The following is a 55,400-nucleotide window of genomic DNA, read 5'->3' as shown; positions in this document are numbered from 1 at the left end:
CGCCGTCCGGTCCGCCGCACCGGACGGCGGCCGCCGCGCGGACCGGGTCAGGACAGGCAGCCGACGTGTGCCAGCGCCTGCTTCAGCACGACGCCCTGGCCCCCCGGCATCTCGCTCTGCACCATGGCCGAGGCGGCCTCCTGCGGGCTGAACCAGACCAGGTCGAGGGCGTCCTGCCGGGGGCGGCAGTCGCCGCTCACCGGAACGATGTAGGCGAGGGCCACCGCGTGCTGGCGCGGGTCGTGGAACGGCGTGATGCCCAGCGTCGGGAAGTACTCGGCGACCGTGAACGGCTGCAGGGAGGGCGGGACCCGGGGCAGTGCCACCGGCCCGAGATCCTTCTCCAGATGGCGCAGCAGGGCGTCACGGACCCGCTCGTGGTGCAGCACCCGGCCGGAGACGAGCGTACGGCTGACCGTTCCGTCCGGCCCGATGCGGAGCAGCAGGCCGACGCTGGTCACTTCGCCGCTGTCGTCGACGCGTACCGGCACGGCCTCGACGTACAGGATCGGCATGTGGGCGCGGGCCGACTCGAGGTCGTCGGGACTCAACCAGCCGGGCGTGGTTTCGGTCATGTCAGACATTGAATGATCGTACTTTCGAAGCGCTCTCTTTTTCCGCTCATCGCTCCAGGTCACATATGCCATTCGTGGGCACTTCGCGGGCACTTCGTGGTCACTTGGTGGTCACTTCGCGTGGATGCGGTCCACCAGGATGTCGATGACCAGCGGGGTGCGCGGGCCGTAGCCGAGGAGCACCCCGTCCTCCAGGTCGACCACGCGGCGGTCCAGGCCCGCCGGGGTCTGGGCGATGCCCGGGATCTCCTGGAGTCCGTCGACACCGCCGACGGACTCCAGCCCCTTGGTCATCATCAGGATCACATCCGGCTGCGCCTTGACCAGTGCCTCGCTGGTGATGGGGGTGAACGGCTGGTCCAGGCCCGAGGCCTTGCCCGCGTCCACCGCGCCCGCCGCCTCGACGAGCGAGTCCGCGCCGGAGCCCTCGCCGCCGATGAGGTAGACGGCGGCGCTGCCCCGCAGGTACAGGAACGCGACCTTGGGCCGGCTGCCCTCGGGTACGTTCGCGCGGGCGGCGGCGAGTTCACCGTCGATGCGCTCGTTGAGGGCCTGGCCCGCCCCGGGCACGCCGAGGGCCTCGGCGATGCGCGTCGTACGGGTGGACACGTCGGCCAGTTCGGTGGCCGGGTCCAGGACGACCACCGGGACGCCGGCGTCGCGGATGTGGTCGAGCGCCTCATCGGGGCCGGTGTCGGTGTCGGCGAGCACCACCGTGGGCTTCAGCGAGAGCACGCTCTCCGCGCTCACGTCGTGGGCCTTGGTCACCAGCGGGAGGTTCTTCGCCTCCTCGAACGTGGCGGTGATGTCCCGGCCGACGACGCGGTCGCCGAGCCCGAGCGTGAACACGATCTCCGCGACACCGCCGTTGAGCGGCAGGATCCGCGAGGCGTCCTCGACGGTGACCTTCCGTCCGTCGGAGGAGTCGACCGTGACGGGCAGTCCGGGAGTGGGAGCCTCGCCCTCCAGCGGGACGATCGTGTTCCTCTCCAGCTGCTCGCGCGCCGCGGCGGCCCGCGCGCTCGCCCCGGCCGGCGTGGACGCCGTCCCGGTCCCGCCGCTCCCGGTCCCGCCGCCGGCGGTGCCGCCGCAGCCGGCGAGCAGCATGGTCAGGGCGAGGAGCAGGGCGGCAACACCCCGGTGGACAACGGGTGTTGATGTCTTTCCTGGGATGTGCATCGCCCGGCTGCTCCCTCTTGTGATCCGAACATGTGGACCGAACATGTCGGCGGATACTTTAGGTTAGCCTTACCTGAGTTGCCTACCGTGGGGGTGCTGAACTCCGATGCACAGAAGTGGCGTACGTGCTCTGCGAGGCGGGCCGGCTCTGCTGGCCCTCGCGAGCGCCCTGGTCCTCACGGTGTCGCCCGGAGCGGCGGCCGCCGGAACCTCGGCGACCGGCCCCGAGGGACAGAAACTGACGGTGTCGAAGGCGTCCGGCCTCGATCCGGCGGGCGAGACGGTGACTGTGACGGGCTCCGGCTACAACACCGAGAAGGGCATCTACGTCGCGTTCTGCGTGGACAACGGGGCGGGGAGGACGCCCACTCCGTGCGTCGGCGGCGTCGACATGTCGGGGGAGTCCGGGGCGTCGGCGTGGATCTCCTCCGATCCGCCGTCGTACGGGGAGGGGCTGGCGAAGCCGTACGAGGGGAGCGGGCACCAGGGCTCCTTCTCGGTGAAGATCAAGGTGCGGGCCAAGGACGCGAACACCGACTGCACCAAGTCCGGCGTCACCTGCGCGGTCATCACCCGCAACGACCACACGCGCGGCGGCGACCAGAGCCAGACCGTGCGCGTTCCGGTGACCTTCGGCGACGGCTCCGGCGCCGGCGCCCCCGAGCCGTCGGCGACCACGAGTCCGGGTGCCACCGCGAGCGCCGGTCCGTCCGCGGCCGACGGCACGGGCGGTGCCGGTGACGACTCCGCGGACGGCCCGCTCGCCAGCACCGGGAGCGGGACCGCGCTGCCCGTCGGGCTCGCCGCCGCAGGACTGGTGGCGGCCGGCGGTGTCAGCTGGGTGTGGGCCCGGCGGCGCCGTGGCGCGCGGACCGCCGACGGCACGGAGACGAAGTGACGGCACGGCGCGGCCGTCACGCGCCGGATCCGTACGAGTGCACGTACGCGCCGATCGAATCCACGTGACGCGTCGGTCGAACCGATCGCGCGTCAGGGAGCAGCAGGGGGCCACATGAGGAAGAGACCGGTCGCCGCCCTCGCGGGAGGAGTGCTGATCGCGCTCCTCTGCCAGGCGCCGGCGCAGGCGGCGGAGGACGGGGCGCGGGCCCCGTACGAGGTGTCGGGAGGCTATGCGAGCTGGTCGGGTCCGGCCGGCGGCGGCGCGGACGTGACGGTGCGCGCCGAGGAACCCGCGGTGGGCGGGGCGGGAGGCCGCAGCTGGCTGCCGGTCACCGGTGGCAGCGCGACCCCCACGGCCGGGGACGCGGACGTCGGGCTGGCGGGCGCCCTCCGGCTCTCCGTGGCGGGCGCCGAAGGGGGCGACCTGGTCCTCGACGAGCTGCGGCTGCGCCTGGACGGCGGCACGGGGACCCTGTACGTACGGGCCGAGCAGGCGGGCGGCGCGCGCCGGCTCGCCCTCGCCGACGTGGGGTCCGGCCCGTCCGCGCCGGTCGTACGGAGCGCCGGGGCGACCTGGACGGGCCTGCGGACCACCCTGACCGCCGCGGGCGCCGAACTGCTGTCCTCCTGGAGCGGGAAGGCGTACGCGGAGGGCGGGGAACTGGCCCCGCTCGACGTGACCGTGGGCGTTCCGGCACAGGCGGGTGACGGCCGGTCGCCGGCGTCGCCGAGCGCTCCGGAACAGGAAGAGGGGCAAGGGCAGGCCCCGGAGCCGGTGCCGGGTGCGACGTCCGGGCCGGGAGCGGGCCCGCGGGGCGCCGCGGAGGACGAGGAGGCCCCCTCCGCGGGCGTGGCCCGCCCGTCCCTCGCCCCGGGCGGTGAACAGCTGGTCACGGGGGCCGGGTTCGAGCCGGGCGAGGTGGTGCTCGTCGCCATCGACGGCGACACCCGCTACGACGTGGTGGCCGACGGTTCCGGGCGTGTGTCGCAGGCGTTCCCGGTGTACGCCACGGCCGTCGAGGGCGAGCACGCGGTGGCGCTGGACTCCGTGTCCGGCGGCCGGTCCGCGGCCGTGGAGTTCGCCGTACGGCACGGCTGACCCGTCCGGCAGGTACGTACGACAGGAGCGGGCCGTTCACCGGCCCGCTCCCCGGCGTGCCCGGAAGCGGCCAAGTCCCTTCCTGTGTGCGGCAGTCGGCGGATTCCCGCCGTCCCTCGCCCGCTGTTGACAACCCGCCGGAAACCATATTTAGGTTTGCCTTACCTAAGTCGGGTGGGCCTTCCCGGGCCCGTCACCGCCCCGTCCCCGAACTCCGGAAAGGTGTTCCGCGCATCATGAGAGTTCTGCCGTCCGCCCGTACCGCCGCCCGGGCCGGCCTCGCCGTCGCCGCATCCGCCGCGCTCACCCTGGGCCTCGCCACGTCGGCCTCCGCCGCCACCGCGACCCGCACGGTCACCGACGGAGGCGTCACGTACGGCCTGTCGCTCACCGCGCCCGCCACCGCCTCCGCGTCCGGGCAGGTCATCACCGTCTCGGGCACCGGCTACAACCCCGGCCAGGGCGTGTACGTCGGCCTGTGCGCGGTCAGCGGGGCGCAGGGCGCGGCCAAGCCCACCCCCTGTCTGGGCGGTCAGGACGAGAGCGGCTCGACCGGCGCCTCGCACTGGGTCAACAACACCTTCGGCGGCCTGTTCGCCAACAGCTCCAAGTTCGGCCCGGGCGGCAGCTTCAGCGCGCAGATCTACGTCAAGGCGACGCTCGACGACGGCCAGGTCTGCGGCGAGGACGTCACCTGTGCCGTCGTCACCCGCGCCGACCACTTCGACACGAACGACCGCAGGTACGACGTCCACGTCCCCATCAGCTTCCAGTAACCGTCCGTCCGGCCGGGTCCCGTGCCAGGGGGCCCGGCCCTCGGCGTACCGGGCGAACCCGGGCAGGGCGCGTCCGTGCGGCGGCGCACCCGTACAGAGTGAGGAACCCTTCCATGGCAGAAGCATCGACGGTCCGGGGCCGGCCGGGCCGTACGGCCGGACCGCGGCTCAGACACGCGGCCGCGCTCCTCGGCGCGGCCGCGCTGGCCACCGCCTCCCTCGCACTGGCCACCGTGGCCGGCGCCGCCGACACGCCACGGACGGGGCTGGGCAAGGACGGCCAGAAACTGACCGTCTCCGCCTCCGCGAACCTCGACCCGGACGGCGAGAAGATCAGGGTCACCGGTGCGGGCTACGACGAGACCAAGGGCATCTACGTCGCCTTCTGCAAGGACAACGGCGACAACCGGGTGCCCAGCCCCTGCCTCGGTGGCGCCGACATGACCGGGGACGGCGGCGCGTCCAAGTGGATCGTCCCCGAGGGCGACACCTACGAGGGCGAGTTCGCCACCGCGTACGGAGACGGCGGCACGTTCGACGTCGAGATCGAGATCGCGGCCGAGGGCGACGGCCTCGACTGCGCCGAGGTCACCTGCGCGGTCGTCACCCGCGTCGACCACCGCGGCAGCGGCGACCGCTCCCAGGACGTCCGTGTCCCCGTCACCTTCGAGGGCCAGGACACCGGCGGCGGGGGCGGCGGCGGAGACGGCGTGGACGTGCCCGCCGGAACCGTCAGTTACCAGCGGTCGGCCGAGTTCACGACCGCGGGCAGGCCGCGCGACCTCCTCCTCCACCCCGACTCCGGGAAGCTGTACGTCGGCTCCGACAACCTCGCCGACACCGCGGACGTCAACGAGCAGGGCCTGTACGTCCTCGACGCCGCCGACGGCACGGTCCGCAGCCACATCAGCCAGGCGCCGAACTCCGCCGGCACCATGGCCGGCCGTACGGTCAACCAGGTCGTCGCCCCGCTCTCCGGCGACGGTGTCGTCTTCCAGTACGCGGTGCGCGGCATCGGCACCGCGAAGGACGGCGACACGGCCGCGCGGGGCGTCTGGCCGCCGGGGGCGTCGATCACCGACACCGGACCGGGCACGGCGGACGGCACGGTCCTCGTCGCCCAGGGCGCCGCGCTCTCCGAGGTGGAGACCGCCACGGGTGAGGTGCGGCGCACGGTCACCCTGGACGGCGGCTCCCTGCTCGGCGTGGACACCGGCAACAAGGCTGCCTGGTCCGCGGGTTCCGGCGGCGGGCAGCTGCGCCGCGTCGACACCGGTTCCCTCGCCGTCACCGCCACGGCCGCACTGCCCGACGGCCTCGTGTACTCGGTCGAGCCCGACCCGGCCACCGGCAACGTCTGGGTGGGCGGCGGCACCTCCGTACGCGTCTACGACAAGGACGCGAAGCTGCTGACCACCATCGAGGGCGCGGACCGGCCGGCGGACATCGCCTTCGACGCGGCCACGGGCAGCGCGTTCGTCCTCTGGCAGGACAGCGGGGAGACCGGCAGCGGCTCGGACAACGACGGATCCCTGGCCGTGTACGACACGAAGACGTACGAGGAGGCCGCCGAGGCCACCGCACTGCCGGGCAACCACGGGCAGTCGGGCCAGGCCGCCCTCGCGGTCGCCCCGGGCGGCACCGCCGTCTACGCCACCAGCCCCGCCGAGGGCAAGATCGTCAAGCTGGACCGGCGCATGTCCCCCAAGGTCACCCAGGCCCCCACGGACCAGTCGGCCGCCCCGGGCGACGAGGTCTCGTTCGTGGCGGCGGCCGAGGGCGCCCCGGAGCCCACCGTGCGCTGGCAGGTCAGCACCGACGGCGCCCAGACGTGGAAGTCCATCGAGGGGGCGACGGACCCGGCGTACTCCTTCACCGCGAAGGCGGCCCACGACGGGTACGAGTACCGCGCCGAGTTCACCAACACCACCGGCACCACCCGCACCGCGCCGGTCACCCTCACGGTCACCGAGAGCGGTGACGACGGCGGTGACGACGGCGGTGACGGTGGCGGCGACGGGGACGGCGACGGGGACGGCGGGGAGAACCCGGAGCCGTCGGGCACCAGGACCGTCACCGGACCCGAGGGCCAGAAACTCACCGTCACACCGGTCAACGGCCTCGCCACCGAGAACCAGACGCTGCGGATCAGCGGCTCCGGCTACGACGAGAAGAAGGGCCTGTACGTCGCCCTGTGCGTCGACAACGGCGACGGCGAACTGCCCACCCCGTGCATCGGCGGCGTCGACATGACCGGCGGCTCCCACAGCTCGGCGTGGATCTCCTCGAACCCGCCGGACTACGGCCAGGACCTGGCGACCCCGTACGGCGAGGGCGGCACCTTCGAGGTCGAGCTGACCGTCGACGCCCGTGACGAGTTCACCGACTGCTTCGAGGCGACGTGCGTGCTCGCCACCCGCGCCGACCACACGCTGTCCGGCGACCGTTCGCAGGACGTCAAGGTGCCCGTCAGCTTCGTCGGCCAGGATCCGGTGGACACCGACGACGAAACGGGCGGCACGGACGGCGGTGGTACGGGCGGCACGGGAGGTACGGACGGTGACAGCGGGGGCACGTCCGGCACGGGTGGCACCGGCGGATCCACAGGCGGCACCGGTACCACGGCCGGCGGCAGTCTCGCCTCCACCGGCACCGCCGTCCTGACCCTCGCCTCGGTGGCCGCGCTGCTCACGGCGGCGGGCTGGCTCGCGTACCGCCGCAGCCGCCCTTCGAGTGGCCCTTCGAGCACCTGAACCGACCGAGCTCCCCGTGGGTCCGCCCGCGGGGAGCTCAGGTATCCGGTCTCGGGTCGACGCGTCAGCCCGCCCGGCGCAGACACTCCTCGACCACCTGCTTGTCGAGCGCCGCGCGCACCAACGCGGCCGCCAGTACGGCCGGTTCGATGTCCCCGGCGCGCTTCAGCAGCTGCCGGGGATCGTCCGGGAGCCCCAGTCGGCGGGCGCCGGACAGCGCCTTGCCGTCGAGGTAGGGCGCCGGCTCCGGCCACACCCGCTGCACCTCGCGCAGGAAGATGGCGGCGCCGGCCGGGCCGATGCCGGGCACCTTCTGGAGCAGCCGGTCCAGCTCGCCGACATCCCCGTCGGCCTCCTTCCGCAGCCGCCGCAGGTCGCCGCCCCAGCGGTCCAGGACCAGCCGGGCGCCGTCACCGAGCTGCGTCGACGTGCGCTCGTCGTACCGCCGGTAGCCACCACGGCCGAGCGCGTCGACCCGCTGCTGCCAGGTGGCGTCGGCCATGGCGCGCGGGCTGCCGAAACCCGCCTCGAACAGGGCCCGGGCGGCCGCGAGGGCGGTGGAGCTGCGGATGCGGGCGCTGAGCAGACAGGACAGCACGAGGAGGCGGTACAACGGCTGAGGGGTGTCCCTCAGCCGGATGCCCGCCTCCTCGGCGTAGGTACGGCCTTCCGCCGCGGTCAGCTCCCGGACGACGCGGTCCACGGCCACGCTCCCTGTCCGCCGCTATGTCGTCCGCGGCGCCCGGAGCGGATCGTGGCCCAGCGACATGAGATGGTGGCGCCGGAGTGTGTCGTGTCCGCTCTCCGGCTCCGGCTCGTTCTCCAGGTCCACCTGCGACAGGATCTCGTCCACGACGTGCTGCATCACCTCGATGTCGCCGTCGGTGAGGTCCCTGCGCCGCTTCTGCAGGATGGCCAGCACATGCCGGCCGATCTCGCCGCCCGCCTGGTCGGGGAGCGGCTCGACGTTCTCGCCGGCGTCGTGCATCCGCAGCCAGTCCGCCAGTTCCGGGGAGGGCATGTTCACGACGCGGTGGAAGTCGTTCCACAGCACTTCGATGTCATGGGCGTCGGCCATGAGGGGCCCCTTTCGTGCACGTGCGGTCCGCGTCCGGGCCTGGTCAGTCCTCGCGCGGGTAGTCCTCGGCCTGGAACATCCAGCGCTGCTTCTCCAGATCGGCCGTGATGGAGATCAGCAGGTCCTGGGTGACCGGGTCGGACTCCTCCGTGACGGCGATGCGCTCGCGCAGCCGCCCGATCGCCGCCTCCAGTGTCTCCACGAGGAGCGAGACGACATCGGTGTCCCGCAGCCAGCCGTCCTTCGTGCTCGGCAGGGAGAACCGGGACGCGATGGTCTCCGGACGGCCGTCCGGCGGAACGCCGATCGCCGCGGCGCGCTCGGCCACGGTGTCGGAGTACGCACGGGCCGTGTCCACCACCTCGTCGAGCTGGAGGTGGATCGAACGGAACCTCGGCCCCACGATGTTCCAGTGGGCCTGCTTCCCGACGAGCGAGATCCCCAGCAGATCGACCAGGGTGTCCTGCAGGGCCTCCCCGGTCTTCCCGCGGGCGGGCTCCGGGAGGGTGCTCGTCACTTCCGTCATGATGCGTTGCTCCTCATCACGTCGTGCCGGGGCTCACTCGTGTCCCCGGCGGTACGGAGCAGTGCGGTGCGTTCGTCCTCCGCGAGGCCACCCCACACACCCGACGTCTGGCCGCTGCCCAGTGCCCAGGAGAGACACTCGCTGATCACCGGGCAGCCGGCGCAGATGCGTTTGGCGTCGGCGATGTCCTGCAACGCCGGACCCGTCGTGCCCACGGGGAAGAAGAGATCGGGGTCCTCTCCCACGCAGGCCGCTTGCCGCAACCACTCCATGGAGGCGCGGGTGCCCAGCCCCCCGGGGTGGAAACACGCCGACCGCACGTCAGCGGGGGGAGAGGGACGCGTCCGCGCACCGCGCTCAGCGAGTCAGGACCCGGTCCACGAACGCCGTCACGTCCGCCAGGACCTCGTCCTTGTTCGTCTCGTTGAACACCTCGTGCCGCGCGCCCAGGTACACGCGCTCGGTCCGGTCGGCGCCGCTCAGTGTCCCGACGCCCGGACGGCTCGCGGCGAGCGGCACGATGCGGTCGTCGTCGCCGTGCACCCACAGCAGGGGCAGCGGACCGACGTCCCCGCTCTCGCCGACGGTCTCCAGGGCGCGCACGAACGCCTCCAGCGTCGGGCGCCTGAACGGCCCGTGCCACACCAGCGGATCGGCCGCGTACACGGCACCGACCTCGGGATCGCGGGACAGCAGGGCCGTGTCGATGGGGGTGTCCGGCAGTTCCTCGGCCGCGAGCAGCGTGCGCGGCAGCTCCCAGGAGCCGATCACCGGCCCGGACAGCACGAGCGCCGCGAGCCCGGCGCCGTACCGCTGCGCGTACCGGGCCGCGATCAGCCCGCCCATCGAGTGGCCGATCAGCACGACCGGCACGCCGGGATGCGCGGCCCGGGCCAGCTCCTCCACCGCGCGCACATCGGTGACGACGTCCTCGAAGTCCTTGATCAGCACCCGCTCGCCGGCCGACGCGCCGTGCCCCATGTGGTCGGGCCCGAACACGGCGGCGCCGTGCGCGGTGAGCACGCCGGCCACGTGCTCGTACCGGCCGATGTGCTCGCCGTAGCCGTGGACGAGGAGCGCGACGTACCGCGGCCGCGGGCGCGGCCACTCCCGTACGACGACTTGCCCGCGCGTACCGGTCAAGGTGTGCTCGCGCGCCTCGGTCATGTCTGCCTCCAGCTGCGTCGGTGAGGGCTGACCGGAGATCCTCCCAGGGAGACGGGCGAGGGTCCATGTGCAGGCGCCACCTGTCGAGACGGTCCTGTCACGCAGAGATACGTGGGCATAGCATCGGTGCCCGCATGAACACGATGACACTGGGGCACCTGTCCCTCGCCGAATTCACCGCCCTCGCCTTCGCGGCTTTCCTCGTCGGCTTCTCGAAGACGGCCGTGAGCGGGGCCAACACGGTGAGCCTCGCCGTCTTCGCGGCGATCCTGCCCGCCCGGGCGTCCACCGGCGTCCTGCTGCCGATCCTCATCGCCGGGGACGTGCTGGCCGTGCTCACCTACCGGCGGCACGCCCACTGGCCCACCCTGTGGCGGCTCTTCCCGGCCGTCGCCGCGGGCGTCGTGCTCGGCACGGTGTTCCTGATGTGGGCCGACGACGGGATCGTACGGACCTCGATCGGCGCGATCCTGCTGATGATGGCGGCGGTCACGGTGTGGCGGCGGCGCGCCGCCGAGCGGGAGACGGACCCCGACGAGGTGACCACCCGTGCCGGCCGCGTCAAGGCCCGCTCGTACGGGGTGCTCGGCGGCTTCACCACGATGGTCGCCAACGCGGGCGGCCCCGTGATGTCGCTGTACCTGCTCTCGGCGGGCTTCCGGAAGCTGGGCTTCCTGGGCACGTCGGCGTTCTTCTTCCTGATCGTCAACGTCTCCAAGGTGCCGTTCAGCGTCGGGCTGGGGCTGATCGACGGCCACTCGCTGCTGATCGACGCAGCCCTGGTGCTCTTCGTCCTGCCGGGCGCGCTCGTCGGCAAGTGGGCCGTGGACCGCATCAACCAGCGGCTGTTCGAGCAGCTGGTGATCGCGGCCACGGTGCTCGGCGGGCTTCAGCTGCTGCTCCCCTGACGGCCGGCCGCGGGCCTGCCCGTACGCTCGACGCCATGTCCCCGCAGTCCCCGCTGTCCCCGCCCGCCCACGTCCTCGTCCTCGGCGGCACCACCGAGGCGCGGGAACTCGCCGCGTCGCTCGCGGCGCGCCCCGGCGTGCGCGTCACCACCTCGCTCGCCGGGCGGGTGTCCCGGCCGCTGGAGCAGGCGGGGGAGGTACGCACCGGAGGGTTCGGCGGCGCCGAGGGCCTCGCGGACTGGCTGCGCGAGCACGCGGTCGACGCGCTCGTCGACGCCACGCACCCGTTCGCCGCGGGCATCACGGCGCACGCCGCCCGCGCCGCCGCGGCCACCGGTGTCCCCGCGGTGGTCCTGCGCCGCCCCGGCTGGCGCCCCGGCCCCGGTGACGACTGGCACCCGGTGGACTCCCTCGCCGAGGCCGCCGCCCTCGTGCCCACGCTGGGCCGGCGCGTCTTCCTCACCACGGGCCGCCTCGGCCTCGCGGCCTTCGCGCACCTCGACGGACCGCACTTCCTGCTGCGGTCGGTGGAGCCACCCGAACCACCCCTGCCGGCCCGCGCGGAGGTGCTTCTCGCCCGCGGCCCGTTCACGGTCGAGGGCGAGAAGGCGCTGCTGCGCGAGCACCGCATCGACGTCCTGGTGACCAAGGACAGCGGGGGAGCCGCGACGGCCGCGAAGCTGGTGGCCGCCCGGCACCTGGGCCTCCCCGTCGTCGTCGTACGGCGACCGCCCCTGCCCGAGGGCGTGACGGCGGTGCCGGACGTCGCGGCGGCGCTGGCCCGCCTGGAGCTCGGCTGACCGGTGACCCGTCCGGCCACTGCGGCCGGGCCCCGGGAGCCGTGCCCGGCTAGCCGGGCGCCCCCGCGTCGGCCAGTTCCCTCGCCCGCGCGGGCATCCCGTCGGCCAGGTCCTCCGCGAGGAGCCGCTTGGCGATGGCGTCCACCGCGGCCCGCAGGTCCCTGCCCGCGGGCCGGCCGTAGTCCGGCTCCAGGCGTTCGCCGAGCCAGTCGGCCCAGGCCGCGTTGATCACCCGGGCCTCGCGCGCTCCCGCCGAGGTGTGGGAGAAGAGGGAGCCGTGGCGGGTGAGATAGCCCTCCTCGACCATGCGGTCGAAGACCGGCACCAGCACCTCGGGCGGCGTGTTCCGGCTGGCGGCGATGAGGCCGAGACCCGCGTGCCCGACCATCCTCGTGAACAGGTCGACCTGGGTCACCGCCCAGGCACCCGCCAGGTCGAGGCGCGTGTCGGAGTCGCTCACGACACGCCGCAGGGTGTCCGGCCCCGCACTGCCGATGACCCTCGCGACAGCGGCCTCCAACTGCTGCTGCGAGTCGTCGGGGCGCGGCTGCGCGAACCCCTCGCCCATGTCGGCGGAGCTCGCCCGCGCGGTGTCCCGCAGCGGCACCTGCTTGAGGAACAGCGCGACCAGGAAACCGAGCGCCGCGACCGGCACGGTCCACAGGAAGACGGTGTGCAGGGTGTCGGCGTACGCGTCGACGACCGGCCGGGCCGCCGCGGCCGGCAGGCTGTGCACGCCCTCCGGGCTCTGCGCGGCCCGGCCGACGGCCGCGGGGTCCGCCACGCCCGTGCGCACCGCCGCCGCGACGCCGTCCTGGAGATTCGGCGACAGCGCGTTGGCGTAGATCGTGCCGAACACGGCCGTGCCGAACGCGCTGCCCAGCGTACGGAAGAAGGTCACGCCGGAGGTCGCCGTGCCCAGGTCGTGGTAGTCGACGGTGTTCTGCACGGCGATGATCAGCACCTGCATGGACAGCCCGATGCCGACGCCGAGGACGAACATGTACAGGGACTCGAGCCAGGCGCCGGTCTCCGGCCCCATGCGGGACAGCAGATACAGGCCGCAGCCCATGACCACGGAGCCGACGATCGGGAAGATCCGGTACCGCCCGGTCTTGCTGACCACGTTGCCGCTGAAGACGGACGCGATCAGCAGTCCGACGACCATGGGCAGCGTCCGCACACCGGAGACCGTGGCCGAGTCGCCGTCGACGTACTGGAGGTAGCTCGGCAGATACGTCAACGCGCCGAGCATCGCGAACCCGACGATGAAGCTGAGCACCGAGCACACCGTGAAGACCGGGTTCCGGAACAGCCGCATCGGCAGCATCGGCTCGGCCGCGCGGGTCTCGGCCCAGCAGAACAGGGCCAGCGCGATGATGCCGCCCGCGAACAGACCGATGATGACGCCGGAACCCCACGCGTACTCGTTGCCGCCCCAGCTCGTCGCGAGGATCAGGGCACTGGAGCCGATCGCGACGAGCGCGATGCCGAGGTAGTCGATGACCGGACGCGCGACCGCCTTCACCGAGGGGATGGTGCGGGCCGCGGAGGCGATGACGACGATCGCGATGGGGACGTTGACGTAGAAGGCCCAGCGCCAGGTCAGATGGTCGGTGAACAGCCCGCCGAGCAGCGGCCCGACGACCGTGGACACACCGAAGACCGCGCCGATCGCGCCCTGGTACTTGCCGCGCTCCCGCAGCGGGATCACATCCGCGATCAGGGCCATGGAGGTCACCATCAGCCCGCCGGCGCCGATGCCCTGCACGGCCCGCCACAGGATCAGCAGCGTCATGTTCGTGGCGAGACCGCACAGGAACGAACCGATGATGAAGACGGCCGCCGACACCTGGAAGACGGTCTTGCGGCCGAAGAGATCGCCGAACTTGCCGACCAGCACGGTCGCGACCGTCTCGGCGAGCAGGTACGACGTGACGACCCACGACATGTGCGCGGCGCCGCCCAGCTCGGCCACGATCGTCGGCAGCGCCGTCCCGACGATGGTCTGGTCGAGTGCCGCGAGCAGCAGACCCAGCACGATCGTCACGAAGACGATGTTGCGACGTCGTACGTCGAGCACGGGTGGCTGCTGAGCGGCCGGCGGTGCCGGATCCCGGGTGGTCGTCACAGGCCCACCCTCACACCGGGGGGCGCCGGACGCATGCGGGGGCGCTCCGCGCGGGTGTGGCGGGACGGCGGCGTGGGGCGGTGATGCCGCGCCGGTGTCGACGCGGCGAGGCTCAGTCGCCCCGTCCCCGCGGATTCCTGCGCAGCAGATACGTGTCCATGATCCAGCCCTTGCGCTCGCGGGCCTCGGCACGGAGCCGCTCGATGCGGGGGGCGGCCTCCGCGAGGGGCCCGGAGTCGAGTATCTCGTCGGGGGTGCCGATGTAGGCGCCCCAGTAGATGTCGATGTCCTCGTCGGCGTACTGCCGGAAGACCTGATGGGCGTCGAGCATCACCACCACGTCGTCCACGCCCTCGGGGAACCCCTCGGCCAGCCGGCGCCCCGTGGTGATCTGTACCGGCCGGGCCACCCGGTTCAGCCCCGTACGGTGCCGGGCCACGAGCGCGGAGACACTGCTGATGCCGGGCACGACGTCGTACGCGAACGCCACCGCCCCCCGCTCCAGGATCTCCTCCAGGATTCCCAGCGTGCTGTCGTACAGCGCGGGATCCCCCCACACCAGGAACGCGCCGCTCTCGTCCTCGCCCAGCTCCTCCGCGATCAGCCGCTCGTAGATGTCGGCGCGGGCGCTGCGCCAGTCGCCGACGGCGGGGGAGTAGGAGGCGCCCCCGGCGGACCGGTCGCGCTCCGGATCGCGGGCCTCCACCACCCGGTACGTGCCCTCCGGTACGTGCGCGTCGAGGATGTCACGCCGCACCTGCACGAGGTCCGACTTCACCTCGCCCTTGTCCAGGACGAAGAAGACGTCCGTGCGCTTCAGCGCCTTGACCGCCTGCAGGGTCAGCTGGTCGGGGTCGCCCGCCCCGATACCGATGACATGAATCGTTCGCACGCCCCGAGTCTGCCGTACGCCGCTGACAGCGCCCGCACCCGGGACCCGCTCACGCCTGTCCTCTCCCGCGCAGCCGTGGTGCCCACGCGCGCGCGTCCACCGCCGTCCCCGTACGCTCCACGACGCCGGCCAGCTCCCGCGCCCAGTTCCCCAGCTCCGCCACACCGATGCCGTACGGCTGTGCCTCACCGCTCCCGGCCGCCCACTCCTCCACGGCCCCGGCGCCGCGCCGCAGCAGCCGCGCCCCGCCCGTCGTGTTCCCGCGCGCGGCGTGCGTGAGGCCCACCGAGAGCTGGGCGAGCCCCCGCCACAGGCCGCGTTCCGCGTCCGGCCCCGACTTCCAGGCGTCCTCGAAGACCTCGTGCGCGTGGAACGGCTTGCCCGCGTCGAGCAGCGCCTGCGCCTCGGCCACGGTCTCCCGCGGATCGCGTACGACTCCCTCCGGCTGCCGTGCCACACCCGGCGCGCCGTACGGCAGGGGGCGGCCGAGCCCGTCCCGCGGCCGGGCGTTGCGCGCCCGCCCCTCCTCGTCCCGGTCACGTCCCTGCACCTGCCGGCCCCGCGATGTCCCGCTTCCGCTCCCGCTCATGCGCCGATTCTCTCGCGTCCTTCCGCCCACCCGTCCGAACCGGGGTTCGGGACAGCCTCCTACGTGGGGTAAAGTTCTTCTTGCGTGATCACGCGGGACACCGCGGTGAAACGCACCGGGACGTGGCGCAGCTTGGTAGCGCACTTGACTGGGGGTCAAGGGGTCGCAGGTTCAAATCCTGTCGTCCCGACAGTGCTGTCGGAGATCAGGGGCCGTTTTCGAACGGCCCCTGACGCATTTCCCGCCGGGCGGCGTTCGCCCCGATTCCGCGGAACTCCACGGCCGCCTCCCGCCGCTTCTGTTGGTTGATCATTCATCGGTGCGACACCCGTCGATGCTCGCCACGTCGTCGGCGTTCCCTGTACTGACCAGGGCATGTCAATCTGACCGCTCAGTCCCGCTTGTGGACCGCCCCCAGGGTCGATCAGGAGGACGCAGTGCAGAAGAGCTCGCGGATCCGCAGAGCATCCCTCATTCTCGGCAGCGCCGTCGCGTTGGTGGTCGCCTTCCCCGGCAGTGCCCTCGCGGCCCCGCCCACGGCGCTGCTGGCCAACGCGGAAACGCTGGAGCAGACCTTCCAGCCCGCCTACGACTACGACACGGACGGCTGCTACCCCACCCCCGCCATCGGCCCCGACGGCACCCTCAACGGCGGCCTCAACCCCACCGGCGCCCTCAACGGCCAGTGCCGCGACGCCTCGGACCTCGACAACACCAACGGCTACTCCCGCTACAAGTGCAACAACGGCTGGTGCGCCGTCGTCTACGGCCTGTACTTCGAGAAGGACCAGGCCGTGGCCGGCAGCAGCCTCGGCGGGCACCGGCACGACTGGGAGCACGTCGTGGTGTGGGTGCAGAACGGCCAGGCCCAGTACGTGTCCACCTCGGCCCACGGCGCCTTCGACGTCTACGCCAGGGACCGGATCCGCTGGGACGGCACCCACCCCAAGATCGTCTACCACAAGGACGGCGTGAGCACGCACTGCTTCCGCCCCGCGACCTCGGGCGACGAGCCCCCGGAGAACCACAAGGGCACCTGGCAGTACCCCGCGCTGGTCGGCTGGAACGGCTACCCCGCGGGCCTGCGCGACAAGCTGAGCCAGGCCAACTGGGGCAGCGCCAACTTCGGCCTGAAGGACGGCAGTTTCGCCTCCCACCTGTCGGCGGCCAAACCTTCGGGTATCGCGTTCGACCCCAACGCCTGACGAGGAGGAGCCCTCTTCCGTCCTTCTCGCGACCCTCTTCAGTCCGCCGCGGGACGGTGCAGGGGCTCTTTGGCGATCGGCTCCGAGGACGACCCGTCCACGCCCACCGGGACCTCCCCGGCCGTCATGACCCGGTGCATGATGCGCGGGAAGTCCAGGTGGGCGTTGTCGCTCGGAGCGAGGCGCTGGTGGCGCGGTTGTCCCGGAGGGCGACACGTCCGGGCAGAACAGCACCTTCCGGCGCAGCGGTGCCGCGCGGATGCCGGTGACGGTCTCGTCCGCCGGCGGAGCGGCCAGGTCCACGCCGTGGATCTCGGCGTCTGTGAACCCGGCGACCGGCCGGACGTCGAGCGGTGCGGACGGTGCCGAGTTCATCAGCTCCCCACGATGCTTCACCGGCGTACTCGCCCGGCGTGCCCCTCCGTCCTCGGCTCCGTGCCCCGATCTGCCCGTACCGCCGCGTGCGCATACCGGGGCCGGGGCCGGAGGTCGGTCCCGTCCGCCGCATGCGGTAGGCTTGACGTGCGCAATCGCGCGGGAGACCGCGTCAGCGCATCGGGACGTGGCGCAGCTTGGTAGCGCACTTGACTGGGGGTCAAGGGGTCGCAGGTTCAAATCCTGTCGTCCCGACAGTGAAGGGCCCCGCGGGTGAGAACCCGCGGGGCTCTTGTCGTGTCGTCGTGTCAGGGGTGGCTGACGAGGTTGGCCACGTTGGTGGAGCTGTTCGACGGGCCGCCGCGGTCGTTGACGACGTGGCGGATGGTGCCCGTGCCGCCGAGGGAGACGGTCACCATGTTCCGGAAGCGGACGTCGGGGCGGTTCGGGGTCTCGATGGCGTGCTCGGCGGTCACACCCGGGTTGACGTTGAAGTAGCAGTAGCTGCCGAAGCCGTACACCTGGTGGCTCATGACGGAGTCGGCGACCTTGTAGGCCGCGTAGCCCTGGGTGGAGCCGTTCATCCAGGCCGCCTGGTTCGGCGGGTCGTAGGGCATCTCGTTCTGGTAGAAGTACGTGCGGCCGCCGTTGCCGTTCCAGATGGTCTGGTGCTTCTGGTAGTGCTCGACGAACAGGCCGTACATCGTGGCGTCGTCGCCGTTCACGATCAGGCCGGTGTCGGCGGTGTTCGTGTTCCAGCCGACGCCGTCGCCGTGGTCGCCGCGCCAGATCCACAGGTGGTCGCCGATCACGTCGTCACTGTTGACGGTCAGGCTGGTGGTCGCCTTCCCGACGCCCGCGCCGCCCACGCGGAAGAACACGTCGTGCAGCGAGGTGGGGTTGGCGGAGTGGTCGGCGGCGGAGCCGTTCGGGCCGATCTCCATGAGCTGGGAGGAGTTGGCGGGGCCCGCGTCGACGAGGAAGCCGGCCAGCTTGACGCCGTCCACGTCGGCGACCGTCATCGCGGTGACGCCGTTGTCCGGGACGAAGGTCGCCAGGCCCAGGCCGAGCACCACCGTGTTCGCGCGGGTCACCCGCAGCGTCTGGTCCAGGTGGTACACGCCGGGGGTGACGAGGAGGTGCTTGCCCGCGGCCAGCGCGCTGTTCAGCTGGGCCGCCGTCGCGCCCGGCTTGACGACGAAGAAGTCCGACAGCGGCAGGGACGTGCCCGCCGGGGTGCCGGCGCTCCATGTCGTGCCGCTGGAGTCCCTGCGCACGGCGGGTACGAAGACCTTCCAGGCGCCTGCCGAGTCGACGTACAGGAACGGCTTCTCGCGGGAGACCGGGGTGCGGTCGACCGTCGTGTAGGGCGGGTTCGGGAAGCTGTTCGCGGGGGCGTTGCGGGCGCCGACGAAGACCATGTTCCAGTTGGAGCCCGTCCACGAGGACCACTCGGTGTTGCGCGACAGCCACTGCTGCTGGGAGCCGGAGCGCACCTGGCCGTCGATCTTCGTGTCGGCCAGCAGGCCGCCGCTGGACCAGCCGCCGTCGTCGAGCTGGAGGTTGCCCCGCAGATGCATCCGGCGGTACGGCGCCGCCTGCGACACCGCCCAGCGGTCCGTGCCCGAGGCCGGGGTCACCGAGAGGTTCTCGGCGCTGCGCCAGAAGTTCTGGGTGGCGTTGCCCTGGAACCAGTCGGCCTCCGCGTGCACCGCGCCCCGTATGTGCACGTCGTCGGGGGAGAGGCCGAGGCCCGCCACCTGCGTGTAGAAGCCGACGTTGGCGTCCGCGCTGTATGTGCCCGGCTTGAACAGGAAGGCCTTGCGGGCCGTGCCGAACTGGTTCGTCTCCTGCTGGGCGAAGGCCGCGTTCAGGCTGCTCTGGATGGTGGCGGCCGGGGTGGAGGGGTCGAAGACGGTGACGTTCGGGCCCAGGTCCGGGGTGCCCGGCGGCTGTTCGGGGGCCACCGCGCTCACGTAGAAGGACTGGGCCGCTGTGCCGTTGCACGTGTACTGCTGGAGCTGCGTGCCGTCCGCGGTGGACGCGCTCGGTACGTCGAGGCACTTGCCGCTGTGCCGGTTGACGAAGCGGTACGAGCCGTCCGCCTCCGCGACGGGCTGCCACTGCTGGTTGGCGCCGCCGCCGTACGTCCACAGCTGGACGGGCGCGGCGTCGGCCGCCGAGACGCCGGTGACGTCCCAGGACTTGGTGGCGTCGTTGCGGTTGTCGACGCGGACCCGGCCGTCGCCCGTGTCCTGGAGGCGCCAGTGCTGGGCCTGGGTGCCGTTGCACGCGTACTGCTGCACGGCCGTACCGTCCGCCGTGCCGGCGGCGCGCGCGTCCACGCACTTGCCGCTGCCCTTGTTGACGACGGTGGCCCAGCCCGTGGGCAGGGCCGCGGCGGACACCGGGGGTTCCGGAGCCGTGGCGGCGTGAGCGGGGGTGGGGAGGGTCGAACCGACCGCCGCGGCCAAGGCGAGGGCGAGGAGCCAGGGTGGCCGCGTGCTCGATCTGCGCATGGTTGTCTCCCGTGCGGGGTGGGGGGTGACGAGACTGCGTTCAAGTAGTTGAACGCCAAGCGCGTTATTGATGCGTTGGTGATCGGTGAACCTAAAGGTCTGAACCAAACACGTCAAGACTTGAAGCGAGGGACGGTGCGCGGTGGGGGACGGGCACGAGGAGGCGAACGAAAAACAGGCCGCCCCGGCCGGAGTGCGTTCCGGCCGGGGCGGCTGAGGTGCGGGGCGGCCCCGCGGGTGGCTGACGGAATGTCAGGCGAGCGTCGCCAGCGTCTCGTTCCAGGTGGCCGACGGGCGCATGACCGCGGCGGCCTTGGCCGGGTCGGGCTGGTAGTAGCCGCCGATGTCGGCCGGGTTGCCCTGGGCCGCGATCAGCTCGTCGACGATCTTCTGCTCGTTCGCCGCGAGGGTCTCGGCGAGCGGGGCGAAGGCCTTGGCCAGGTCGGCGTCGTCGGTCTGCCGGGCCAGCTCCTGGGCCCAGTACAGGGACAGGTAGAAGTGGCTGCCGCGGTTGTCGATGCCGCCGACGCGACGGGTCGGGGACTTGTCCTCGTTGAGGAAGGTCGCCGTGGCGCGGTCGAGGGTGTCGGCGAGGACCTGGGCGCGGGCGTTGCCGGTGGTCTTCGCGTACTGCTCGAGGGACGGGACCAGGGCGAAGAACTCACCCAGGGAGTCCCAGCGCAGGTAGTTCTCCTTGACCAGCTGCTGGACGTGCTTCGGCGCGGAGCCGCCGGCGCCCGTCTCGAACAGACCGCCGCCCGCCATCAGCGGGACGACCGACAGCATCTTGGCGCTGGTGCCCAGCTCCAGGATCGGGAACAGGTCGGTCAGGTAGTCACGCAGGACGTTGCCGGTGACGGAGATGGTGTTCTCGCCGCGGCGGATGCGCTCCACCGACAGCTTGGTGGCCTCGACCGGGTTCAGGATGCGGATGTCCAGGCCCTCGGTGTCGTGCTCCGGCAGGTACTGCTTCACCTTGGCGATGAGGTTGGCGTCGTGGGCGCGGTCCTCGTCCAGCCAGAACACGGCCGGGTCGCCGGTGGCGCGGGCGCGGGTGACGGCGAGCTTCACCCAGTCCTTGATCGGGGCGTCCTTGGTCTGGCAGGCGCGGAAGATGTCGCCGACGGCGACCGGCTGCTCGATCAGGACGTTGCCGGCCTGGTCGACCAGACGGACCGTGCCCGTGGCCGGGACCTCGAAGGTCTTGTCGTGGCTGCCGTACTCCTCGGCCTTCTGCGCCATCAGGCCGACGTTCGGGACGGTGCCCATGGCCGACGGGTCGAAGGCGCCGTTGGCGCGGCAGTCGTCGATCACGGCCTGGTAGACGCCCGCGTAGCTGCTGTCCGGGATGACGGCGAGCGCGTCGTGCTCCTGGCCGTCCGGGCCCCACATGTGGCCGGAGGTGCGGATCATGGCCGGCATCGAGGCGTCGATGATCACGTCGGAGGGGACGTGCAGGTTGGTGATGCCCTTGTCCGAGTCGACCATGGCCAGCTCCGGGCCCTCGGCGAGCTCGGCGTCGAAGGAGGCCTTGATGTCGGCGCCCTCGGGCAGGGCCTCCAGGCCCTTGTAGATGCCGCCCAGGCCGTCGTTCGGGGTCAGGCCGGCGGCGGCGAGGGTCTCGCCGTACTTCGCGAAGGTCTTCGGGAAGAAGGCGCGCACCACGTGACCGAAGACGATCGGGTCGGAGACCTTCATCATCGTGGCCTTCAGGTGCACCGAGTAGAGGATGCCCTCCTCCTTGGCGCGGGCGACCTGCGCGGTCAGGAACTCGCGCAGCGCGGACACCCGCATCACGGAGGCGTCGACGACCTCACCGGCGAGCACGGGGACCGAGTCGCGCAGCACGGTGGTGGCGCCGTCCTCGGCGACCAGCTCGATCTTCAGGGCGCCGTCCTCGGAGATGACGACGGACTTCTCGGTGGAGCGGAAGTCGTCCGCGCCCATGGTCGTCACGTTGGTCTTGGACTCGGAGGTCCAGGCGCCCATGCGGTGCGGGTGGGTCTTGGCGTAGTTCTTCACCGACGCGGGGGCGCGGCGGTCGGAGTTGCCCTCGCGCAGCACCGGGTTCACGGCGGAGCCCTTGACCTTGTCGTAGCGGGCGCGGATCTCGCGCTCCTCGTCGGTCTTCGGGTCGTCCGGGTAGGCCGGCAGCGCGTAGCCCTGGCCCTGCAGCTCGGCGATCGCGGCCTTGAGCTGGGGGATGGACGCCGAGATGTTCGGCAGCTTGATGATGTTCGCGGCGGGCGTCTTCGCGAGCTCGCCGAGCTCCGCGAGGGCGTCCGGGATGCGCTGGTCCTCGGTCAGGTACTCCGGGAACACGGCGATGATCCGCCCGGCCAGCGAGATGTCACGGGTGTCGACGTTCACACCGGCCTGCGCGGCGTACGCCTGGATCACCGGCAGGAACGAGTAGGTCGCCAGTGCGGGCGCCTCGTCCGTGTGGGTGTAGATGATGGTCGAGTCAGTCACCGGGTGCTCCGCTCCACGTCTGCAACATTGCTCGACATCAAGATATCTCGTGATGGACCGGGTCTCGACAGGGGCCCGGCCGGGAATCGGCGCGGGCCGTGAATCGGTGCGGGTGGTGGAGCGGTGCGGCAGCGCGTCGGGTGCGGGCCGTGGCGGCGGTCACGGCCCGCACACCGTCACCGCCGCGGGCCGGCCGCCGCTCAGAGCACCTGCGGTGCTCCGTCCGTCTTCTCCGTCTGCCGCTGGTGCGGGATCGCCGGCGCCGGGGTGTCCGTGCCCTGGTGCAGGGTGACCGTCCGGGTGGGCGCCGGGATGCTGATGCCCTCGTCCCGGTAGCGGCGGTGCAGGCGTTTGATGAACTCGTGCTTGATCCGGTACTGGTCGCCGAACTCGCCGACGCCGAGGATCACTGTCATGCCGATGCGCGAGTCGCCGAAGGTGTGGAAGCGGACGGCGGGCTCGTGCTCGGGCAGCGCTCCCTCGACCCCGGTCATCACCTCCGCCACGATCTCGCACGTGACCCGCTCCACGTGCTCCAGGTCGCTGTCGTAGCCGACGCCGACCTGCACCAGCAGGGTCATCTCCTGCTCGGGCCGGTTGTAGTTGGTCATGTTCGTGCCGGCGAGCTTCCCGTTGGGGATGATCACCAGATTGTTGGAGAGGGAGCGGATCGTGGTCTGCCGCCAGTTGATGTCCTCGACATAGCCCTCCTCGCCGCTGGTCAGCTGGATGTAGTCGCCGACCTGGACCGTCTTCGAGGCGAGGATGTGGATGCCCGCGAACAGGTTCGCGAGGGTGTCCTGGAGGGCCAGGGCGACCGCGAGACCGCCGACGCCCAGGGCGGTGACCAGCGGGGCGATCGGGATGCCCAGGGTCTGCAGCATCACCAGGCAGCCGAGCGCGACGACCATGACCCGGGTGATGTTGACGAAGATCGTGACCGAGCCCGCGACCCCGGCGCGGGACTGCGTGAACGTCCGTACGAGACCGCCGACCACGCGGGCCGCGGCGATCGTCGTCACGAGGATCAGCAGGACGGTCAGGAACTGGTTGACGTTGTGCCCGATCGTGCGCGTCAGCGGCAGGACCGCCGTCGCGGCCGCCGCCCCGCCGGTGATCGCGCACCACGGCACCACCGTGCGCAGCGCGTCGACGATCACGTCGTCGCCGTTCCACCGCGTCCGCGACGCGTGCCGGCCCAGCCAGCGGAGCAGCATGCGCAGCAGGAACGCCGCCAGGAGGCCCGCCGCCAGGGCGACCGAGGCCATGACGAGGTCGTCGAGGGTGAGGTCCCGCGTCATCGGGCGCCTCCCGAAGGACGCGGGGAACGGGCCTCGGCCGCGGGCCGGATGTGAAGTGTCGTCACCTTGCCACCTGATCGGATGCCGGTCTGCATGACTTCACCCGACGTCGGACCGGACGTGTGTACGACATCGGGTGTGACCGTCATCCTGCCGCATACGTACGGCCGTTCGGCGCCGGACCTGCGGTCCCGTCCACCTCACCGGCGTCCTCACGCCTCACCGACGGCTCAGATCACCTTCAGCCGCACCAGCGCCCCGAGTGTCAGTGCCCCCGGCAGCAGCGGCAGCCACATCGTGATGATCCGGTACGCCAGCACCACCGCCGTCGCCACCGCCGCCGGGCCGCCGGCCGCCACCAGCGCGACGACCAGCGCCGCGTCCACCGAGCCGAGGCCGCCCGGGGTGGGCACCAGCGCGACCGCGGCCGTGGCGGCGAGATACGCGACGACCATGTGCGGCACGGACACGCCGAGGTCCAGCGCCAGCCCCACGGCGACCAGTCCGCCCGCCTGGAGCAGGGGGAAGGCGAAGGAGCCGCCCCAGAGGGCGAGCGCCCTGGCCGGCCGGGCGTGCACCGAGCGCGCCTCGCCCAGCGCGGTGCGCAGGAAGGACCGTACGGCCGCCCGCACCCGCCGTACCGCCAGGAGAACCGCCGCCACGACGCACAGCACCGCGCCCGCCGCGAGCAGCAGGAGGCCGACGGCCGCATCCGGCACGAGGGCGCCGAGCCGGAGCGCGTCCGGGAACGCGGCCAGCAGCACCAGCAGCAGGGCCACCCGGGCCACCGACTCCGCCAGCAGATAGAGCGCGAGCGCGGAGGACGCGGGCCCCAGGGGTACCCCGCACACCGTCATGAAGCGCAGGTTCACGGCGGTCGCGCCCAGACCGGTGGGCAGCAGATGGTTGGCCGCGCCCGCCGCGAACTGCGTGGCGAGCAGCCGCCGCGCGGGCAGCCGCTCGACGAGCGCGCCCTGCCGGACGCACGCCGCCGCGACCCAGGTCAGACAGGTCGTACCGACGGCGGCCGCCAGCCACGGCCACTCGGCCGTGCCCAGATGCCGGAAGCCCTCGGCGAGCACGGCCCGGTGGCGTACGGCCACCACGGCGACCAGCACGAGCGGCAGCAGACAGAGGATCTGCCGGACAGGGATGCGCCGGACAGGGATGCGCCGGATGGCGATGCGCCGGACGGGGATGCGTGGAAGGTTCCTGGTGCGCTCGATGAGTCGTACGGTCGTCACGTCCACAGAGGTTGGACGCGGCGCCGCAACGGCAGGTTGCGGGCGCGGGGGCGGCAGTTGACGCGCCGGACAAGGAGAAGCCGCATCTGCGTGTGCGGCTTTCTTGACCTCAAGGATGCTTGAGGTCCTACTGTCCGGAACATGAGCATGGAAACCACCGCCTGGACCCAGCTGTACAGCGTCATGCACGCCCGGGAGCGCCGGCCGCTGGCCCGCGCGACGCTGCGCCGGATCGCCGTCTTCGCCCGCCCCCACCGCCGCCGTATCGCACAGTTCGTCCTGCTGAGCGTGGTGACCGCGCTCCTCGCCGTCGCGACGCCCGTCCTCGCGGGCCGGGTCGTCGACGCCATCGTCTCGGGCGACGACGGATCGCTCGTCGTACGCCTCGCCGTGCTGATCGCCCTGATCGCGCTCGCCGAGGCGGCCTTCGGGCTGCTCGGCCGCTGGCTGTCGGCGACGCTCGGCGAGGGACTCATCCTCGATCTGCGGACGGCTGTGTTCGATCATGTGCAGCGCATGCCGGTCGCGTTCTTCACGCGTACCCGTACGGGAGCGCTCGTCAGCCGTCTCAACAACGACGTCATCGGCGCCCAACGGGCCTTCAGCAACACGCTCTCCGGAGTGGTGGGCAACCTGGTCACCCTGGTGCTCACGGGCGCGGTGATGTTCACCCTGTCCTGGCAGATCACCCTGCTCGCGCTGGCCCTGCTGCCGGTGTTCGTGGTGCCCGCCCGCCGGATGGGCCGCCGGATGGCCGGGCTCCAGCGGGAGGCGGCGGACCTGAACGCGGCCATGGGCACCCGGATGACGGAGCGCTTCTCGGCGCCCGGCGCCACGCTGGTCAAGCTGTTCGGGCGGCCGGGGGACGAGTCGGCGGAGTTCGCGGCGCGGGCCCGGCGGGTGCGGGACATCGGCGTCCGTACCGCGATGGCGCAGTCGGCGTTCATCACGGCCCTCACGCTGGTCTCGGCTCTCGCGCTCGCCCTCGTCTACGGCCTCGGCGGCTGGTACGCCCTGCGCGGCGGCCTCGAACCCGGTGCCGTCGTCGCGCTCGCCCTGCTGCTGACCCGCCTCTACGCGCCGCTCACCGCGCTGGCCGGGGCGCGCGTGGAGGTCATGAGCGCGCTGGTCAGCTTCGAGCGCGTCTTCGAGGTGCTGGACCTGAAGCCGCTGATCGAGGAGAAGCCGGACGCCCGCGAGGTGCCCGAGGGACCGGTCTCCGTCGAGTTCGACGACGTCCGCTTCGGCTACCCCTCGGCCGACAAGGTCTCCCTCGCATCCCTGGAGGAGGTGGCCGCCCTCGACACCCGGGGCGGCGCCGAGGTGCTGCACGGCGTCTCCTTCCGCGCCGAACCGGGACAGACGATCGCGCTCGTCGGCTCCTCCGGCGCCGGCAAGTCGACCGTCGCGCAGCTGCTGCCCCGGCTGTACGACGTGGACGCGGGCGCCGTACGGATCGGCGGCGTCGACGTGCGCGACCTGAGCGCCGCGTCGCTGCGCGGGACGCTCGGCATGGTCACCCAGGACGGGCACCTCTTCCACGACACGGTCCGCGCCAACCTGCTGCTCGCCCGCCCCGACGCCACGGACGACGACCTGTGGGACGTACTCCGCCGCGCCCGCCTCGACGCGCTCGTCCGGTCCCTGCCCGACGGCCTCGACACCGTGGTCGGCGAACGCGGCTACCGGCTCTCCGGCGGCGAACGCCAGCGCATGACCATCGCCCGGCTGCTCCTCGCCCGGCAGCGCGTCGTCATCCTCGACGAGGCCACCGCCCACCTGGACAACACCTCGGAGGCCGCCGTCCAGGAGGCGCTCGCGGAGGCCCTGGAGGAACGTACGGCCGTGGTGATCGCCCACCGGCTGTCCACGGTCCGGGCGGCCGACCTGATCCTGGTGGTCGAGGCCGGCGGCATCGTGGAACGGGGCACGCACGAGGAACTGCTCGCGGCGGGCGGGCGGTACGCGGAGCTGTACCGGACGCAGTTCGGGAACGTCGCGGCCGCGGCCTAGCGACGGCCGCGGGAAGCCGCAGGTGCAAGCCGTGGGGGAGCCGCACGTGTAAGCGGTGGGGGAGCGGATAGGCGCGGGGAATGAGCAGTCACCTGGAGAGGGGCGCAGCGGCTGAGGGCGTCTTCGCGTCGCCCGCCGCCGGCCGGGGCGTGCCGCCGGCCGGCACGGGGAGCAGGTCTGTTCAGCCGCTGCAGCCCACGCGCACCGGTGAGGGCAGTCTCGCCCACGTGGTGGAGACGCTGCTGGACAAGGGCCTCGTCCTCAACGCCGACATCATGGTCTCCGTCGCCGGGGTGGAACTGCTGGGGATCCGCCTGCGCGCGGCGCTCGCCTCCTTCGAGACGGCCGCCCGGTACGGACTGGAGTTCCCGGCGGGCACGGACGTGGAGACCGCGGCCTGGCGGGAGGCGCGCGAGGAGAAGGAGACGTGCCCCGACTGCGGCAAGCGCGTGCCCGTCGAGCAGTTGCTGCGCCAGTGGTGCCCGTGGTGCGGCTGGCGCAGCGCGCAGGCCCGGATGGAGCAGGAGTCCCGCGCCGGGTCCCGCGCCGGTCTGCCCGCTGTCACCGGCTCCGACGACGGCGGGGGCGACGACAGCGACGAGGCGTCCGTGGAGGAAGACGGCGAGGCGTCCCGGCATGACGGCTGACGCGGCTCACCAGGCGCCGCTGCGGCCGACGAGGGACCCCCGGGTCACCCTGGACGACCTGGTGGAGGTCCTGCTGAACAAGGGCGCGGTCCTGCACCTCGACCTCATCGTCGCTGTGGCCGACATCCCGCTGATCGGCGTCAACGTCCGGGCGGCCCTCGCCGGCATGGAGACGATGCTGGAGTACGGCATGATGCGCCACTGGGACGAGGCGACCCGCGCCTGGGCCGAACGGTCGGCCCGCCGCCGCGGTATCGACCTGCGGGAGGGCGAGAGCGCCGTCTGCCGTATGAGCGGCGGCCACCTGCTGACCGGAGGCGTCTACACCGGCTGGCGGCCCGGCACCGTCTACCTGACCGACCAGCGCCTGGCGGTCCTGCGCGACGAGCCCCGGGAGATCCTGTGGCAGGCCGAGCTCGGCGCCGTCCGGGCCGTCCGCCTGGAGCCGGAGCGGACGGCCGGCGGCGAGGAGCGGCTGCGTCTGCGGGTGGCGCTGGCCGACGGGACGGAGGAACTGCTGTCGGCGCAGGAGCCCGAGAAGCTGCGCGAACGGCTCGCCGACGCGTGTGCCGGCCGGCTCGACACGGCCTTCCCGTTCACACCGGCCGTCGAGGAGGAGCGGCTCTTCGAGGGGCATCTGTGGTTCCACGAGCCGCGCCGCGGCGGCCCGTCGTGGCGCGGCGGACAGGGCCGGCTCACCCGCGGCGGCCTGGTGTGGAGGTCACCCATGGACTCCCGGCCCGCTCTGGTCGTCCGTACGTCCGACGTCGTCGCGGTACGGCGGTCGGCCGGGACCGGTCCGGCGGGGGACGGCAGCGTCTTCGCTCTCCGCACCGCGGACGGGGCCGAGGTGAAGCTGGCCGCCGACGACCCCGTGGCCTGGATGAGGAAGCTGGACGCGAGGACATACGGGACAGGCAGGCAGAACGGACAGGAGGTGCGGAACCATGCCGTTGACCGTCGACGAGAAGAGCCTCAAGCACGGCGTGCTGTCGCTCGTGCTCACCCTGACCGAGGTCATCCAGGAGGCCCTGGAACGCCAGGCCCTGCGCCGCATCGAGGGCGGTGACCTCACCCTGGAGGAGAGCGAACGCCTCGCGGACGCCCTACTGGAACTGGACGAGGCACTGGAACAGATCAAGGAGGACCACGGCATCACCTCCTCCGTCGCCGATCTGCACCGGGGGCTGGACGAGGTGGTCGACGACGTCGTGGACAAACTGATCAACCCGCGCCGCTGGGCGGAGGAGGCCGGAGCATGAGCGAGCAGGGCGCGCTGTACGTGTACGCGCTGCTTCCCGACCGGAACGGGGCCGCCGACGGTGTCACCGGCCTCGACGGCCTGCCCGTACGGCTGCTGCCCGTGCCCGGCACCGGCCTCGCGGCGCTGGTCCACGACGCACCGGCCAGCCCCTACCAGGGTGACGACGAGCAGGTGCGCCGGTGGGTGGGCCAGCAGAGCGAGGCCGTCACCGCCGTGTGGGAGCGCACCGGCAGCCTGCTGCCGACCACCTTCAACGTCCTGGTCGCAGGCGGCGGCCCGGGTGCCGACGGGGCCGGCGGTGAGCGGACGGCGGAGCAGCGCCTGACGGACTGGGTCACCGAGCAGGCGCCGAGGATCACCGAACAGCTCGACGCCCTCGACGGCCGGTGCGAACTGCGCGTGGAGGTCACCCTGGACCGGACGGCCATGCCCGCGGCGGGCATGGCGGACACGGCGGATGCGAACGCGGATGCGGACGCAGATGAGAATGTGCATGTTGTAGGTGCGGGTGCGGGTGCGGGTGCGGGTGCGGGAGTACGGGACGGCCGACTGGCCGGCCGGTCGGCGGGACTGCGCCGGCTGCTCGCCAAGCAGCAGGAGCAGCACAGCCGGCAGACCGCCGAACGGCTCGCCGACTCCCTGCACGCCGGCCTCCGCCGCCGGCTGCTGTCCGTCGCCGAGGACCTGCGCGACCGCGGCCGGACCCACCGCGCTCCGCAGGAGACCGACGTGCTGTCCGCCGCGCTGCTCGTCCACGGAGACGACGTCGACGCCGTGGGCACCGTACTGAGCGAGCTCCGGGCACAGCAGCCCGCCGTCCGCATCCGCTTCCTGGGCCCCTGGCCGCCGTACTCCTTCGCCGAGATACCCGGGGGGCAGGGCGTCGGCTCTTCGGCGGACCGGCACGGTCCCTGAAGCCTCAGGGCTTCGTCAGGGACCGGAACTCGGTCGGTGTCATGCCGGTGTGCTGCCGGAAGAAGGCACTGAAGACGGTCGGGTAGGCGAACCCGATGCGTTCGCTGATGGTGGCCGGTGGCAGCGCGGTGTGGATGAGCAGGCGTTTCGCCTCCAGCAGCACCCGGTCGTCGATGTACCGCTTGGCACCGCAGCCGAGGGCCGCCCGGGTGGCGCGGGTGAGCGTACGGGGACTGTAGCCGAGCCGGGCGGCGTAGTCCTCGACGCGGTGGGTCCTGCCGAAGTCCTCCTCGACGGCCCGGCGGAACAGGTGGAACGGCTCGCTGGTGCCGGACTGCGTCTGCCGTCGCGGGTCGGCGAGGTGGACGAGCCGGATGAGGATCACCGAGAGCAGGTTGCGCAGCGTCTCGATGTACGCCTCCAACGCCAGGTCGGAGAGGCCGGCGTGCTCCTCGACCAGGGTGTCCAGGAGGCGGTCCAGTGCCGACCGGCGTGCCGGGTCCGGCGTGACGAGGCGGTCCGGGACGTGTTCGCCGTCCCGGATCAGGGCGTCGGTCGCGGAGCTGGGGAAGCCCGACGGAAAGACCAGCGCGGTGGCGTCGCCGTCCCCGTGCCCGCCCGGGAACTGCAGCACCTGACCGGGCCACACCCACAGCCAGTCGCCCGGGCCGAGCACGTACGAGGTGAAGTCCACCGAGCACTCCAGCCGCCCGCTCCGCAGCGCGATGATCAAGTGGAAGGCCGGGCGGGCGGGCGCGGTGAGGGGCAGTTCCCGCTCGTCGGCACGGGCGGCGAGTCCGGGAAGGTCGAGGACCTCCAGGCCCGGTGGTCTTCCGGGCGTCGGGCGATAGGCCACGGCCGGGATGGCGGCCGCGCTGCGCCCGGCCGTGATCTGTCCGTTTTTCTTCATCGCGTGCCCGAGTGTACGCCGATCACCCTCGCTCGCCGGATCTAACTTGGGTGAAGGAAGTTCCGCCGCGGGACGAGCCGCCGAAGTCCCGGCCGGCTACCGCAGCACCCGTCCGGAAGACACGTGCTGCCGCAGGTCGCCGACGTGCGCGACCCCAGCCGGCCGCTCGTCCCCGGATCGGCGACGTGCTGTCCTTCGCCCTCAGGAAGGCCCATCATGACCATCGAGTTCGCCACCCAGTACCGCGACCGCTCGTTCATCCCGTCCGAGCCCGGCAAGCCGTACTTCATCGAGAAGGGCATGGGAGACCGTGCTCACCTCTTCAACGACATCTTCACCATCTATGCCGGCGGTGAGCAGACCGAGAACACCTTCAACTTCTTCACCTGCGAAGGCCCCAAGGGCGACATCATCCCCGCCCATTCCCACCCGGACACCTACGAGGTCTTCTACATCACCGACGGCGCGGTGCGCCTGTTCGTCGAGGACCTGGAGGGTGAGCAGCACGAGAAGCTGCTCACTGTGGGCGACTTCGGCTTCGTCCCGAAGAACTGCCCGCACGCCTACCGCATCGAGCGCCACCACAGCCGGATCGTCGGCGTGGCCGCCGGCCCGGGCGGCACCTTCGAGCGGTTCTTCGAGACCCTCGGTGAGCCCACCGGCGAACTCGGCCTGCCCCGGCGGACGGTCGTACCGGAGCCGCACAAGTTCGGCACCGTGCCGCAGCGCTACGACGTGAACTTCCTGCCCGACCACAAGTGGCGCACCGGAAGCTGAGCGAGATCCATGCCGTATCTCAAGGCACTGCTCGCCGGTGTGCTGGTCGGCGTGGTGTACGTGGTGGTGCGGGTCAAGTCGCCCGCACCGCCGCCGGTGGCACTGCTCGGACTGCTGGGCATGCTGCTGGGCCAGGCCTTGCCGGGGGTCCTGTGATGAGCCCTGTGAGCACCTCCGTCGCCGCCCGCGCCTTCCTCCGCCCAGCCGCCCTCTCCTTCACCGCCGGCCTGCTCATGGGGGCGGTGTACTGGGCACTGGACATCACCTCGCCCGCCCCGCCGCTCATCGGCCTGACCGGGCTGGCCGGCATCGTGCTCGGCGAACGCGCCGCCACCGCCGTCCGCAACCGCCTGACCCGCCGCCCCGCCGCTCCGCCGCCCGCCGCAGAAGGAGGAAGACCCCGTGTCTCCTGACACCCCCGCACACGTCGACGACACCCCCGCGTACATCGACACCCCCGCGTACATCGACGTCCACGCCCACTTCGTCACCGACTCCTACGTCCGCCAGGCGCGCGCCGCCGGGCACGAACTCCCCGACGGGGTGCCCGCCTGGCCCTCCTGGTCGGCGAAGGCCCACCTGGAGCTGATGGACCGCTGTGGCATCGGGACCTCGATGCTGTCGGTCTCCTCCCCGGGCGTCCACTTCGGCGACGCCGCCGCCGCCCGCCGCCTGGCCCGCGAGGTCAACGAGGCCGGCGCCGAGACCGTACGCGAGCACCCGGGCCGCTTCGGCCTGTTCGCCTCGCTGCCCCTCCCCGACGTCGACGGCGCCCTGGAGGAGATCGCCCACGCCTACGACACCCTGGACGCCGACGGCGTGGTGCTGGAGACCAACACCCACGGCACCTACCTCGGCAACCCGGATCTGGAGCCTGTCTGGGCCGAGCTCGACCGGCGCGGCGCGGTGGTCTTCCTGCACCCGACGTCCCCGGTGTGCTGGGAGCAGTCCGCCCTAGGACGCCCCCGCCCGATGATCGAGTTCATCTTCGACACCGCCCGCACCGTCACCGACCTGCTCATGTCCGGCACCCTGGACCGCCACCGCGACCTCACGGTGATCGTGCCGCACTGCGGCGGCGCCCTGCCGGTCCTGGCCGACCGCATCAACGGCTTCATGAAGATGTTCATGCCGCCGGGCACCGAAGCCCCCGACGCCGTCGAACAGCTCGGCCGCCTCTACTACGACCTCGCGGGTCCCGCCCTGCCCCGGCAGCTCCCCGCCCTGCTGAACCTCGCCGGCACCGACCGGCTCCTGTACGGCAGCGACCACTGCTGGACCCCCGCCGCCGGGGTGGAGGCCCACGTCGCTGGCCTCGACGCCGTCCCGGCCCCCGGGGGCGCCGCGAGCTGGCGCGCCCTCACCACCGCCAACGCCCGCCGCGTCCTGCCCCGCACGGCCCGTTGACCGACGAAGGTTCCCACCATGACCGACACCGGCCCCGAGCCTTTTCCCCGGCACCTGCTGGCACCACCCGACCCGGCCGAACTGCCCCTTCCGCACCCGGCCGCCCCCGACGCCGGCGTGCGGCTCCTGCGCGGCGCCGTCTACGCGATCCCGGACGGCATCCGCCCCCTGACCGTCGACCTCTGGCTGCCTGAGAACCCCGAGAACGCCGGCGGACCCGTGCCGGTCGTCGTCTTCGTGCACGGCGGAGGCTGGCGCACGGGTCTGCGCGACGACCTCGGCCCCCGCTTCCGCCCCTGGCGGCCGGGCCCCTTCGCCCGGCTGGCCCGGGCCGGCTTCGCCGTGGCCTGCCCCGACTACCGCCTCAGCGGCGAGGCCCCGCACCCCGCCCAGGCCGACGACCTGGCCGCCTGCCTGGCCTGGCTCCACACCCGCGCCGCCGACCTCGGCCTCGACACCGCGCGGACCGTGCTGTGGGGCGAGTCCGCCGGCGGACACCTCGCCGCCCTGACCGCGCTGACCCACCACACCCGTGCCGACAGCGCGACCGTCACCGGCTGCGTCACCTGGTACGCCCCCAGCGACCTGCCCGCACTCGCGGAGGACCGCCCCGAGGGAACGTACGACGCCCACGATCCCGGCTCCTTCGAGGCCCTGCTGCTCGGCGGGGCCCCGGCGGACCGGACCGGGACGGCGCGTGACGCCAGCCCGGTCACGCACGTGAGCCCCCAGGCACCGCCGTTCCTCATCCTGCACGGCACCGACGACGCCTTGGTGCCCGCTCGGCAGTCCGTCCGTCTCGCCGAGGCCCTGCGGGCGGCCGGGCACCACCCGGACCTGCGCCTCCTCACCGGCGGCAACCACCTCTGGGTGGGCCTGTCCGACGAGGACGTGGCGGACTGCTACGTCCGCACCCTGGACTTCGCCCGCCGCTGTACGAGCGACCAGGGAGTCCGGGCGGGGGAGGCAGGCCGCTGACGCGTTGGGGACCGCCCTCGGCCGTACTGTGCGGGGCCCTGGTGGCCTGCCCCGCGCCGGTTCCGCGGCGGCCTCCCCCACGCTCGGCTGCGCCCGTGCGGGGCACCCCCGGCCACCGGCGGCGGCAGGGCGATGACGACCGGCCGGGCGCCCTGGTGCGACGGCGACGCGCGCACCGTGACGACGACGGTCGTCACGCCGGTACGGACCGGCCGGCGGCGCGGCCTGGACCCGGGCCGGGGCGAGCACACCGGGGCGGTGCACCTGGCGGTCGGCCCGCCGTGCGAGGGCGTGCGGAACGTGATGGTCGCGGGCGAGTACCCGCACCGGCATTTCCGGCAGTAGCGGCAGGATCACCGTGGCGAACGGGCCGACGGGAAGGAGGCGGGGCGCCTCAGTCATCGGCACGGATCCGGGAGGCGGCGGCACGGTCCCGCGCGAGCGCGGACAGTTCTTCCGGGGTGCGGGGACCGGCGGCGGACCCGGTGAGCAGACCCTGCGCACGCAGGAGTTCCGCGGCCGCGACGCCCCAGGGCAGCCGCAGGCCCGCCCGCCGGAGCAGGTCCGTACGGGCCAGCATCGTGACGGCCGGCCCGGTGCGCACCCCGTCCGGGGTGAGCAGCGCCGCCTCGTCGGCCCAGCGCAGGGCGAGGTCCACGTCGTGCGTGGCCATGACGACCGTGGTGCCGTTCCCGCGCAGCCCGTCGAGGGTGGCCAGCAGCCGCTCCTGGCCGTCCGGGTCGAGGCCCGCGGTCGGCTCGTCCAGGATCAGCACCCGGGGCCGCATCGCGACGGCCCCGGCGATCGCGGCCCGCTTGCGCTGCCCGTACGACAGCAGGTGGGTGGGCCGGTCGGCCAGGTGACCGATGTCCAGGGCGCTGAGGGCCTCGTCGACCCGCGCCCGTACCTCGGTGTCCGGCAGGCCGAGGTTCAGCGGCCCGAACGACACGTCCTGCCCGACGGACGCCGCGAACAGCTGGTCGTCCGGGTCCTGCACGACCAGCTGGACGGTCGTCCGCAGCCGGGTCAGTCCCTTGCGGTCGTAGGTGACCGGCCGGCCCTCGAGGGTCAGCTCTCCGGTGTCCGGCCGCAGCCCGCCGCTCAGCAGCCGCATCAGCGTGGTCTTGCCGGTGCCGTTGCGGCCCAGCAGGGCGAGTGCGCGCCCCTCGCGCACCTCGAAGTCGAGGCCGCCGAGCACGAAGGGCCCGTCCTCGTACGCGAAGGAGGCGCTCCGCAGGGCGACGAGTGCCGGCTCGCTCATGACAGCGGCCCTTTCAGTACAAAGGCTTTCAGTACGAAGGTGAGGGCGGCCACGCACCCGAGGAGCACGGCACTGCCGGCCGTGAAGCGCACGGAGACACCGGCCTCGGGCACCAGCACGCGCAGGGTGCCGTCGTAGCCCCGCCCGGCCAGCCCGGCCTGGAGCCGCGCCGCCCGGTCGAAGGCCCGGACGAAGGCGGTGGCGCCGAGCCCGGCCAGGGAACGCCAGGCCGCGGCCCGGGTGGTGTGCCCCAGCCGGGCCGCCTGGGCCTCGCGGATCCGGCGCACGGAGTCCAGCAGCAGGAAGCTCATCCGGTACGTCACCAGCGCGACGTCCACGACCGGCGCGGGCACCCCGGCCCGCACCAGGCGGGGCAGCAGGTCGGACATCGGGGTGGTGAAGGCGAACACCAGCACGCCGAGGGAGGCCGCCGAGGTACGCAGCAGCAGCTCCCCGGCGCGGCGGGGTCCGCCGTCGGCGAGGGACAGGAAACCCTCCGGGCCACCGACCTGGAGGAGCAGCGTCGCCGAGCCGGTCACGCAGAAACCCAGGGGCACCCGGTAGGCGCGCCACAGCCGGCGGCCGGGCACACCCGCCGGGCCCAGCAGCACGGCGAGCGCGGTGAGGAGGACCAGGACCGCGCCCGGCCAGGGCGGCAGGGAGATCGCGAGCAGGGTGAGCCCGAGCCCGAGCACGGCCTTGTCCACGGGATGGCGGTGGCGCCAGCGACTGCTGTGCGCCACCGCGTCGATCGGCAGCACGGAACCTCAGGCCCCTCGGTCCTCTCGGTCCTCTCGGGCCTCTCGGGCCTCTCCGACCTCTTGGGCCTCTCGGATCTCTTGGGCCCCGGGCTCGTCGGCGACGGTTCCGGTGCCCTCGGTGTCCGGCCGCCGCGCCTCGGCCCGCCGCTCACCCTGGCGGCGGCCCCGGCGGAGGCCGAAGTAGTAGGCGAGGACACCCGCGCCGAGGGCCGCCTGAAGGGCGAACAGCGCCGACTCGATCTCACCGGACGGCGGTTCGTACAGCGGGGAGAACCACGGCTCGTAGTCCGGCTCGAGCTCCGTGATCGCCGTCTCGGCCTCGGCGTCGGCACCGGTGAACGGCTCCTCCTTGTGGTCGCCGAGGCCGAGGGCCAGGGGCAGTACGGCGAGTGCGGCCACGAGGAACAGCAGCAGGAGGTTGGTCTTCGTGCTCTTCCTCATCACGCCACCGCCCCGGTCCCGGTCGTCCTCGTCCCGGCCCGCTCACCGGCCGCCAGCACACCCAGCCGGGTCAGCTCGCCCTTGCTGGACTGCACCAGCAGGCGCATCACCAGCACGGTCAGCAGCCCCTCGCTCACCGCGAGCGGGATCTGCGTGACGGCGAAGATGGAGCCGAACTTGCCGAGCGCGCCCAGGAACCCGCTGCTCGGGTCGGGGAAGGCGAGGGCCAGCTGCACACTGGTGACGCAGTACGTCGACAGGTCGGCGACGAAGGCACCGAAGAAGACGGCCACCATCAGCGGCGCGTCGTACCGCCGCAGCAGCCGGTAGATCCCGTATCCGGCCCAGGGCCCGGCGATCGCCATGGAGAAGACGTTGGCGCCGAGCGTGGTCAGCCCGCCGTGGGCGAGCAGCAGCGCCTGGAAGAGCAGGGTGATGGTGCCGAGGACCGCCATGACGGGTGGCCGGAACAGGATGGCGCCGAGACCGGTGCCGGTGGGGTGCGAGCAACTCCCGGTGACGGAGGGGAGTTTCAGGGCCGACAGCACGAAGGTGAAGGCTCCGGAGGCGCCGAGGAGCAGGGTGCTCTCCGGGTGCTCGCGGACCTCACGGGTGAGCGACCGTACTCCGTGGACGACGAACGGCGCGGATGCGACGCCCCAGGCGATCGCGTGCGCGGGGGGCAGGAAGCCCTCGGCTATGTGCATGGCTGAACAGACCCTCTCCAGCACCTCGTGGATGGTTGACGCGCCTTGGCCGGTCTCCTGGCTGACGGGTACCACCGCCCGGACTCCGCCTTCCCGGGTCACGAGGACCCAGTGGCTGCCCGCGAGGGGCCGGAGCCGGACTTCCCGATTCACAGTGGCGAGGGCCGCACCGGCATCACACCGGATTTCCCGTTCACCAAGGCGTGGCGAGAGTAGTGCCGCCGGAAGAGGCTGACAAGCTCGGCGAGGGGGCGTACGAGCGCGCCGGGCGCGGCCGGCCGACTGCCACGGCCGTCGTACGGGCCCCGAGCGACGATTTGCCGGAACGGCAACAAGGCTCCGTCTCGCGCGGCCCTCCGCAGCAGGATGGGCGCCGGGCCACGGGCACCGCGCAGCCGCGCCGCCCGTGGCAGGCCCAGGACAAGCACCGACGGACACGGGAGCACCATGTCATCGCGCGTCACGAACCCCACCCACCGCCTCATCTCCTCACCGGCGGGCCGGATTCACCTGGTCGAGCAGGGAACCGGGCCGTTGGTGCTGCTCGTGCACGGTTTCCCCGAGTCCTGGTACTCCTGGCGCCACCAGCTGCCCGTACTGGCCGCCGCGGGGTACCGGGCGGCCGCCATCGACGTCCGCGGTTACGGCCGCTCCTCCAGGCCCGGTGACGTGGCCGCCTACCGGATGCTCGACCTGGTGGCGGACAACGTCGCGGTGGTGCGCGCCCTGGGCGAGGAGTCGGCGGTGATCGTCGGCCATGACTGGGGTGCGACTATCGCGGCCGACTCCGCCCTGCTGGAGCCGGAGGTCTTCCGCGCGGTGGGGCTGCTCAGTGTTCCCTACGCCCCGCACGGCGGGCCGCGGCCCAGCGAGGTGTTCGCGCGCATGGGCGGAGACGAGGAGTTCTACGTCTCCCGCTTCCAGCGGCCGGGCCGGGCCGAGGCGGAGATCGAGCCCGACGTGCGGGGCTGGCTCGCGGGCTTCTACGCCGCGATGTCCGCCGACACCATGCCCGCCCCGGACGCTCCGGACCCGCACTTCGCCGGTCGCGACGGTGCGCTCCGCGACCGCTTCCCCGCCGGCCGGCTCCCCGCCTGGCTCAGTGAGCACGACCTCGACGTCTACGCCGGGGAGTTCGAACGGACCGGCCTGACCGGGGCCCTGAACCGCTACCGCAACATGGATCGCGACTGGGAGGACCTCGCCGCCCTCGACGGTGCGCCCCTCACCCAGCCGTCGGTGTTCATCGGCGGCCGTTCGGACGCCTCCACCATGTGGCTGGCCGACGCGATCGACGCCTACCCCACCACACTGCCCGGGCTGACCGGTTGCCACCTCCTCGACGACTGCGGCCACTGGATACAGCAGGAACGACCCGCCGAGGTCAACCGGATCCTCACCGACTGGCTCGCCTCGCTGCCCGCCTGAACACGCGCGGGTCGCGGTGCGGGCGCGGCACGGCCGTCGGGGCCGGCGTGCATCGGCCACCTCGAGGCCTGCCCCGGTGGGAGCCGACCGGGCGTGACGGCCTTCGGGGTTCATGCGTCCTGCCCGGGGTCCAGTGGCGGGCGGAGCAGCCCGGCCCGTTCGGCGAGCAGGGCCGCCTGGATGCGGTTGCCCACCCCGAGCTTGGCGAGCAGGGCGCTCACGTGGTCCTTGACCGTGCCGGTGCTCAGGTACAGCCGGGCACCGATGTCGGTGTTGGAGAGCCCTTCCGCGATGAGGCGGAGAACGGCACGCTCGCGGTCGGTCAGCTGGGCGATGCGGTGGTCGGAGGTGTGCGGGCTGCCGTTCAGGTAGCCGTTCACGACGGTGCGGGCGACCTGGGAGGCCAGTACGACGCCGCCGTCGGCCAGCTGGCGGATCAGGTAGGGCAGTTGCTGCGGGTCGGTGTCCTTGAGGAGGAATCCGGCGGCTCCCGCACGCAGGGCGGTCGTCACACATTCGTCCATGTCGAACGTGGTGAGCATGGCCACCACCGGCGGGTGCGGCAGCCGGCGGAGCGAGGCGAGGACGGTCAGCCCGTCCACGTCCGGCATCCGGATGTCGAGCAGCACGACATCCGGACGTGCCTCCTGCGCGGCCCGGAGGGCCTGTCCGCCGGGGACCGCGGCCGTGACCTCGATGTCGTGCACGCAGTCGAGGATGCGCTGAACGCCCGTGCGGATCAGAGCCTCGTCGTCGACCACCAGTACACGGATCACCTGAGCTCCACTCGTCGCCGGACCGCCGCTGAATTTCTACGCCGCATAGGAGCACAGTCAAGTCCGGTGGGCGATTACCGGCGTCCAGCCGGGCGGCCCCGGCCGGTCGCCGGGGCAGCGGTGGCCGGCTGCCCGACGGACCGGGACCCCGACGCCCCCGATGCCCTGGACGCTTGAGCACCTTGAGCGTCTTGAGCACCTGACAGACCACTGCTTGCCGCCCTGTCCGTCGCACGTCTGCCGCAGAGGCCGGCCGTGGCACGGTGGTATCCGGTACGTCGTCGGCAGGACGGCTCGTCGGCACCGATCCGGCCCGGGGCCCAGCCGTTCGCGGTACGTGCACCGCTCGCGTCGGGCCGGGCTCCATCGATGTGCGGGCCGCTGGATCGCGTACCGAAGCCGGCGCGGGACCGGCTCGCGACGCACTGCGTGCGGTACGGCGTGGAACTCCTCCTTCCGCCAGGAGGCGGCCGTCGTCCAGGAGGCGGCCGTTGTCGAAGGACGCTGCCGTCACCGCGCAGGACGGCCGACCGTGCACCGCCGTCACGTCGCCCGGCCGCCGGTGCGAACGCCCGGCGGGGCGCCGTGAGCCGTGCCTTGCGAGCCCGCGGTGTCAGCGGGTCAGGGCGGCGAGCGTGGCGTCGAGGTCGGTGGCCCTGGGCCGGTTGTGGGGAAGCTTGGCGAGAATCCTGGCCATGCCGCAGGTGTCGGTGAGGGCGGAGAGGACCAGACCGCCGGCGACGCCCGCGGAAAGCCAGCGGGCGGCGGGTCGGCGCCGGCCGGTGAGCAGGCCGGTCAGGACGAGGGAGCCGGCGGCCAGGCGGACCTGGCGCTCCATCGCCCACACGGCGCGGGTACCGGCGGGGCGCTCGACGTCGTGGCCGAGCTGTGTCCAGGCGGTGGTGCCACCGGTGAGGCCGACGGCGGTGACGCCGTGCCGGGCCAGGCGCTCGCGGGCCTGGCCGGAGCGGGCGCCGGAGGCGCACACGAGGAGGAGGCCGCCGCGGCCGGCGGCGCTCTTCAGGGCGGGCAGGGCCGCGTCCAGGTGGTCCAGGGGGATGTTGTGGGCGCCGGGCAGATGGCCGGAGGCGTACTCGCCGGGGGTGCGCACGTCGATGACGGTCAGCTCGGCGAGGCGGGCGTGGGCCTGGGCGACGGTGAGGGAGGTGGTGAGGGAGGTGTTGGGTGACACGGGGACTTTCCTTTGCTCTTCATGGGTTACCCCCTTCGGTAGGGTACCCGCGGGGGTATCTGCGAAGGAGTGTGGGCTGTGGATCTGTCGATGGCGGCCGAGGAACTGAAGACGGTGGTCAACCGGCTGCGCAGGGCGCAGGGCCAGATCGCCGGTGTGATCAAGATGATCGAGGAGGGGCGGGACTGCGAGGACGTGGTCACCCAGCTGGCGGCCGCCTCCCGGGCCCTGGACAAGGCGGGCTTCGCGATCATCGCCACCGGTCTGCAGCGCTGCCTGACCGACGAGGACATGGCCGCCCCGGAGGACCGGGAACAGATGCGCGCCCGGCTGGAGAAGCTGTTCCTGTCGCTGGCCTGAGCTGCCGGTGCCACGCACCGTGCCTCTCGGCTCAGGCGAAGGCGTCGACGAGCATGAAAGCCGCGACGGCCAGCAGCACGATCGCGAAGGTGCGCCGCAGCAGGGTGCCGGTGACCTTGGCGGCCAGGCGCTTGCCGTCCCAGGCGCCGAGGATCGCCGCCCCGGTGAAGGGGCCGATCAGCGCCCAGTCGAGCCCGGCGGTGGTGGCGCCGCGGGTGGCCAGGGAGGCGAGCGAGTTCGCCGAGATGACCAGCAGGCTGGTGCCGACGGCGGCCTGCATCTCGAACGCCAGCACCGTCACCAGCGCGGGTACGGCCAGGAAGCCGCCGCCGACGCCGAGCAGTCCGGTCAGCGCCCCCAGTCCCGCACCGGCCCGGGCCGCACGGGCCGCCCGGGCCGCACGGGCCGGGCGCACCGTGCGCCGCCCGTGACCGTCCGTCGTACGGGCGGGGCGGAGCATACGCACCGCGGCCAGGGCGGCGACGACGGCGAACGCGGCGGTCAGGAGGGCCTGCGGCAGGTGCGCCGCCGCGGCGCCCGCCACGGCGGCCGGCACCAGCCCGGCCGCCGCGAACAGCGTCCCCGCCTTCCAGCGCACGGTTCCGGCCCGGGCATGGGCGTACAGGGCGGTGAGCGAGGTGGCGGTGACGATGATCAGGCCGGCCGTGGTGGCGGCGGCCGGGGTGAAGCCGAGCAGGTAGATCAGCGCGGGCACCGCCAGGACGCTGCCGCCCCCGCCGAGCGCGCCGAGCGCGAGCCCGACCGCGGCACCGGCGGCCAGGGCCAGGACCAGCGCGCTCACGCGTCGCCGCCGCTGGTGCCGCCGTCCCCGGTGACCGGCAGGCCCGCGCGGGCCCAGGCGGTCATGCCGCCGACGACATCGGTGGCCTCCGTACCGCGGGCGGCCAGGAGGCCGGCGGCTGTGCGGGAGCGGTTGCCGGAGCGGCAGATGGTGACCACCGGCCTGCCTTGGGCGGCCCGGGGAAGAGCCGCCCCCGCCGCCAGGCGGCTCAGCGGCAGGTGCAGCGCGCCGGGCGCGTGCCCGGCCTGCCACTCCGGCAGTTCGCGGACGTCCAGCAGGACGGCCTGCCCGGCACCGGTCTGCCGGTGGGCCTGCCGTGGGGTGAGGCGGTCGGCCCCACGGCGGAAAAGCGAGAACATCGTCGGGTCACTCCGTGCGGGTGGTGCGGGGCAGGTCGTTCAGCCGGCGTGGCCGGGCCGGGTGAGGGTGAGGCCCGCCGCGGTGGCGGCGTCGAAGCCGTCGTCGACGGCGACCACGTCGCGGCCGACGGCATCGAGCAGGGACGCGGCGATCGCCGCGCGCATCCCGCCGGCGCAGTGCACCCACACCACCCCGTCGGGCACCTCGTCGACGCGGCCGGGCAGCTCGTGGACCGGGATGTGGACCGAGCCGTCGACGAACCCGCCCGCCCGCTCGGCGGCGCGGCGCACGTCCAGCACCACCACCTGCTCGCCGCGCCCGCGCACCGCGGCGAGGTCGGCGAAGCGGGCGCGCGGGAAGGAGGCGAGTCGCTCGCCCGCACGGACCCAGCCGGCCGGGTCGCCGGTGGCGGCGGCGGCCGGGCGGTCGATGCCGACCCGGGCCAGCTCCCGCTGCGCGGCCGTGATCTGCTCGGGCGTCTCGGCGAGCAGGGTGACGGGCTTGCCCCAGGGGATCAGCCAGGCCAGATAGGTGGCGAGCCGGCCGCTGCCCTCGAAGTTGAAGGAGCCGGCCACATGTCCCTGGGCGAAGGCGACCCGGTTGCGCAGGTCCACCACCCACTCTCCCGCGGCCAGCCGGGCGGCGATCTGCTCGGCGTCCGCCTGCCGGGGCGGGGTGAGGTCGACCGGGGCGGGGCCGGCGGCGTTGGCCGGGCCCATGTGCGTGTAGTAGGCGGGCACGTCGTCCAGTGCGGCGATCATGCCGGCGACGAAGGTGTCCACGTCCTTCGTCAGCGCGTCATTGGTCCGGCGCTCCTGTCCGATCGTGGTCGACTCTCCTGCCGCCTGCGCGGAGGAACAGAAGCTGCCGAAGCCGTGGGTGGGCAGCACCGGCACCTCGTCGTCCAGTGTGTCGGCCAGACGGTGGGCGGAGGCGTGCTGGGCGCGGGCCAGCCGCTCGGTCAGCCGCGGCTCGACCAGGTCGGGCCGGCCCACGGTGCCGATCAGCAGCGATCCGCCGGTGAACGCCGCCACCGCCCGGCCGTCCTCCTCCAGGACGTACGAGGTGTGGTGGGGGGTGTGACCGGGGGTGGCGATCGCCCGCAGCACCAGGTGCTCGTCCACCTCGAACGCGTCACTGTCGGCGACCGGGGTGCGGGCGAAGGCGACCGACGCCCCGGCCGGCACCAGGTAGCGGGCCCCGGTCACGCGGGCCAGCTCCAGCCCGCCGGTGACGTAGTCGTTGTGCAGGTGCGTCTCGGCCACGAAGGCGATGCGCACCCCGCGCCGCGCCGCCGCGGCGACGACCTGCTCGATGTCGCGGGGCGGGTCCACCACCAGCGCGGCACCGGGTCCGCCGGCCAGGTAGCTGCGGTTGCCCAGGCCCTCGATTTCCAGGGTGTCGACGAAGAACACGACTACGACTCCTCTTGAGCGGGTGATGTACCCCCGGGGGTATCTGACACTCACCCTAACAGCAGTACCCCGGGGGGTATTCCGGAGAGAGGGCGCCCCGTCGCCGGATGGCGCTCCGCCCGCATCGGATACCCGCTGGGGTATCGAGGAATCAGTCGTTCGGCACCGGCTGGTCCGATGCCGCCCGTGTCGTACGGCCGCAGCGTCCGCCCGGCCGCAGCGTCCGCCTCGGCACCGGCTTCGGCCTCCGTCACCGCCGTCCGCCAGGCCCTCGGTCCGGACACCAGGGGCACCCTCACCGGCCTGCCCGCTCTCCGGCCCGCCGCCGAGGCCACGGCTGCGCCCCGGCCGGCCGGCTCGATCCGGCTACCCGGCCTCGCCGAGGTACCGCAGCATCGTGGCCCCGTAGGCCCGGATGGTGCGGGGCATGCGATAGCGGGCCTGACCGGCCCCGGGCCGGTCGGCGAGCAGGAGGGACCGGTCGAGGAGCTGGGCGGCGCCGTCGGCGACGGTGGCGGGCGGAAGCAGTTCGTCGGCGCACCGGGCGACGGCCTCGGCAGTCCCGAAGCCGCCGTCGAAGGCCGACAGCCGGGCCCACAGCAGCCGCTGTGGCGGCGTGCACAGCTCGTGGCTCCAGCTGATGGCGTTGGCCAGCGTGACATGGTGCAGCGGACGCCCGTTGGTGAGGGGGAGGTAGGCGCCGAGCGTCAGGCAGCGCGTCCGTACCAGCTCGGCCAGTTGCTCCAGCGACATGTCGGAGAGGCTGCGCGCCGCCAGTTCGACGGCCAGCGGAAGCCGGTCCAGCAGCTCGCACACCTCGGCGACGAGGGCCTGGTCGTGCTCGGTCTGCGGGAGGGGCGGTGCGGTCTCCCGGGCCACCGCGGTGAACAGCGCCAGTGCGGCGGCCGGAGCCAGCGGGGGAAGGACCACGATCTGCTCGCCGGGGACGTGCAGCGGCTGCCTGGCCGAGACGAGGAAGTCCACTTCGCGGCAGTGGCCGACGACCGCGTTCACCAGTTCCGTGACGCCGCCGATCAGATGGTCGCAGTCATGCAGCACCAGAAGCAGCGACCGGCCCTCCAGCGTGTCCAGCAGCATCTCCAGCCGACTGAGCGTGCAGTCGTCGGGCGTCCGCAGCGCGTCCGCCACTACATGCGGGACCACCTCGGGGTCCTGGATCTCCTCCCAGCTCGGTCGGAAGCGTTCGACGTAGACGTCCCGCCCCGGCCGCGACGCCGCCACGGCGGCCACGGTGGACTTCCCCGCTCCGGGCGGGCCGGTGACCGTGACCACCCGTGCCCGGCGGCGCAGCAGCCGCTCCACTTGCGTCAGTTCCCGAGTCCGCCCGATCACTCCTGCGGTCGGCTCGGCGTGCCACATCGTCGTTCGCACCGTGATCCCTCCGATACCGCCGTATCCCCCGTGCGAAGAGGCTCTCGTACGGTTGCGGCGGCGCCATCGGGACATGTACGGATCCGTAATACCGATGTCGGTGCCCGGCCGTCGGCGGGGGGCGGCGCCGCGGCGTAGGTAGCGCCGGGAGCGCGCGCTAGGTAGGGACCGCGTCGGGCTCAGCCGACCGGCCCGGCGACGTCGTCGAGGCCGGGCTGCCGGGTGCTGCCGCCGGCCTCGCCCACCAGGGCGGCGATCTGGGCCCGGGAGGAGAAGCCGAGCTTGGTCAGGATCTGCTCGACGTGCGCGTCGGCGGTGCGCTTGGAGATGACCAGCTTGTCGGCGATCTGCCGGTTCGACAGGCCCTCGGCGACCAGCACGGCGACCTGGCGCTGCCGACGGGTCAGCACGCCCAGCGGCGTGTCCTGCTCCTCGGGCTCGGCGGCGGGCGCCGGCCGGGGCTTCTCACCGGTCGCGTCGGCGACCACCTCGTCCACCGGGGCGGCGGCGCCGCTGCGGAAGGCCGCCTCGTACACGGCGTCGCCCAGGACCTGCCGGGCCCGCCGTTCGGCCGCGTACTGGAACTCCTGGAGCATGGGCACGCCGAACAGCGGGGCGGCACCGCACTTGCGGTAGAGGCCGGAGATGGCGCCCAGCAGCCATGCCGCCTGCCGGCAGTGCTCGGGCTCTTCGGCGGCGATCCAGGCCAGGGGCTCCAGACAGTGCGCGATGCAGAGGTGGTCCTCCAGGTCGTACTTGCAGCGGACCCCGATGCGGGCGAGCCGGGCACACTCCTCGCGGTCGCCCATCAGCCACAGTGTCACCGCCTTGTGGCAACAGGCCCAGCCCCGGTTCCAGCGTTCCTCGGTGCCTTCCACCATGGACAGCGTGACGTCGAAATCCGCGCACGCGGTCTCCAGGTCTCCCAGCATCATGTGCAGGAAGCCGAGATGGTAGCCGTACATGAGGATGCCGACCCGGTCGTCGAGCTCGCGCAGCTTGACGTGGGCGGCCTCGTACAGCTCCACGGCCGCCTCGGGACGGCCCATCATCATGTGGACGCAGCCCAGGATCGCCTGGGCATGGGCGTGCAACTGCTCGTCTCCGAGCTGTTCGGCGATGTCGCAGGCCTCGGTCAGCAGCAGCGGCAGCCCGGGGGAATGACCGCCCTGGACGGCGGCGTACCAGCCGGCGTACCGCAGCGCCACGGAGCGTTCGGCGACCGGTTCGGGCACCAGCTCCAGCCCTTTGTGCAGCCAGTAGCGTCCCTCCGACAACCGCGCGGCGCAGAACCAGAACGCCCACAGCGTCGTGGCCAGCGTCAGGCCGGCGTGGGCCTCCTCCGGCGCGGAGAAGGAGAACTCCAGCGCCACCCGCAGGTTCGCGCGCTCACGCAGGAGCCGGTGGAAGCGGGGCATCTGCTCGTCGCCGGCCCACTCGGCCTCGAACCAGCGGGCCAGCTCCAGGTAGTGGTCCCGGTGGCGCACCTGCACGGCCCGCCCGTCGCCGTGCTCGGCCAGTCGCTCGGCCCCGTACTCGCGCAGGGTGTCCAGCAGCCGGTACCGGACCCCGTCCGCATCGTCGCCGCGCAGCACCACCGACTTGTCGACCAGCCCGATCAGATACTCGACGATCTCCTCGGCGGGCAGCGCGTCGTCGGAGCAGACCGCCTCCACGGCCGCCAGGTCGAAGTCGCCGGCGAACACCGACAGCCGGGCCCACAGCAGCCGTTCCTGCGGCGAGCACAGGTCGTGGCTCCAGTCGATCGCCGTGCGCAGCGTCGCGTGCCGCGGCAGTGCCACCCTGCTGCCTCCGGTGAGCAGGCGGAACCGGCTGCTGAGGCGGACCACGATCTGCTCCAGCGACAGGGCGCGCAGCCGCACCGCCGCCAGTTCGAGGGCCAGCGGGATGCCGTCCAGCCGCCGGGTCAGGGCGGCGACGGCCGCGCGGTTGCCGTCGGTCAGCGCGAACCCGGGGACCACGGCCGTCGCCCGGTCGGCGAACAGCCGCATGGCGTCGGTGTCGGCGGGGTGCTCGTCCTCCTCGCCCGGCACCGCCAGCGGCATGATGGGAAAGGTGTGCTCGCCGGGCACGGCCAGGGGCTCACGGCTGGTCGCCAGGATCCGCACCGACGGTGTGCCGCGCAGCAGGATGTCGGCGAGCATGCCGCAGGCGTCCACGATGTGCTCGCAGGTGTCCAGCACCACCAGCAGTTCGCGGTCCTTCAGGTGGTCCACCAGCGTGTCGATCTGCGAGCGGTCCGTCTGCTCCGGCAGGTTCAGGGCGGCCGACACCGAGTGCGCCAGCAGTCCGGGGTCCTTCAGGGCCGACAGCGGCACCATGCAGACACCGTCCGCGAGTTCCTCCCCGAGCCGGGCGGCGACGCGCAGCGCGGTCCTGGTCTTGCCGACGCCTCCGGGGCCGAGGAAGGTGACCAGGCGTGCCCTGTTCAACAGCTGCGTGGCCGTCTCGATCTCCTCGGCACGGCCGATGAAACTCGTCACCTCGATGGGCAGGCCCCCGCGGTACCACTCGGCCTTCACTGATCGCGCCTCTTCTCGAGAGCAAGCCAGCCGTGAGGGGAATCACAGTAGTTGTCCCGGCGTGCGATCGACTCCGTCAGTCCGAAGGCGGCATAAAAGGGGTGCGGACCGGACCGATTCCGACCAGCCGCGGCAAGAACCAGATCGAACGTTCATCTGAACGACCGGGAGGAACTGTCCCCTGCCCCTGGCCGTCTCCGCCGCCCACCCCGGACAGCCGCGGGCTGATGTGCCCCGGCCCCTCCGGCGACCCGAGCCCGAGAGCCCTGGCCCGTGCCGGTGAGGATGAACCCATGGACCATCTGCTGCACCTCGACCGCACGCTCGATGAGCTGGACCCGCCCCGGTGGGCCCCTCCTGCCGCTGACGCGACCCGGTTGGTGCGCACCGTGCACGAGCTGCGGCGTGTGCCCCTGGGCGCACTCGGGCCGGCGGATCTGCGTACTCTCCTGTCCCAGCGGGTGGCGCTGCCCTACGTCCTCCCACTCGCCGTGCGCCTGCTGATCGAGGACCCGCTGCTCGACGCCTGCTTCTACGAGGGCGACCTGCTGCTCGCCGCCGTCGATGCCCCTGCGGCGGCCTGGGACCTGCTGCCGGAGCCGGGCGCGCGGCTGCGGGCCGTGATCACCACGTTGCCGGAGGCGACGGTCGCCGGCCTGCCCCGCGGCGCCGCCGAGGCGCTTGCCCGCTTCGTCGCGCGGTCCGTACCGCCTCGCTGACCTGACAGCTGACCGTGGTGCTGCGGCGTGGCGTCGCGGCGCCGACTCGGGCGCGATGTGCGGGCGGCGGTGTCCGGTTCTCGCCCGTCCGCGCTAAATGCCTGGACCCGTGGCCTCTCCCGACGGGAAACTCCCGAGTTCCGACCTCCGGGAGCGTGATGGGTACAACAGATACGCACGGGCCGATGCCGGGCAGGAGCGCGGTCCTTCTCGCACTGCGCCGATACGTCCGGGAACTGTTCCGACTACGACGGCTGGCCCTGCCCGCGCTGCTGCTGCCGGCCGTGGGCACCACCGGCATCCGCTACGTCGCCCCCCTGCTGGTCGCCCGACTGGCGGGGCAGGCCGCCGACGACGGTGGTCTCACCCTCGCCTCGGCACTGCCGTACGTGCTGGGCTTCGGCGCGGTGCTGCTGCTCGCCGAGACCGTGTGGCGGATCGGGCAGCACTGCCTGAACCGCGTGGACGCCCTCGGCATGGAGCACCTGTACGTGATCGGCATGGACGAACTCTTCGCCCGGGACGTGGCGTTCTTCCACGACAACTTCGCCGGCTCCCTGACCAAACGGGTGCTGAGCTTCGGCAGGCGCTTCGAGGACTTCGTCGACACGGTGACGTACCGGATCGTGGGCAGTCTGGTGCCGCTGGTGTTCGGCGCCGTGGTGCTGTGGCACTACGAACCGATGCTCGTGGCCGGACTCGTCCTGATGATCGCACTGACCGTGGTGGGCGCCACCCCGCTGATCCGCCGCCGTCAGGCGCTCGTCCACGACCGTGAGGCGGCGATCGCCCGGGTCTCCGGCCACGTCGCCGACAGCCTCATGAACATGGAGACCATCCGGGCGTTCGCCGCCGAGCAGCGGGAGGCCGACGAACACCGCCGCCGCGTCGCGGAGTCGCGGCGTCTGACGCTGAAGTCATGGGACTACGGCAATCTGCGCGTCGACACTCTGATCGCTCCCATGTCCGTGCTGACCAACGTGCTGGGCCTGTTGGTCGCCATCGCCTTCGGTGGCCCGGGCCAGGGAGTGGAGGAGATCATCATCGCTTTCACCTACTACTCCAACGCGACCCAGATCATGTTCGAGTTCAACCAGATCTACCGGCGGCTGGAGAGCTCGATGACCGAGGCCGCGCAGTTCACGGAGCTGCTGCTGGACCCGCCCACCGTGCTGGACGCGGCGGAACCCGAACCGCTCGCGCCGCGGGACACCGGCATCCGCTTCGAGGCGGTGACCTTCGCCCACGCGGGTGCGAAGCCGATCTTCCAGGGCCTCGACCTGGACGTGCCCGGCGGCGCACGGATCGGTCTGGTCGGCAGGTCGGGCGGCGGCAAGACCACACTCACCCGGCTCCTGCTGCGGATGGCGGACATCGACGCCGGACGCGTCCTGATCGGCGGTCAGGACATCAGCCGGCTGCGCCAGGCCGACCTGCGCTCACTGATCGCCTACGTCCCGCAGGACCCCGCGATGTTCCACCGCAGCCTGCGGGACAACATCGCCTTCGCCCGGCCCGGCGCCACCGACGAGGAGATCCACGCGGCGGCCGCGGCCGCGCACGTCACGGAGTTCGCCGACCAGCTCCCCGAGGGCTTCGCCACCCTGGTGGGGGAGAGGGGAGTGAAGCTGTCGGGCGGCCAGCGCCAACGGGTCGCCCTTGCCAGGGCGATCCTCCGCGACGCCCCGATCCTGCTGCTCGACGAGGCGACCAGCGCCCTGGACTCGGAGAGCGAGATCCTCGTCCAGGACGCCCTGTGGCGGCTGATGGACGGACGTACGGCGCTGGTGGTCGCCCACCGCCTGAGCACCGTGGCCGGCATGGACCGTCTCGTCGTCCTCGACCGGGGGAGCGTGGTCGAGCAGGGCGCCCACGGGGAACTGCTCGCCGCGGGCGGCGCCTACGCCAAACTGTGGCAGCACCAGTCGGGCGGCTTCCTCGGCGAGAGCGCCGAGAGCGCCGAGAGCGCCGAGAGCCCTGAGCCGGTCCCTGCGGACGATCTGCCGGGAGCCGGTTCCACCGGGCTGCCGGTACCGGCCGAACCGGCGCCGGACCGAGGCCGGAAGGTCTCGCCGCAGACTCGCACGAGCACCGGGCCCGCGTGATCGAGTCGGTTCATCGATCCGTCGCGTGAGGTCGAGGAGAGCGGCGCCTCGGGCGACGCGACCGGTCCTCCACCTGGAGTCCGTCCTCTCTTCCCGCTCCCCGGCCGGTCTGTGGGACCAGGGCTTCCGGTCCGGCGACTGGTTCGACCCGGACGCCCCGCCCGACGAGCCGCAGGCGGCCGAGGCGGACCCCGCCGTCGTCGCCACGGCCTGCCTGTACCGTTCGGCGGCCTGCACCGCGCAAGCCGCCCGGCTGCTGGACGAGAAGGCGGACGCCGACCGCTGGCCGCGGCTGGCCGGGCGGACGAAGGACGCCTTCCGCCGCCACTACGTGACGGACGGCGGTGGCCGCATCCGCTCGGACTGCGCGACGGTCTACGCGCTCGCGGTCCGCTTCGGCCTGCTGGAGGAGACGGAGCGCGGGGCGGCCGCCTCCCGCCTCGCCGTACTGGTCCGGCAGGCGGACTACCGCGTGACCACCGGTTTCGCGGGCACGCCGTTCGTCACCTGGGCCCTGTCGGAGAACGGCCACGTCGAGGAGGCGTACCGCCTGCTGCTGGAGGAGAGACGTCCGTCGTGGCTGCACCCGGTGACGACGGGGGCGACCCCCATCTGGGAGCGCTGGGACTCGACTCGATGCTCCCCGACGGCACCGTCAACCCGGGGGAGACGACCAGCTTCCACCACTACGCCTTCGGTGCCGTGGTGGACTGGCTCCACAAGGCGGTCGCCGGTACCCGTCCGGCCGAACCCGGATACGCCCGCCTCCGCCTGGCTCCGACCCCCGGGGCCCGGCCTCGACTGGGCCAGGGCGAGCCTGAGGACTGCGCACGGGCGGGTCGAGTCCGGGTGGCGGCGCACCGGCTCCGGCATCGAGACCACGTCGAGGTCCCGGAGGGGATCGAGGCCGATGTGGTCCTTCCGGACGGCACCGCGCGCACCGTCGGGGGCGGCACGCACACGTTCCGCACGGCGCCCTGAGCGGGCACGCACCGTCACGCGGCGGACAGGTGTGAGGCAAGGCAGCGGTCGGCCGGCCGAACGTCGTCATGTAGGCCGCACCGCGACGTCGGATGCCGATCCCGACACGCAATGTTTCGAAACTACCCGCGCGAACGCGTGGGTTGACCCTGCCGATCGGTCATCGCCAGACTCGGACGGCCGATCAGTGAATCGATTCATATGCACAGGACCCCTCGTCCGACGAGCAAAGGAGCATGCGGATGGGCAGGAGATCCACCGTTCACGGCACCGGACGCACCACGAGGACCACGGCCGGGGCCGGCCGCACCCGCGCCCGCCTGGTCACCGCTTGCCTCGCCGTCCTGGCCACCGCCGCCACCGCGTTCACCGGCCCGGCCACCGCGTCCGGCGGCCACCGGCCGGACCGCCCGCTGCGCCAGATGGAGAACCTCGACCGGGCGCCGGTCGCCGTGCGGACCGGGGACGGGGTCTTCGTCGGCTGGCGGATGCTCGGCCTGGACCCGGAGAACACCGCCTTCCACGTGTACCGGGACGGCCGCCGCATCACCCGCACCCCGGTCCGCGACGCGACCAGCCTCACCGACCCGCGCGGCACCGCCGACTCGGTCTACCGGGTGGCGGTCCTGCGCGGCGGCCGGGTCACCGAGCGCACCGCCACGTTCGGCGTCTGGTCCCAGCAGTACAAGGAGATCCCGGTCAACCGGCCGGCGGGCGGCGTCACGCCGACCGGGCAGGCGTACGACTACCACCTCAACGACGCGAGCGTCGGCGACCTCGACGGTGACGGCCGGTACGAGATCGTGCAGAAGTGGGAGCCGAGCAACGCCCAGGACAACTCCCGCAGCGGCTACACCGGAAACGTCTACCTCGACGCCTACACCCTGGACGGCGAGCAGCTGTGGCGCATCGACCTGGGCCGCAACATCCGCGCCGGGGCGCACTACACCCAGCTGATGGTCTACGACCTGGACGGCGACGGCCGGTCCGAGGTGACCGTGAAGACGGCCGACGGCACGGTGGACGGCACCGGCACGGTGATCGGCGACCCGGCGGCCGACCACCGCAACAGCAGCGGCTATGTGCTGTCCGGCCCGGAGTACCTGACGGTCTTCGACGGCAGGACCGGCGCCGCGGTCGACACCGTGGACTACGTGCCGGGGCGGGGCGACACCTGCAAGTGGGGCGACTGCTACGGCAACCGCGCCGACCGCTTCCTGGCCGGTGTCGCCTACCTGGACGGCAAGCGTCCCTCGGTCGTCTTCGCCCGCGGCTACTACACCCGCTCCACCCTGACCGCCTTCGACTTCGACGGCGAGCGGCTGAAGCAGCGCTGGGCGTTCGACTCCGACGAGCTGGGCAAGGAGTACGAGGGGCAGGGCAACCACAACCTGGCGGTCGCGGACGTGGACGGCGACGCCAAGGACGAGATCGTCTACGGCTCGCTGACCGTCGACGACGACGGCTCTCCGCTGTACAACACGAAGCTGGGCCACGGGGACGCCCTGCACGTCTCCGACCTCGACCCGAGCCGCCCCGGTCTGGAGGTCTTCTCCGCCCACGAGTCGATGTCGGCCTCGGGCAGCCGCGGGGCGACCTTCCGGGACGCGGCCACCGGCGAGATCCTCTACGGCATGCCCGCCACCCGGGACATCGGGCGCGCGGCGGCCGGTGACATCGACCCCGCCCACCCGGGCGCGGAGGCCTGGGCGGTCACCGCCACCGGCGCCTGGAACTCCCGCGAGGGCGAACTGCGCGCGGCCGACGGCACCCTGCTCGGCACGTCCATCCCCTCGGCCAACCACATGATCTGGTGGGACGGCGACCCCCTGCGGGAGATCCTCGACCACGACTTCAACGAGTCGACGGATCCGGCGGGCCGGCCGTACATCGCCAAGTGGGACGGGCAGACCGGCACCCAGAACACCGTCTTCCAGCCCGAAGGCGTGTACACCAACAACTGGACCAAGGGAAACCCCGCGCTCCAGGCCGACCTGTACGGCGACTGGCGGGAAGAGGTGATCTACCGCGCCCAGGACGAGTCGGCGCTGCGGATCTACACCACGACCGCCGGGACGGACCTGCGGCTGCCCACCCTGATGCACGACCCGCAGTACCGCCTCGGAGTCGCCTGGCAGAACGTCGCCTACAACCAGCCGCCGTGGACCGGCTACTTCATCGGCAAGGACATGAAGCAGCCGGCCCGGCCCGCCATCCGCTACACACGATGACCAGCGTGCGTCACCCGTCATGACGCACGGCTGAGCGGCCGTCCAGCGGCCGGGCTCCCGGCCGCTGGACCCGGTTCTTGCCGCTGGCCGGCGGTGATCGCAGCGACTCACCGTCGAGCGAGGGGAGCTGCGAGGGCCTTGCCGCGTCCTCTCCGCGTGCACCGCTCCCTTTCCGCGGCCATCGGCCACGGGGTTCCGTCACCCATGTCCTGGTCCACCGGTCCACGTCCACGGAGAGGAAGAAGACGGCGCGTCCGCGTCGACCGGCGGCTGCCTCGGGTGCAACCAATCGTCAGCACTAAGGAGTCACTGATGAAGCGAACCACCCTCACGCCGGCCGGATCACGCGGCCGGCCCGGACGCATGGCGTCACTCGCCGCGCTGGCCTCCGCGGCATGCGTGGCGGCCTGGCTGCCGGCGGCCCCCGCCTCGGCCTCGGCGGACGACGGGATCACGGTCTACCTCGCCGGTGACTCCACGGTGCAGAGCTATGACCCCTACTGGGTTCCCCAGGCGGGCTGGGGCCAGGTGATCGACCGCTATCTGGACGACGACGTGACGGTGGAGAACCACGCCATCGGCGGCCGGAGCTCACGCACCTTCATCGAGCAGGGGCGGCTCGACGCGATCCTGAACAAGATAGAGCCGGGCGACTATCTCTTCGTCCAGTTCGGGCACAACGACGCCTCCGTCAGCATCCCCGAGCGCTACACCTCGCCCGAGGACTACAAGGAGTTCCTGCGCACCGACTACATCGGCGGCGCGCGGGAACGCGGCGCCGTCCCCGTCGTCGTCACACCCGTCTCGCGACGCTCCTACAACAGTACGACGGGCGAGTTCAACGTCTCCTTCCCCGAGTACGTCGAGGCGGCGACGGAGGTGGCCGCCGAGGAGAACGTACCGCTGGTCGATCTCTCGGCCTCCAGCCGCGCCTACCTCGACACGATCGGCCCGGAGGAGGCGAAGTCCGTCTTCCTGCACGTCCCGGCCGGCGTGTACCCGAACCGCCCCGACGGCACGGCGGACGACACCCACTTCCAGGAGTACGGCGCGATCCAGATGGCGCGGCTGGTCGCCCAGGACGTCTCCGGGCTGGACACGCCGCTGGCGCAGCACGTCGTCGACGCCGCGCCGCCCACCGGAGTCCCGAAGAAGCCGGCTGCCCCGGCGGCGCAGACCGTGACCAACGAGGGGGCGCGGCTGACCTGGAAGGCGGTCCACGGCGCCGACATCTACCGGATCCAGAAGAGGGAGAAGCACGTTGAGGGCGCCGAGTTCACCCTGGCGACGACCTCCACCGTCCCCCTGGCCGACATAGGAGGTCTGAAGGAGGGAACCACGTACGAGCTGCGGGTGATCGCCGTCAACGGTGCGGGCGAGTCGGCACCTTCGCGCAAGCTGCGGGTCACCACAGGCGTGCCCGACCAGCGATACGACTTCGGTCCGGCCGGCAGCCCGGTGCACGAGGGGTTCACCGAGGTCACTCCGGAGACGCTCTACACCGCCGAGCGCGGCTACGGCTTCACCGACACCACCGGCATGATCAGCCGTGACCGCGGCAGCGCCCTGGACGCCCTGCAACGGGACTTCGTGGCACTGTTCGGCGGGCAGTACGAGTTCTCCGCGGACGTTCCCGACGGCGTGTACGCGGTGACCGCCCATGTCGGCGACCTGCTCGGCTCGGCGCGGACGAACCTCTCCGTCGAGGGCCAGGACCGTGGCGCACTCGCCGGCAGCCGTTCCGTGGTCAAGCACACCTTCGGCGACGTCGTGGTGAACGACGGGCGGCTCAGCGTGGTGGTCTCCGGCCAGACGGCCCACCTTAACGGCCTGGAGCTCACGAGGATCGGCGACCTTCCCTAGTCGTACTGGTCAGGGACGTCGCTCAAGCTGGTGGGGAAAGGCTCGCCGCCGGTCGCGGTTTTGGGGGCGGTGACGATCCTGTTGGCTTATTCCGTGCTGTCCTGTTCCAGGTAACTGTGGGCAGGGCAATAGCCCTGGGGGACATCCGTACAGCCGTTGGCGCCGGCTTCGGTCTGTGATCTGCCTGCCTGGAGGCCGGGGAACCCCCTCACGGAACACCCAGTTCATCCCCTCCGCACTTCACGCCGGATGTGCAGGTCAACGGTGAGGTCAGTCGGATCCGAGTCCCTTGTCGATCCGGGTGCGCAGGGAGTGCAGGGCCTGCCGGAGTTCGGCCGGTTGGATGTCGCTGATGTCGGCGTCGAAGGTGAGGAGCAGTCCTGCCAGTCCTGGCCATGACCATGCGCCGAGGGTGAGGCGGCATGTGGTTTCGGTGTCGTACTCGACTGTTGATCCGCCGGGGGCGAACGGGGCGACGGTGGAGGCGGGCAGGGCGAGGACGGCGGAGCCGTGACATGGCCATTCGGCGGCGGCGGCGTCTCCGCGGTCGTGTGCGGTCATGACGAAGGCGGCGGGATCGCCGTGTGGGATGTCCCGTCGGCCGAAGGGGGTGTGGGTCGGCGGGTGGGGCTGGACCCGGTCCATGCGCATCGCGCGCCATCG

The 55,400-nt window shown here is 72.6% G+C and carries 51 protein-coding genes, 2 tRNA genes, 3 pseudogenes and 1 riboswitch; of the genes and pseudogenes, 28 read left to right on the top strand and 28 right to left on the bottom strand.

From position 1 onward, the window contains the following. Positions 1 to 47: 47 nt before the first annotated feature. Positions 48 to 584 (bottom strand): NUDIX hydrolase family protein, encoded by a 537-nt coding sequence (locus IE242_RS35295; protein WP_189866819.1) that lies wholly within the window; start codon positions 582 to 584, stop codon positions 48 to 50. Positions 585 to 686: 102 nt separating this feature from the next. Beyond that, positions 687 to 1,754: a heme/hemin ABC transporter substrate-binding protein gene (locus IE242_RS35290; protein ID WP_189866817.1), complete on the bottom strand. Its 1,068-nt coding sequence runs from the start codon at positions 1,752 to 1,754 to the stop codon at positions 687 to 689. Between the two features lie 106 nt (positions 1,755 to 1,860). Between IE242_RS35290 and IE242_RS35285 the strand changes: the two genes are divergently transcribed. The 4 genes from IE242_RS35285 to IE242_RS35270 all read left to right on the top strand — a co-directional run bounded on the left by IE242_RS35285 (position 1,861) and on the right by IE242_RS35270 (position 7,282). Next, complete coding sequence (locus IE242_RS35285; RefSeq protein ID WP_229859890.1) at positions 1,861 to 2,652, top strand: hypothetical protein; 792 nt, start codon at positions 1,861 to 1,863, stop codon at positions 2,650 to 2,652. A 114-nt stretch (positions 2,653 to 2,766) separates the two neighbouring features. Next, complete coding sequence (locus IE242_RS35280) at positions 2,767 to 3,753, top strand: HtaA domain-containing protein (protein WP_189866815.1); 987 nt, start codon at positions 2,767 to 2,769, stop codon at positions 3,751 to 3,753. Positions 3,754 to 3,989: 236 nt separating this feature from the next. Further along, a complete protein-coding gene (locus IE242_RS35275; protein WP_189866813.1) occupies positions 3,990 to 4,529 on the top strand; it encodes a neocarzinostatin apoprotein domain-containing protein in 540 nt (179 codons plus the stop codon). A 113-nt stretch (positions 4,530 to 4,642) separates the two neighbouring features. After that, entirely contained in the window at positions 4,643 to 7,282 is a 2,640-nt protein-coding gene (locus IE242_RS35270; RefSeq protein WP_189866811.1) for an immunoglobulin domain-containing protein, read from the top strand. A 64-nt stretch (positions 7,283 to 7,346) separates the two neighbouring features. Here IE242_RS35270 and IE242_RS35265 read toward each other — a convergent pair whose 3' ends face one another. The 5 genes from IE242_RS35265 to IE242_RS35245 all read right to left on the bottom strand — a co-directional run bounded on the left by IE242_RS35265 (position 7,347) and on the right by IE242_RS35245 (position 10,053). After that, complete coding sequence (locus tag IE242_RS35265) at positions 7,347 to 7,985, bottom strand: HhH-GDP family DNA glycosylase (RefSeq protein WP_373299668.1); 639 nt, start codon at positions 7,983 to 7,985, stop codon at positions 7,347 to 7,349. Between the two features lie 21 nt (positions 7,986 to 8,006). Next, positions 8,007 to 8,360, bottom strand: coding sequence for a DUF3140 domain-containing protein (locus IE242_RS35260; RefSeq protein ID WP_189866807.1), 354 nt, complete (start codon positions 8,358 to 8,360; stop codon positions 8,007 to 8,009). A gap of 43 nt (positions 8,361 to 8,403) precedes the next feature. Next, entirely contained in the window at positions 8,404 to 8,886 is a 483-nt protein-coding gene (locus tag IE242_RS35255; protein ID WP_189866805.1) for a Dps family protein, read from the bottom strand. After that, positions 8,883 to 9,158, bottom strand: coding sequence for a WhiB family transcriptional regulator (locus tag IE242_RS35250; RefSeq protein WP_189866804.1), 276 nt, complete (start codon positions 9,156 to 9,158; stop codon positions 8,883 to 8,885). The genes IE242_RS35255 and IE242_RS35250 overlap by 4 nt, the downstream gene beginning before the upstream one ends. An 85-nt stretch (positions 9,159 to 9,243) precedes the next feature. Next, positions 9,244 to 10,053 carry an alpha/beta hydrolase gene (locus tag IE242_RS35245; protein WP_189866802.1) on the bottom strand — a complete coding sequence of 270 codons (810 nt, stop codon included), beginning with the start codon at positions 10,051 to 10,053 and terminating at the stop codon, positions 9,244 to 9,246. A gap of 134 nt (positions 10,054 to 10,187) precedes the next feature. Between IE242_RS35245 and IE242_RS35240 the strand changes: the two genes are divergently transcribed. Then, positions 10,188 to 10,961: a sulfite exporter TauE/SafE family protein gene (locus IE242_RS35240; RefSeq protein WP_189866800.1), complete on the top strand. Its 774-nt coding sequence runs from the start codon at positions 10,188 to 10,190 to the stop codon at positions 10,959 to 10,961. Between the two features lie 35 nt (positions 10,962 to 10,996). Further along, a complete protein-coding gene (locus IE242_RS35235; RefSeq protein ID WP_189866799.1) occupies positions 10,997 to 11,761 on the top strand; it encodes a cobalt-precorrin-6A reductase in 765 nt (254 codons plus the stop codon). Positions 11,762 to 11,810: 49 nt separating this feature from the next. On the opposite strand, the gene IE242_RS35230 is transcribed toward IE242_RS35235, so the two are convergent. The 3 genes from IE242_RS35230 to IE242_RS35220 all read right to left on the bottom strand — a co-directional run bounded on the left by IE242_RS35230 (position 11,811) and on the right by IE242_RS35220 (position 15,373). Beyond that, entirely contained in the window at positions 11,811 to 13,892 is a 2,082-nt protein-coding gene (locus IE242_RS35230) for an MDR family MFS transporter (protein ID WP_189866797.1), read from the bottom strand. A gap of 112 nt (positions 13,893 to 14,004) precedes the next feature. Continuing rightward, on the bottom strand, positions 14,005 to 14,784 hold the full coding sequence (cobF, locus tag IE242_RS35225) for a precorrin-6A synthase (deacetylating) (RefSeq protein WP_189866795.1): 780 nt from the start codon (positions 14,782 to 14,784) through the stop codon (positions 14,005 to 14,007). A gap of 49 nt (positions 14,785 to 14,833) precedes the next feature. After that, complete coding sequence (locus IE242_RS35220; RefSeq protein WP_189866793.1) at positions 14,834 to 15,373, bottom strand: DUF309 domain-containing protein; 540 nt, start codon at positions 15,371 to 15,373, stop codon at positions 14,834 to 14,836. Between the two features lie 116 nt (positions 15,374 to 15,489). Between IE242_RS35220 and IE242_RS35215 the strand changes: the two genes are divergently transcribed. Together IE242_RS35215 and IE242_RS35210 are read left to right on the top strand one after the other, a co-directional pair. Then, a tRNA-Pro gene (locus IE242_RS35215) sits at positions 15,490 to 15,563 on the top strand. Positions 15,564 to 15,810: 247 nt separating this feature from the next. Next, positions 15,811 to 16,578: an NPP1 family protein gene (locus tag IE242_RS35210; protein ID WP_189866791.1), complete on the top strand. Its 768-nt coding sequence runs from the start codon at positions 15,811 to 15,813 to the stop codon at positions 16,576 to 16,578. Positions 16,579 to 16,616: 38 nt separating this feature from the next. On the opposite strand, the pseudogene IE242_RS38360 reads toward IE242_RS35210, so the two are convergent. Then, positions 16,617 to 16,801, bottom strand: a pseudogene (locus IE242_RS38360) (TauD/TfdA family dioxygenase); the annotation flags it as partial. Positions 16,802 to 17,134: 333 nt separating this feature from the next. Here IE242_RS38360 and IE242_RS35205 point away from each other — a divergent pair. Beyond that, positions 17,135 to 17,208 (top strand) — tRNA-Pro (locus IE242_RS35205). 53 nt (positions 17,209 to 17,261) lie between these two features. On the opposite strand, the gene IE242_RS35200 is transcribed toward IE242_RS35205, so the two are convergent. The 4 genes from IE242_RS35200 to IE242_RS35185 form a co-directional block, all read right to left on the bottom strand. After that, positions 17,262 to 19,472: a pectate lyase-like domain-containing protein gene (locus tag IE242_RS35200; protein ID WP_189866789.1), complete on the bottom strand. Its 2,211-nt coding sequence runs from the start codon at positions 19,470 to 19,472 to the stop codon at positions 17,262 to 17,264. A gap of 252 nt (positions 19,473 to 19,724) precedes the next feature. Further along, on the bottom strand, positions 19,725 to 21,944 hold the full coding sequence (locus IE242_RS35195) for an NADP-dependent isocitrate dehydrogenase (protein WP_189866787.1): 2,220 nt from the start codon (positions 21,942 to 21,944) through the stop codon (positions 19,725 to 19,727). 200 nt (positions 21,945 to 22,144) lie between these two features. Next, the gene (locus IE242_RS35190; protein ID WP_189866786.1) at positions 22,145 to 23,245 is read right to left on the bottom strand and encodes a mechanosensitive ion channel family protein; all 1,101 of its coding nucleotides are present in this window, start codon (positions 23,243 to 23,245) and stop codon (positions 22,145 to 22,147) included. 230 nt (positions 23,246 to 23,475) lie between these two features. Continuing rightward, entirely contained in the window at positions 23,476 to 24,399 is a 924-nt protein-coding gene (locus tag IE242_RS35185; protein WP_373299671.1) for a lysylphosphatidylglycerol synthase transmembrane domain-containing protein, read from the bottom strand. 237 nt (positions 24,400 to 24,636) lie between these two features. On the opposite strand from IE242_RS35185, the gene IE242_RS35180 reads away from it, so the two are divergent. From IE242_RS35180 to IE242_RS35160, 5 genes are all read left to right on the top strand, one after another. Then, the gene (locus IE242_RS35180; protein WP_189866867.1) at positions 24,637 to 26,502 is read left to right on the top strand and encodes an ABC transporter ATP-binding protein; all 1,866 of its coding nucleotides are present in this window, start codon (positions 24,637 to 24,639) and stop codon (positions 26,500 to 26,502) included. 80 nt (positions 26,503 to 26,582) lie between these two features. Beyond that, entirely contained in the window at positions 26,583 to 27,149 is a 567-nt protein-coding gene (locus tag IE242_RS38775) for a gas vesicle protein (protein ID WP_271208654.1), read from the top strand. Beyond that, on the top strand, positions 27,139 to 28,218 hold the full coding sequence (locus tag IE242_RS35170; RefSeq protein WP_229859884.1) for a gas vesicle protein: 1,080 nt from the start codon (positions 27,139 to 27,141) through the stop codon (positions 28,216 to 28,218). Before IE242_RS38775 ends, IE242_RS35170 begins: the two co-directional genes overlap by 11 nt. Then, positions 28,148 to 28,411: a gas vesicle protein GvpK gene (gvpK, locus tag IE242_RS35165; RefSeq protein ID WP_229859882.1), complete on the top strand. Its 264-nt coding sequence runs from the start codon at positions 28,148 to 28,150 to the stop codon at positions 28,409 to 28,411. The genes IE242_RS35170 and gvpK overlap by 71 nt, the downstream gene beginning before the upstream one ends. Then, positions 28,408 to 29,328, top strand: a complete 921-nt coding sequence (locus IE242_RS35160) for a GvpL/GvpF family gas vesicle protein (RefSeq protein WP_189866782.1) — start codon at positions 28,408 to 28,410, stop codon at positions 29,326 to 29,328. Before gvpK ends, IE242_RS35160 begins: the two co-directional genes overlap by 4 nt. 4 nt (positions 29,329 to 29,332) lie before the next feature. Here IE242_RS35160 and IE242_RS35155 read toward each other — a convergent pair whose 3' ends face one another. Next, positions 29,333 to 30,238 carry a helix-turn-helix transcriptional regulator gene (locus tag IE242_RS35155; RefSeq protein ID WP_189866780.1) on the bottom strand — a complete coding sequence of 302 codons (906 nt, stop codon included), beginning with the start codon at positions 30,236 to 30,238 and terminating at the stop codon, positions 29,333 to 29,335. A 216-nt stretch (positions 30,239 to 30,454) separates the two neighbouring features. Between IE242_RS35155 and IE242_RS35150 the strand changes: the two genes are divergently transcribed. The 6 genes from IE242_RS35150 to IE242_RS35125 all read left to right on the top strand — a co-directional run bounded on the left by IE242_RS35150 (position 30,455) and on the right by IE242_RS35125 (position 33,745). Continuing rightward, complete coding sequence (locus IE242_RS35150) at positions 30,455 to 31,015, top strand: quercetin 2,3-dioxygenase (protein WP_189866778.1); 561 nt, start codon at positions 30,455 to 30,457, stop codon at positions 31,013 to 31,015. Positions 31,016 to 31,024: 9 nt separating this feature from the next. Then, positions 31,025 to 31,171 (top strand): DUF1427 family protein, encoded by a 147-nt coding sequence (locus IE242_RS35145; RefSeq protein ID WP_189866776.1) that lies wholly within the window; start codon positions 31,025 to 31,027, stop codon positions 31,169 to 31,171. Positions 31,172 to 31,179: 8 nt separating this feature from the next. Beyond that, complete coding sequence (locus tag IE242_RS35140) at positions 31,180 to 31,428, top strand: DUF1427 family protein (protein ID WP_189866774.1); 249 nt, start codon at positions 31,180 to 31,182, stop codon at positions 31,426 to 31,428. Between the two features lie 34 nt (positions 31,429 to 31,462). Continuing rightward, entirely contained in the window at positions 31,463 to 32,422 is a 960-nt protein-coding gene (locus IE242_RS35135) for an amidohydrolase family protein (RefSeq protein WP_189866863.1), read from the top strand. Between the two features lie 18 nt (positions 32,423 to 32,440). After that, positions 32,441 to 33,400, top strand: a complete 960-nt coding sequence (locus IE242_RS35130; protein ID WP_189866772.1) for an alpha/beta hydrolase — start codon at positions 32,441 to 32,443, stop codon at positions 33,398 to 33,400. 132 nt (positions 33,401 to 33,532) lie between these two features. After that, positions 33,533 to 33,745 (top strand): hypothetical protein, encoded by a 213-nt coding sequence (locus tag IE242_RS35125; RefSeq protein ID WP_189866770.1) that lies wholly within the window; start codon positions 33,533 to 33,535, stop codon positions 33,743 to 33,745. 49 nt (positions 33,746 to 33,794) lie between these two features. Here IE242_RS35125 and IE242_RS35120 read toward each other — a convergent pair whose 3' ends face one another. From IE242_RS35120 to IE242_RS35105, 4 genes are read right to left on the bottom strand one after another with little or no spacing between them, the layout of a single operon-like run. Further along, a complete protein-coding gene (locus IE242_RS35120; protein ID WP_189866768.1) occupies positions 33,795 to 34,661 on the bottom strand; it encodes an energy-coupling factor ABC transporter ATP-binding protein in 867 nt (288 codons plus the stop codon). Then, positions 34,658 to 35,422: a cobalt ECF transporter T component CbiQ gene (gene cbiQ, locus IE242_RS35115; protein WP_189866766.1), complete on the bottom strand. Its 765-nt coding sequence runs from the start codon at positions 35,420 to 35,422 to the stop codon at positions 34,658 to 34,660. The genes IE242_RS35120 and cbiQ overlap by 4 nt, the downstream gene beginning before the upstream one ends. A 6-nt stretch (positions 35,423 to 35,428) precedes the next feature. Beyond that, entirely contained in the window at positions 35,429 to 35,863 is a 435-nt protein-coding gene (locus IE242_RS35110; RefSeq protein WP_229859879.1) for an energy-coupling factor ABC transporter substrate-binding protein, read from the bottom strand. Next, positions 35,863 to 36,570, bottom strand: coding sequence for an energy-coupling factor ABC transporter permease (locus tag IE242_RS35105; RefSeq protein WP_189866861.1), 708 nt, complete (start codon positions 36,568 to 36,570; stop codon positions 35,863 to 35,865). Before IE242_RS35105 ends, IE242_RS35110 begins: the two co-directional genes overlap by 1 nt. 30 nt (positions 36,571 to 36,600) lie before the next feature. Beyond that, positions 36,601 to 36,786, bottom strand: a riboswitch (cobalamin riboswitch). A gap of 231 nt (positions 36,787 to 37,017) precedes the next feature. On the opposite strand from IE242_RS35105, the gene IE242_RS35100 reads away from it, so the two are divergent. Continuing rightward, positions 37,018 to 37,998, top strand: a complete 981-nt coding sequence (locus tag IE242_RS35100; RefSeq protein ID WP_189866764.1) for an alpha/beta fold hydrolase — start codon at positions 37,018 to 37,020, stop codon at positions 37,996 to 37,998. Positions 37,999 to 38,108: 110 nt separating this feature from the next. Here the strand turns inward: IE242_RS35100 and IE242_RS35095 are convergent, their stop codons facing one another. Beyond that, on the bottom strand, positions 38,109 to 38,774 hold the full coding sequence (locus tag IE242_RS35095; RefSeq protein WP_189866755.1) for a response regulator: 666 nt from the start codon (positions 38,772 to 38,774) through the stop codon (positions 38,109 to 38,111). Between the two features lie 613 nt (positions 38,775 to 39,387). After that, on the bottom strand, positions 39,388 to 39,966 hold the full coding sequence (locus IE242_RS35090) for a rhodanese-like domain-containing protein (RefSeq protein ID WP_189866753.1): 579 nt from the start codon (positions 39,964 to 39,966) through the stop codon (positions 39,388 to 39,390). A 78-nt stretch (positions 39,967 to 40,044) separates the two neighbouring features. Here IE242_RS35090 and IE242_RS35085 point away from each other — a divergent pair, with 78 nt between their 5' ends. Next, positions 40,045 to 40,326, top strand: coding sequence for a metal-sensitive transcriptional regulator (locus tag IE242_RS35085; protein WP_189866751.1), 282 nt, complete (start codon positions 40,045 to 40,047; stop codon positions 40,324 to 40,326). 31 nt (positions 40,327 to 40,357) lie between these two features. Here the strand turns inward: IE242_RS35085 and IE242_RS35080 are convergent, their stop codons facing one another. The 5 genes from IE242_RS35080 to IE242_RS35060 all read right to left on the bottom strand — a co-directional run bounded on the left by IE242_RS35080 (position 40,358) and on the right by IE242_RS35060 (position 46,838). Continuing rightward, complete coding sequence (locus IE242_RS35080; RefSeq protein ID WP_189866749.1) at positions 40,358 to 41,128, bottom strand: sulfite exporter TauE/SafE family protein; 771 nt, start codon at positions 41,126 to 41,128, stop codon at positions 40,358 to 40,360. After that, positions 41,125 to 41,487, bottom strand: a complete 363-nt coding sequence (locus tag IE242_RS35075) for a rhodanese-like domain-containing protein (protein WP_189866747.1) — start codon at positions 41,485 to 41,487, stop codon at positions 41,125 to 41,127. Before IE242_RS35075 ends, IE242_RS35080 begins: the two co-directional genes overlap by 4 nt. Positions 41,488 to 41,526: 39 nt before the next feature. Then, positions 41,527 to 42,903 carry an MBL fold metallo-hydrolase gene (locus IE242_RS35070; RefSeq protein WP_189866745.1) on the bottom strand — a complete coding sequence of 459 codons (1,377 nt, stop codon included), beginning with the start codon at positions 42,901 to 42,903 and terminating at the stop codon, positions 41,527 to 41,529. Positions 42,904 to 43,269: 366 nt separating this feature from the next. Continuing rightward, complete coding sequence (locus IE242_RS35065) at positions 43,270 to 44,295, bottom strand: ATP-binding protein (RefSeq protein ID WP_189866743.1); 1,026 nt, start codon at positions 44,293 to 44,295, stop codon at positions 43,270 to 43,272. A gap of 179 nt (positions 44,296 to 44,474) precedes the next feature. After that, complete coding sequence (locus IE242_RS35060; protein ID WP_189866741.1) at positions 44,475 to 46,838, bottom strand: ATP-binding protein; 2,364 nt, start codon at positions 46,836 to 46,838, stop codon at positions 44,475 to 44,477. A gap of 293 nt (positions 46,839 to 47,131) precedes the next feature. On the opposite strand from IE242_RS35060, the gene IE242_RS35055 reads away from it, so the two are divergent. The 6 genes and pseudogenes from IE242_RS35055 (at position 47,132) to IE242_RS35035 (ending at position 54,737) form a co-directional block, all read left to right on the top strand. Then, entirely contained in the window at positions 47,132 to 47,557 is a 426-nt protein-coding gene (locus tag IE242_RS35055) for a contact-dependent growth inhibition system immunity protein (protein WP_189866739.1), read from the top strand. A 158-nt stretch (positions 47,558 to 47,715) separates the two neighbouring features. Beyond that, entirely contained in the window at positions 47,716 to 49,662 is a 1,947-nt protein-coding gene (locus IE242_RS35050; RefSeq protein WP_189866737.1) for an ABC transporter ATP-binding protein, read from the top strand. Between the two features lie 25 nt (positions 49,663 to 49,687). Continuing rightward, positions 49,688 to 50,239 (top strand): annotated as a pseudogene (locus IE242_RS39375) (alpha-L-rhamnosidase-related protein); the annotation flags it as partial. Continuing rightward, positions 50,239 to 50,643 carry an alpha-L-rhamnosidase C-terminal domain-containing protein gene (locus tag IE242_RS38350; RefSeq protein WP_229859873.1) on the top strand — a complete coding sequence of 135 codons (405 nt, stop codon included), beginning with the start codon at positions 50,239 to 50,241 and terminating at the stop codon, positions 50,641 to 50,643. The pseudogene IE242_RS39375 and the gene IE242_RS38350, both read left to right, overlap by 1 nt. A gap of 242 nt (positions 50,644 to 50,885) precedes the next feature. Further along, positions 50,886 to 52,874 (top strand): rhamnogalacturonan lyase, encoded by a 1,989-nt coding sequence (locus IE242_RS35040; RefSeq protein WP_189866735.1) that lies wholly within the window; start codon positions 50,886 to 50,888, stop codon positions 52,872 to 52,874. 312 nt (positions 52,875 to 53,186) lie between these two features. Beyond that, on the top strand, positions 53,187 to 54,737 hold the full coding sequence (locus IE242_RS35035) for a GDSL-type esterase/lipase family protein (RefSeq protein ID WP_189866733.1): 1,551 nt from the start codon (positions 53,187 to 53,189) through the stop codon (positions 54,735 to 54,737). Between the two features lie 270 nt (positions 54,738 to 55,007). Here IE242_RS35035 and IE242_RS35030 read toward each other — a convergent pair. Beyond that, positions 55,008 to 55,400 (bottom strand): annotated as a pseudogene (locus IE242_RS35030) (transcriptional regulator); the annotation flags it as partial.

The organism is Streptomyces poonensis (genome assembly GCF_014650915.1).
Classification (GTDB): Bacteria; Actinomycetota; Actinomycetes; order Streptomycetales; family Streptomycetaceae; genus Streptomyces; species Streptomyces poonensis.
The sequence above is the reverse complement of the archived record's forward strand: the minus strand, read 5'-3'. Positions and strand labels throughout refer to the sequence as shown.

Coding starts and splice junctions, on each gene's coding strand:
- IE242_RS35295 (WP_189866819.1), bottom strand. CDS start 584: ATGTCTGACATGACCGAAACCACGCCCGGCTGGTTGAGTCCCGACGAC.
- IE242_RS35290 (WP_189866817.1), bottom strand. CDS start 1,754: ATGCACATCCCAGGAAAGACATCAACACCCGTTGTCCACCGGGGTGTT.
- IE242_RS35285 (WP_229859890.1), top strand. CDS start 1,861: ATGCACAGAAGTGGCGTACGTGCTCTGCGAGGCGGGCCGGCTCTGCTG.
- IE242_RS35280 (WP_189866815.1), top strand. CDS start 2,767: ATGAGGAAGAGACCGGTCGCCGCCCTCGCGGGAGGAGTGCTGATCGCG.
- IE242_RS35275 (WP_189866813.1), top strand. CDS start 3,990: ATGAGAGTTCTGCCGTCCGCCCGTACCGCCGCCCGGGCCGGCCTCGCC.
- IE242_RS35270 (WP_189866811.1), top strand. CDS start 4,643: ATGGCAGAAGCATCGACGGTCCGGGGCCGGCCGGGCCGTACGGCCGGA.
- IE242_RS35260 (WP_189866807.1), bottom strand. CDS start 8,360: ATGGCCGACGCCCATGACATCGAAGTGCTGTGGAACGACTTCCACCGC.
- IE242_RS35255 (WP_189866805.1), bottom strand. CDS start 8,886: ATGACGGAAGTGACGAGCACCCTCCCGGAGCCCGCCCGCGGGAAGACC.
- IE242_RS35250 (WP_189866804.1), bottom strand. CDS start 9,158: ATGGAGTGGTTGCGGCAAGCGGCCTGCGTGGGAGAGGACCCCGATCTC.
- IE242_RS35245 (WP_189866802.1), bottom strand. CDS start 10,053: ATGACCGAGGCGCGCGAGCACACCTTGACCGGTACGCGCGGGCAAGTC.
- IE242_RS35240 (WP_189866800.1), top strand. CDS start 10,188: ATGAACACGATGACACTGGGGCACCTGTCCCTCGCCGAATTCACCGCC.
- IE242_RS35235 (WP_189866799.1), top strand. CDS start 10,997: ATGTCCCCGCAGTCCCCGCTGTCCCCGCCCGCCCACGTCCTCGTCCTC.
- IE242_RS35220 (WP_189866793.1), bottom strand. CDS start 15,373: ATGAGCGGGAGCGGAAGCGGGACATCGCGGGGCCGGCAGGTGCAGGGA.
- IE242_RS35200 (WP_189866789.1), bottom strand. CDS start 19,472: ATGCGCAGATCGAGCACGCGGCCACCCTGGCTCCTCGCCCTCGCCTTG.
- IE242_RS35190 (WP_189866786.1), bottom strand. CDS start 23,245: ATGACGCGGGACCTCACCCTCGACGACCTCGTCATGGCCTCGGTCGCC.
- IE242_RS35180 (WP_189866867.1), top strand. CDS start 24,637: ATGGAAACCACCGCCTGGACCCAGCTGTACAGCGTCATGCACGCCCGG.
- IE242_RS38775 (WP_271208654.1), top strand. CDS start 26,583: ATGAGCAGTCACCTGGAGAGGGGCGCAGCGGCTGAGGGCGTCTTCGCG.
- IE242_RS35170 (WP_229859884.1), top strand. CDS start 27,139: ATGACGGCTGACGCGGCTCACCAGGCGCCGCTGCGGCCGACGAGGGAC.
- IE242_RS35160 (WP_189866782.1), top strand. CDS start 28,408: ATGAGCGAGCAGGGCGCGCTGTACGTGTACGCGCTGCTTCCCGACCGG.
- IE242_RS35155 (WP_189866780.1), bottom strand. CDS start 30,238: ATGAAGAAAAACGGACAGATCACGGCCGGGCGCAGCGCGGCCGCCATC.
- IE242_RS35150 (WP_189866778.1), top strand. CDS start 30,455: ATGACCATCGAGTTCGCCACCCAGTACCGCGACCGCTCGTTCATCCCG.
- IE242_RS35145 (WP_189866776.1), top strand. CDS start 31,025: ATGCCGTATCTCAAGGCACTGCTCGCCGGTGTGCTGGTCGGCGTGGTG.
- IE242_RS35130 (WP_189866772.1), top strand. CDS start 32,441: ATGACCGACACCGGCCCCGAGCCTTTTCCCCGGCACCTGCTGGCACCA.
- IE242_RS35125 (WP_189866770.1), top strand. CDS start 33,533: ATGACGACCGGCCGGGCGCCCTGGTGCGACGGCGACGCGCGCACCGTG.
- IE242_RS35120 (WP_189866768.1), bottom strand. CDS start 34,661: ATGAGCGAGCCGGCACTCGTCGCCCTGCGGAGCGCCTCCTTCGCGTAC.
- IE242_RS35110 (WP_229859879.1), bottom strand. CDS start 35,863: ATGAGGAAGAGCACGAAGACCAACCTCCTGCTGCTGTTCCTCGTGGCC.
- IE242_RS35105 (WP_189866861.1), bottom strand. CDS start 36,570: ATGCACATAGCCGAGGGCTTCCTGCCCCCCGCGCACGCGATCGCCTGG.
- IE242_RS35100 (WP_189866764.1), top strand. CDS start 37,018: ATGTCATCGCGCGTCACGAACCCCACCCACCGCCTCATCTCCTCACCG.
- IE242_RS35075 (WP_189866747.1), bottom strand. CDS start 41,487: ATGTTCTCGCTTTTCCGCCGTGGGGCCGACCGCCTCACCCCACGGCAG.
- IE242_RS35055 (WP_189866739.1), top strand. CDS start 47,132: ATGGACCATCTGCTGCACCTCGACCGCACGCTCGATGAGCTGGACCCG.
- IE242_RS35050 (WP_189866737.1), top strand. CDS start 47,716: ATGGGTACAACAGATACGCACGGGCCGATGCCGGGCAGGAGCGCGGTC.
- IE242_RS35040 (WP_189866735.1), top strand. CDS start 50,886: ATGGGCAGGAGATCCACCGTTCACGGCACCGGACGCACCACGAGGACC.
- IE242_RS35035 (WP_189866733.1), top strand. CDS start 53,187: ATGAAGCGAACCACCCTCACGCCGGCCGGATCACGCGGCCGGCCCGGA.